Raw genomic sequence first — 57,671 nt, 5'->3', positions numbered from 1 at the left:
TTGTAATGTATCTATGTGGTCGATGATTTTTGGCATACCCGTATGACTCTGCAAGGTATCTAACAGGGTCAAACCGCCTAATGCTTTTTTATAGGCATCTTTCATTTCTGGGCTGATACGTTTCCAACTATCGATATCTTTTGATGGAATGTATTCGGTGTCAATCCAGAATTGACGAATGTTTTGCTCCCAGAACATCAATACATAATCGTTCTCGGGGGTATTCCAATTGACAGCTTTATATGTTTTACTCATTGTTATTTTAAAGTATTAGGCATTTATTTCATGTATTTGAACTTCTGATGTTTGATTAAGCCAAAAGTTGCCGATAACTTGGCAACTTTTGACCTATTCACATTATATATCCAAATAAATTCTAAAATCTTACGATTAGGCTGAACAAGAGACACATTCGTCGATGGTCGATTTCCTTGTCCGTGTGTAATAAAGGGATTTTAATCCCAATTTATGCGCATAGATATAATATCTAGACAAATCTCTTGTGGAATCTTTCGAGTTGGTATGCAAGATTGTAGATACCCCCTGATCGATATGACGTTGAATAACCGAAATCAATTTCAATACTTTGAACTGATCCATGTCATAGGCCGATTTGAAATAGAAATAGTTATCGTTTGTCAAATATGGCATTGGGTAGTAAGTTGTACTATCGCCATATTCACGTACTTCAATAATATCCACGATTGGCATTACTGATGCAGTCGCGTTCATGATATAGGAAGTCGATTGATTTGGAGCAATCGCCAAACGGTAGGCATGGTAGATACCGTGTTCTTTGATTTTTGCTTTTAATTCTAACCAATCTTCAACAGTTGGAATATGTATGCCTTCGAATAATTCTTGGACTTTCGCTGTTTTTGGAAGATAATCACGGTTGACATAGCTATTGAAATAAGTGCCATCTGCGTAAGCTGATTTTTCAAATCCAACAAATGTTTTACCACGTTCTTTGGCAATTTCCATAGATGCTTCCAACGAATAGTAGTTCATCATCATGAAGAAGGTATTGGCAAAATCCAAGGCCTCATTAGATTCGTACATGATAAAGCTTTTTGCAAGGTAGCCATGTAGGTTCATTGCACCAAGTCCCACAGAGTGCAATTCACGGTTGGCTTTTGCAATCGATGGTACCATATCAATATTGGTTACATCAGTGACCACAGTTAACGCACGCATTGCTGTTTTTACCGTTTCTTTGATGCGTTTGTTGTCCATCACCGTAGCGATATTTAACGAACCAAGGTTACAGGATATACCGTAACGGATTGTATCTTGTTTGCCATAGATCTCGATATCGGATACTTGTGATACCTGCATGATCTCAGTACATAGGTTAGAGAATTTTACCTGACCGATTTCATTCAAAGCATGTACACGATTGGTATTTTCTTTGAAGAAGATATAAGGGTATCCTGATTCTTTTTGTGTCTGTGCGATCTTAACCAACAGGTGACGTGCGTTGATTTTTTTCTTTTTGACATTAGGATTGGTGATCAACTCATCGTACATCTTGTCCATATCCATCTCATCCAGGAACTGTCCATACTCTTGCATCACCGTATGTGGGTAGATCAGATAGCAAGGCTCATCTTTCTCTGCCAGTTCCATGAACTTGTCCGGAACGATGATACCGATTGAAAGGGATTTGATACGTACTTTTTCGTCCACGTTGATTTTTTTACAATCAAGGAACTCTTCAATATCCGAGTGGAAGATATTTAAGTATACTGCTCCGGCACCGGGACGTTGTCCCAATTGGTTCGCATAAGAAAAGGTATCTTCCATGATTTTCATGATCGGAAGCACACCACCAGCACGGCCTTCAACACCTTTAATGGCTTCGCCACGAGCGCGGATTTTGGAAATATTGAATGAAACGCCGCCACCGATAGAGGATAATTTCATCGCTGAATCAACCGCATAACCGATGCCGTTCAGGTTATCACCAATTTCATCCAAGAAACAGGATACCAATTCTCCGGAACGTTTTTTACCAGCATTCAAAAATGTTGGTGTCGCAGGTTGGTATTCTTGGTTGATCATGATTTCCGCATATTCTATTGCTTTTTTTACGCCTTCTTCGCGTGCTAAGAAAAGGGATACCGCAACAACGCGGTCTTCATAACGCTCTAAGAATTTCTCGCCGGAATCATCGCGAAGTGCATAGCTCTGGAAAAATTTAAAGGCCGCCATAAAGGATTCGAAACGGAATTTTTTAGCATACACATAATTGAATACCTCTTCCATTTCTTCAAATGTAAACCATTGATAAAAATCAATATAATAGTTGTTCTCTACCAAATAGTCTATTTTTTCTTTCAATGTATAAAAGAACACGGTGTTCTTATTTACATATTCCAGGAAATATGCGCGAACAGCTTCTTTATCTTTATGTAAGCTGAACTCGTCATCATGCTTAATCATGATTTCATTATTAAGCAATATCCAGTTTTTTGCTACTTCGTTTGCTACCATCGCAAAAGTTCTTTAAGATGTCAATAAATTGGTTTATGTCTTCCATTGTTCCGGACAGTTCAAATTTGAACGCCAGTGGAATGTCGAAATCCTGTGAAATACGATCAGCAGCCAAACCGAAATTTGGTCCCCAGTTGCGGTTGCCACTTGAGGTTACGGAATAAATATTTTTAGCTTCTCGTTTCATGAATTCTTTTGTGTTTTCGGGCACCTGTCCAAAATTTGTGGTAAATGTGACCAAATGGCCAGGCTGATTTACCTGAAGGTCAGCGCTGATTTTATGGATCTGCCAGCCAGTGATCTGTGCGACTTTATCCATAAAACGCTGCACATTACCCGTTCTGGAATCGTAATAAATGTGTATCATATTGCTGTGTTTGTTTTAATGATACCCTCGATTTATTAAAGTGCAATGGCAGCCAATTCTTCTGGTTTAAAGCCAATGATACGGTGTTGAATTTCTTCATCTTCCAATACGATCACTGTTGGTACCGTACGGATTTTGAATTTTGCGGCCAAGTCAGGTTCATCAAAAGGATTAACCGTTTCATATTGGATACCTTTTTGATCCAAATAAGCCGATACTTGTGCACAAGGAGCACAATCATTTTTCTCAAATTTGATAATTCTTGCCATGTTCGTATGTTTATTTTTTTAATCCGATCTTCATAGAAAAAGAAAGGTCGTTACTTCGTTGAATTGCCAATTCTTTCATTAGCTTAACAAATATCATATATTTTCTTGCCAAGCGCTAGTTTGACTTTTCCACATTTTGGGCAAAAGTTTGTCATAGGATGCGTTTACTGCTAGTTAACGCTGTTAAGTTGTTGATACATAATATTGTATGAATGTGGATAACTTTAAATAAACAAATTTTACCTGTTTTTTACGAAATAATCTAAGTTTAATTTTACTGTCATAAAACGGCTACAAAACTTGGTTTTTTTTCATAAATTTATTACCTTTTAATGCCCTAATTTGCAAAATAAATTTATGAAGAAGCTATGCTATGCTCTCTTGTTGTTATTGTCGTTGAAGACGCAGGCACAGGAGAATATCACGTTCCAAAAACCGAGTTCCGAAATTTTGGCCCTGGCTGATTTTGTCCGCCCGCCCCAGATTAAGATTTCCAGCGATAACAAGTGGATGTTATTCACCTATCGTTCGACTTATAAGAACTTGGAGGAACTGGGGCAGGAAGAAATGAAATTGGCGGGATTAAGGATCAATCCAAGGACCAATATGGAAAGTTCGACCGTTTTTTACAACAAGATCGGTTTGAAAAAAATAGGACAGCAGACCGAAGAAACAGACTTCGTAGGAATGCCTCAAAAGCCGGCTTTGTCCAATTTTGCATTCTCCCCCGACAATAGTCTGTTGGCATTTACCAATACAAATGATATGGGAACGGCTTTGTTTGTGCTGGATTTGGCAACAAAGACAGTAAAGCAGTTAACCACTTACAATTTAAATGCGACGTTGGATGTCCCTTTTCAATGGTTGGGTAATTCAAAGCGCTTACTGATCTTGGCCCTACCAAAAGAGAAAAAAGCCTTATTGGATCCGTCAAGAGACCTGCCTACCGGGCCGGTTGTATCAACAAGTGATGGAAAAGTATCCCAGTTAAGGACCTATCAGGATCTGTTGAAAAATCCACAGGACGAACAGAATTTTGAAACACTGGTGCAATCCAATCTACAGTTTGTGGATCTGGAAGGTACGATTTCCAATTTCAAAGATAAGGCGATCTATACAGGGGTATCTTTTTCGCCAAATGGGGCCTATGTGATGATAACAACCATTACAAAGCCTTATTCGTATGTGGTCCCGGCTTCACGTTTTCCACAACAGACCCGAATTTATGATCTAGCCGGCAAAGAGGTCGCCCTGGTTAACGAGGTGCCTTTAACCGAGGTTATGCCAAAAGGTTTTTCTTCTACACGTCCCGGTAAACGATCTTTACATTGGCGGGACGATCAGCCGGCCACGTTAGCTTATGTGGAAGCCCTGGACGATGGTGATGCCAACAAACCAGCGGAATTTCGTGATGCGCTCTATACCTTGGATTACCCGTATACGGGTAATGGAAAATTGATCTTCAAAACGAAGGATCGGTATGCTGGGATAGTATGGGGTAACGACAAATACGCGCTGGTATATTCACAATGGTACGACACGCGCAATGCGAAGACTTTTGTTGTCAATCCTTCTACAGGTGAGTCTAAGTTGTTGCATGATCGGAACAGTCAGGATATCTATAATGATCCGGGGACAGTGTATCAGCACAAAAATGCACTCGGAAACTACAGCATGTATATCGATAAAGACAAAGTGCTTTTTGTAGGCAAAGGCTTTACCAAAGTAGGGGAATTCCCTTTTGTCGATGAATTAGACCTGCAAACGCTAAAGAAAAAACGGCTGTATACCGCAGCCGCATCTGAACTGCAGGAGCGGATCGGTGAGATTATAAATCCCAAGACGGGCGAATTGCTGGTCTCACTTCAATCGGCGTCGGTGTATCCAAATTATTACCTGAAAAACATGAAGTCTGGTAAACAGGTTGCCTTGACTGCATTAGAGAATCCGTTCAAATCACTTGAGAAAGTTCATAAAGAAATCCTGAACTATAAACGTAAGGATGGAGTCGAACTTTCGGGCACGCTATATCTACCCGCAGGCTATGATATGACAAAAAAAGAAAAATTACCCTTGTTGATGTGGGCTTATCCGAGGGAATATAAAGACAAAAATACTGCTGGACAAAGTACGGCGAATCCAAAAGAATTTACCTTTCCAAGTTACGGCTCATTTATTTATTGGGTATCAAAAGGATATGCGGTACTGGATAATGCTGCCTTCCCGATCGTAGGTGAAGGAAAGAAGGAGCCGAATGATAACTTTATTGAACAGTTGGTCGCCAATGCCGAAGCAGCAATCAATGCTGTGGATAAACTAGGCTATATTGACCGTAAAAAGGTTGCTGTAGGTGGACATTCCTATGGCGCTTTTATGACTGCGCATCTGCTTTCCAATTCAAAGCTTTTTGCTGCCGGAATCGCGCGTTCAGGAGCTTACAACCGCACCTTGACGCCATTTGGTTTTCAAAGTGAGCAACGGAATTTTTGGGATGATCCAAAACTGTATATGACCATGTCTCCATTTGTCAGTGCAGATCGGATGAAGACACCATTGTTACTTGTACACGGGGGGGCAGACAATAATCCCGGAACTTTTACCCTACAGACAGAACGTTATTTTCAAGCTTTAAAGAACTTAGGGGCACCTGTGCGTATGGTCATTTTACCACGTGAAGCTCATGGTTATGTTGCCAAGGAAAATATCTTTCACCTGCTATGGGAACAGGATCAGTTCCTCGAAAAATACTTGAAGAACTAATTATCGTACTCAAATAATAGGCTTGGGTGCTTTAGCAAAGGGCAACTGTCAAGGGCAATTGCTTTAAAGTTCTTCTGCTTAATAAGCCAGTACTGTAAGTTCATGGACACTTTCCGGAAAAAATAGGCTGCCTAAAAAGCAGCCTATTTTTTTGCTGATCGCTATTGGCAAAATAAAGTTTTGTCGGTATTTTTTGGCTCTTTAACTGGAGTATAATGCATTTATAATTGAGGGGGAGTAGGATGATCCGTATGGAGGGGCAGGGACAGCAGCTTAAATTAGCCAATTGTTATTGTGTTGGAATGTCTATCGATGAGTAGGGGGATTGATTATGCGTGTAATTTTAGTTAAGTTTGGGTAATTTACCAAAGGGAGAAAAAATCTGATTATGAGACCTGATATATTTCGCGAAAAGTCACCGTTGTCCTCTGATGATTGCTTTGTGGTTTTTGATAGACGGAAGTCTTCTTTCACTTTTCCCGTACATATCCATCCTGAATATGAGCTCAATTATGTCGAAGGGGCTTCCGGAGCACAGCGTATTATTGGTAATTCTATAGAAACGATCGGTGAGCAGGATCTGGTACTCATCGCAAGCCCAGAGCTTGAACATGCCTGGAAAGATGGTGAATGCCAGTCCAATGATATCCATGAAATCACGATACAGTTTCATCCCTCCCTTATTGACCAATATCTGGATAAAAAGCAATTTGCCAGTATACAACAGCTTTTGTCAAAGGCATCGCGGGGTGTGGTATTCGGAAAAGATACGGTAGACCGTGTGCTTCCTTTGCTTCGCATATTGACATTGGAGCGCGATGGGTTTTATTCGGTTATGAAGCTCCTCGTCCTGCTTTATGAATTGTCAAAAGGGGAGGATATCCGTGTACTTTCTACAGCGACAAATTCGATCTTGAGCAATAGTGAGCTGCTGATGGGGCGTTTACAGGAATATGTCGTTGCGAATATCAACAAAGAATTAAGTCTACCTATGGTGGCCGCGATTATGAACATGAGCAAATCGACTTTCTCCCGCTTTTTAAAATCAACGACAACACTGAATTTTACGGATTACTTGCTTGATTTCCGGATCAATATGGCCGTCAGGCTGCTAAAAGAGGAGACTCCCATCGCTGATATTGTTGAACAATGTGGTTTTAATAGTGTTTCCTATTTCTATCGCGTATTCAAGAAGAAGAAAGGGATAACGCCCATTGAATACAGAAATAGCCTGCGGAAGCAACAGATGATTATTTAGCGACCTTAATCGCCCCCTGCCCTTAGGCTCGATCCTGAGTACATTCTTTTACACATAAGTACGATCGCATCGGACAAACAGCTATTGACCATTTGATGGATGGGGATGGTGCGGTCTGACAAAAGAGTGCATGGGATTGCCTAAAGCTGTGGAATAATTCAATAAATATGAGTTCAGAGTTCAATGAATTACTGTTGTTGTTTTTGTAAAATTTTGTTTTTCAGCTTTTTAATGTTGTTTCTGTATCCTTGTATATTTTCATGATTATCTTTTCTTTTTTAGATTGCGCAATCGTTTGCGTTTGTTTTTGTTGAGGCACGTTTACCCGAAATATGAAGTAAAAGTGCAATACAAATGACCTGATCTTGCTATTCCTGACTTTCCCTTTTCTCTAATTTCGTCCTATAGACCAATAATAGTATACCCAATTAAGTATAGACATATTATATACAATCTATCTATTTATTGTAAACCTTAAATACACAAAATATGAGAAAAACAGCTTTACTGCTTTTACTTTCGGCTTATGGCACATTTGCTTGGGCGCAACAATCCCAAAAAGTAAGGGGCAAAGTCCTTGATGCTGATAATAAGCCAGTGGCAGGAGCCACCGTAAACATCAAAGGCGGTACCGGAGGAACAAAAACCGATGCGGATGGTTCGTTTACGCTTGATGTTGAGAAAGGAAAAACCTTAAAAATTACTTACGTAGGGATGAAGGAACAGGAGATTCTTGTTAATGATGCATCGACCTATAGTATTGTGCTTCAATCGGGAACCGACTTGGATGAAGTTGTTGTTATCGGATATGGTACGGTGAAAAAAAGTGATCTGACAGGCGCTGTTGCATCTGTAACAGGTAAAGATTTGCAGTCTAATTTAGCAAAGAGCGCTGCCGGGGCATTGCAAGGCCGGGTTGCCGGTGTGAGTGTTTCAAATGCGGGTGGATCTCCTGGCGCAGGAATGAACATTAATATACGGGGTATAGGCTCTATGGGAAGCACTAACCCATTGTATGTCATTGACGGCGTATTTGGTGATATTAATACGGTAGATCCCAACGATATTGCTTCGCTGGAAGTACTAAAAGATGCATCTGCTGCTGCAATTTATGGTTCACGTGCTGCCAATGGTGTGGTGATTATTACGACAAAAGGTGGCAAGAGAGGAACAGCAGCAACCTTGAGTTTAAATGCTTATACAGGCGTGCAGAGTCTTCCCAAAAAAATGAGTTTAATGGATGGGCCACAATGGAAAAAATTTGTGGATGAAAAAGGCTATCTGCCTGCGCAGGCGAAAGACTTTAATGCAAATACCGATTGGCAGGATGAGGTTTTTCAGACAGCACCAGTGAATAAGGTCAATTTGGATATTGCGGGCGGGGGAGAGCGATCTACTTATAGTATTTCGGGAGGATATTTGAATCAAAAAGGTATTCTGAAAACAACGGGTTATGAATCTTTCAATGTACGCAGCAAAAATACATTTAACTTTTTCAATGATCATCTTCGTGTTGGAAATACCTTCTTAGTTAAATCGGGTGACCGCCAATATGCCAACTTAGTGATTACAGATATTTTGCGTCAAAATCCATTGTTGCCGGTTTATGATGCGAATGTAGTTGGCGGATATTCCACATATGCTCCTTGGATGAAAAACCTGGATAATCCTGTCGGTAATTTAAATCTGTATACGAATCATATCTATCAGACGGATATAATGCTGAATGGATATGCAGAAGCAGATCTTTTTGTTAAAGGGTTGAAATACCGATTAAACGTCGGTATTAATCGGACCACTGGAAGGAATTATAATAAAGCTGACCGACGTCCCGATGGTACTGCCGTCTTACAGTCATCGTTGAATGAGAGTGCTTTCTTCAATAACCAGTGGTTGATTGAAAACACTTTGCACTATGATCGTACATTTGACAAACATACACTATCTGTTTTAGCTGGATATTCAGCGCAGGAAAATTCGAACAGAGGATTTGGCGCCAAGAGACTTGATATTCCAACTGGAACAGATGCAATCGATGCGGCATCGCCGGCAGAGCAATCGACTTCAGGAAGTTTGCAGGAAGCATCCATGATATCGCAATTTGGGCGTGTGATGTATACTTATGATAATCGTTATCTATTTACGGCAACAGTTCGTCGAGACGGATCTTCTAAGTTTGATAATGGACACCAATATGGCGTTTTTCCATCGGTAGCGTTAGGATGGAACGTAATGAATGAAGGCTTCTTTGCAAAGGCAAAAAATACAGTCAATGAATTTAAGATTCGTGCAACTTATGGCCGTTTGGGGAATCAGGAGATTGCTAACTACACAACGCAAAATGTTACACGATATGGGATCAACTATATCCAAGGTGGAGTATGGTGGCAGGGAGCAATCCCTGGAACGAGCTGGGTTTCGCCATCTAATCTAACTTGGGAAGAAACTGAGACGAGCAATGTCGGTATTGATCTGGCTTTTCTGCAAAACAAGCTAAGAGTCAGTGCAGATTATTATGTCCGAAATACGAAAAATATCCTTTTATCAATTAACCAACCTCCTTCTGCTGGAAAATCAGGATCACCGGTGATGAATGCTGGTACGATCAGTAACAAAGGATTTGAGTTTCTCGCGAGCTACCGTGACGCAATCGGGGAAGTAAATTATAATATCGGAGTCAATGCTTCTGCCGTTAAAAATAAAATGAAAGCTATTACGGTTGGAAATAAACAAGAATTTGAAGGTTATAATCCACAGGGGGAAGGTGTAATCAGCTGGGCTAAAGTCGGCTACCCAATCGGAGGCTTCTGGTTGATCCAAACCGAAGGATTGTTCCAGTCAGATGCGGAGGTACAAGCCTATAAATCGGGTAACGGCACAGTGATCCAACCCACCGCCAAAGCTGGAGATATTAAGTTTATCGACTACAATGGCGATGGAAAGATCGACAACAATGATCGTCAATACATGGGTAGTCCTTATCCTTCGTTAGCTTACGGTATTCGAGGTGGTCTGGATTATAAAGGTGTTGATTTTGCTTTCTTCTTTGACGGCATGTATGGTAATAAGATCTATAATTATACACGTGCAAGGATAGAGAGCACAAGTGAGGTGCATAACTACTCGACCAGTCTTTTGAATTCGTGGAGCCCAACGAATACGAATACCGATATTCCACGGTATACGCGCGAGGATCCCAATGGCAACGTTCGTAGGGTAAGTGACCGCTGGTTGGAAAGTGGGGCGTTCTTCCGTTTGAAAACGATAGAACTGGGGTATACGTTGCCAAATGCTTGGTTGGAAAAGGTGACCTTAAAAAATGCGCGTATTTATCTAGCAGCTGATAATCTGTTTACCGTAACGAAATACAAAGGATATAGTCCTGATCTGGGGCCGAGCAACAATGATAATGGTGTCGGTCAAACTGGGGTAATGACGGCCGGTACAGACCATGGTCGGTACCCGCTGGCACGAACAGTAATGTTTGGTTTGCAGGCTAATTTCTAATGGATTGCCAGAAGTTTTACGATTAAAATTTAAAATGACAAAAATGAAGATTTCAATTAAAAAATATACAGCGGCCGCTGCGGTTCTTTTATTAATGGGAAGCTGTAGTAAAGATTTTCTCAATCATATTAATCCCAATAAGCCAGTAGCAGAGATTTTTTGGTCGAATGAAAGCGAAGTACAGGCGGCTATGGCGACAGTTTATTCCCCTATCCGCGGACAGATGGAAGGATATTATGGGGCCTATACAGGGTGGCAGACGATGAATCGTGCGGATGATGTTTGGTTTCTGGCCGGGGAGGAAAGGTTTACTTGGGAATACGCAACATTTCTAAATTCTCCAGGAACTGGAGGAAGCGATTTCGGAAGTTTGTACAATGGAATTAACCGGGCCAATGTGCTTTTGTATAATATTGGTAAAGTTGCGATGGATGAAACGAAGAGAAAACAGTTGATTTCAGAAGCTACTTTCTTGCGTGGTGTTTATTACTTTTTGCTTGCCTCCAACTATGGGAATGTACCGCTATTACTCGTTCCGGCAGATGTTGACCCTGAAAACAAGCCAGCAAGCCCTGAGGCGGACGTATGGAAGCAAGTGATTCTAGATTTTAAGGCTGCCAAGGAAAACTTGCCGGTGACCCGTCCCGCAGCAGAAGCAGGTCGAGTAACGAAGGGGGCAGCGATTGCCTTTTTAGGAAAGGCATTGGTTTATACCAAACAATATGGAGAAGCCGAAACGGAGTTGAAAGCACTATTAACTGCTCCATATAACTATGATCTAGTTGAAAATTTTGAAGATAATTTCAAAGATAACACAAAGCTCAATAAGGAATCGGTTTGGGAGTTGGTATACGACGGTAAATATGGTTCAGATGGTATCTGGGGATCAGAAAACCCGAATAGCCGTCAGGGCTTTATTATCCCCAATTTTGCAGGACCTGCTGGCACGGGAGCCTGGTTTAAATTGGTGCCTGGTATTTCTGTAGTTCGCGATTTTATAGCAGAAGAGCGCCCGAAGGGATCAGACACACGCTTTGATAAGCGGATGTACACCAGTTTCTACTGGAAATATTCGGATTATGAAACCGGTCTTACGGATGGAGCCTGGTTCGGAAATCTTTCTTTTGATAAGTTGTGGTCGGAATCCATGGCAAAGATTTCAGCAAATCCCGGCTTGGTATATCCGAAGATTGATAATAAGGAAGGACGTTTCCTGATTAAGAAATATACCAATTTCTTTAGAAATGTATCTGGGGGTAACAGCATGTATGATGCTGCAAATACAAACAATAACTTTCGTTTGCTGCGTTTTGCTGAGGTATTGTTGTTGCATGCAGAGGCCTGTGCTCGAAATGGAAATACTGCTGGAGCTGCCGCTAGTTTAAAACGCGTTCGCGATCGCGCAGGTTTGGCAAATAAAACTTGGGCCAATGCAGATGAACTGATGAAAGAGGTAATCAGGCAAAATGAATTGGAATTTTTCTTTGAGGGACATCGCTTTTTCGATCTAAAACGTTGGTATGCCTATGCCGATATGAAAAAGATCTTTGTAGATAACAAAAAACAGGGTGCCGCAGAGTTTCAACCAAAACATTATTATTTGCCTTTGCCAGAGAGCGAGATAAATACAAATACAAAAATTCAGCAGCATCCGCTGTGGAGATAAATCAGGAATAGCTTACAGCTTTGATTACAAATACAAGCTGTAAGCTTTCCTATTTACTTGATAAGAAATTCTAAAAGCAGAATTCAGTTATATTTCCACTTGAGCAAGGCAATACGTATTCATATTGATAATTGATAGACCCAAACAGCAGTAATGGGATAGTACAGTACTGCATACCAAAACCTAAATTTTATTCAGCAGCGGAATTCCGACTGCAGGAATAAGAGAAAAGCTCCATTTTAACGTAATAAATGTATGATAGCGACGAGAAGAATAGGGAGAAATTTTGCAGATTTAGTCTTATCTGCTGTATTCTTGGTGTTGATGTTTGTTTCTTGTGAGAAAGATCGGGAAACGCCAGTAGAATTGCCGGCCAAACAATCCTTGAATGCAAAGGTCGAGGGGGGCGAATTGCTGCTAGAAGTCACAAAGAAAGCGGATGAGTATATCTTCAATTTTGAAAAAGGAAGTGTAAATGTTCCGCTGCAGAGCATTTCAAAAATAGACGCTGAACTAGCCCGCTGGCGAACTGATCTTACATTTAGTGATGGTTCCACACTGGCAGTCCCGACGAAAGGCACATCCCTTGATTATATTGTTGAGCAGATCAAACTTAATCCCTCTGGATACAATCCCTTGGCGGCATCTGTGGATGTCGGATTACCAACATATGGTCGTGTCAAGGTAGTAGTACATGGTAAACATGGTGGACAGGGGGCCATCACACATCTTTGTACAAGTGAAACACAACGTCAGCGTGTTCCCATATTGGGTCTATATGCCGACTATGATAACTTAGTCGACCTGATTTTTACCGACCGAGAAGGCAACGAAAGAGGAAAAACGACCCTACATATCCAGACTGAAGCACTGAGTGTACAGGACTTTCCAAGGTGGAAAATAGTAAAAGCCCAAGCCGGTAAAATGGAGCCTGGAGTCAATCTGGTCCATTATCCCGGGCAAAGCGAAGCGGATGTTTCACTTCCTTATATGATCGACCAAGATGGTGAATTGCGCTGGCTTCTACAGTTGAAATCATCGCCTGATTTGAAACGTCTCTCTTATTCCATTGGCCTTAAGCGTACAAAAAGTGGCACGTTTATCGCCGGCGACCAGGCACAGCAAAGGGTAGTAGAAATTGATATGTTCGGTAATCTGAAGCGCGAATGGGATCTCGCTAAACTGGGATTCGGATTTCATCATGAAATCACGGAGGCCGCTAACGGCAATTTTTTAATAACGGTCACAAAAACAGCGGCGCGACTGTTGAACGGTGAGCCGCGGGTCAATGACTTTATCATTGAACTGAATCCCCAGACAGGGACCTTGGTCAATGAATGGGATCTGGCTAAACAGCTGGATACTGCCCGTTACGTAAAACCTGATGGTATTACACCGCCTGCATTTTCTCAGACAGCAAATAACTGGGCACACAACAACTCCATTGCCGAAATAGGTGATGACCTTTTGGCGACTTTACGTTATCAGGGAATTGTACGTTTTAACCGCGCTGGCCAAGCCCAATGGATGATTTCACCGCATAAATTCTGGGGTGCCAGTTACCAGTCGTTGTTGTTGAAACCCATAGCCGAAGATGGTACAGCGATTACTGATCCGGCTATCATCAATGGTGATGCAAGCAGCGCAGGATTTGATTGGCCTTGGGGACCGCATACGCCAGTAGCGCTTTCCGAAGATCGTATCCTGGTCTTCGATAATGGTTATAATCGAAGCTGGATCCCCAATTTTGGATCAGGTGCAAATAATTATAGCCGTGTTGTAGAATATAAAATTGATAGGACTAAAAAAACAGTCCAACAGCTTTGGTCCTATGGAAAGGAAAGGGGGGCAAGTGCATTTTCTCAGGCTTTATCAGGAGTTCAATACCTGTCGCAGACGGGGAATGTGCTATTTTTCCCCGGTATGGGAGTGAAAACGAGCATAGGAACCGGGGGCCGGGTGATGGAGATCAATCCGAAGACTAAAGAAGTGTTGTTCGAACTCGAAATAGCAACCAGTAGCGGCACTGCTTTTCACCGGGTGACGCGTATGCCACTCTATCCAACGAATTTATAATAAACTATTTTTTGAACTTACGTAATTTTATGTCCGAATCCTTTGAATGCCAGCGAGCTTACATGATCGAAACACAGCGTCTATTAATCGAAAAAACAAATGTTGGATTATCCAGTGCCGGTAAGATAGTCACGCGTTATTTTAATCCTGTCGTTACTAAAGAACATATTCCGTTGACTTGGCGCTACGATTTCAACCCTTTGACAAATCCTCATTTTTTGGAACGGATTTCCTTCAATTCGACGATGAATGCCGGAGCCTTGTATTGGAAAGGAAAGTATCTGCTATTCGTTCGTGTGGAGGGGGTAGACCGGAAGTCTTTTTTTGCAATTGCCGAAAGCGACAATGGTATTGACCAATTTCGTTTTTGGGATCATCCTGTCTTACTTCCAGATTCGGAAGCTGATGAAACCAATGTCTACGATCTTCGGCTTACGCAACATGAAGATGGCTGGGTTTATGGGATTTTTTGTAGTGAACGCCGTGCCTCAGATGCTGCACCCGGGGATCTTTCCAGTGCGGTTGCTTCTGCGGGGATCATTCGGTCAAAAGATCTGATCCATTGGGAACGGCTACCTAATTTAAAGGCCAGTAGCCAACAACGGAATGTGGTACTGCATCCTGAATTTGTGCAGGGCAAATATGCATTCTATACACGCCCACAGGACGATTTTATTTTGGCAAAAAGTGGTGGCGGAATCGGATGGACTTTGGTGGATGATATCACCAAGGCTATAGTCCATGAGGAAAAGATCATTAATAGACGTTTTTATCATACGATCAAAGAACTTAAAAATGGCGAGGGGCCGGCGCCGCTAAAGACGGAAAAAGGTTGGTTGCATCTTGCACATGGAGTCAGGGGTACTGCAGCGGGTTTACGCTATGTACTATATCTTTATCTCACGAGCCTCGAGGATCCAAGTGAATTAATCGCGGAACCTGCGGGCTATCTCATGGCTCCGGAAGGAGAGGAAAGGGTGGGCGATGTATCCAATGTGCTTTTTTCCAATGGTTGGATCATGGATCCGGATGGAACCGTGTACATTTATTATGCTTCTAGCGATACGCGCACACATGTTGCAGTTTCTTCTGCAGCGAAATTACTGGATTATTGCTTAAATACGCCTGCGGATGGACTCCGTTCAGCAGAATCACTGCGTAAAGTGGTTAATCTAATTGATAATAATATGCACTATTTAAATAATAAAAGCCGCGGCGAGGTTGGTCATCTCTCCTAGTAGCATGAGATCAAGAAAAAATTATATAGGTAGATATCCGGCCCGTAGGAGCTGATCATAAATGGATACTGAAAATAGGGTATATGGTCACTTTGGCCAAGAGCGAAGCCCGCTAAAAATTATGAATAAAAAGGTGTAATCAAAACCAATGTTATGTTAAGGAATGTTTGTGTTAAAATTCTCGTTTTAATCAGTCTTTTGAGCCTGACATTTTCGGTGCGGGCTCAGGCTCCGGGTACCTTAAAAATGATTTCCTATAATATCTGGAATGGTTTTGAGAAGCAGCAGGAACGGAAAGATAAATTTAGTCATTGGATTCGAAAAGAGCAGCCTGATATTGTAGCATTGCAGGAACTGGTCGATTTTAAGCAAACAGATCTCGCACAATTGGCCAAAACATATGGCCATTCCTATACGGTTTTACTAAAAGAGAAAGGTTACCCTGTCGGTATTTCCTCACGTTATCCCATTACGTTGATCAAAGCGCAGGTGGATAGCTTCTGGCATGGCATGTTGCATGTGAAGATCAAAAACTTAGATCTTATTGTGACCCATTTAAGCCCCTTTTCCTGGCAATATCGTTTGGGAGAGGCAAGACAAATTATACAATATATAAAGACTAACCGTTTGGACAGCTGTATCATTATGGGAGACCTGAATGCCTATTCTCCGTTGGATGCCAGCTGGTTGGAACCGAAGTCTGTATTGAAGGCAAATTTGAGAAAATGGGATCGGGAGCATCCGCAATACGGTAATATGAACGGCAGTAGCTTTGATTATCGTGTATTATCCACTTTTATGGCTGCGGGTTTTGATGATTGTATCGGGCGCGCTGTGTTTCCTGAATCCAAACGAGCTAGCTTCCCTACAGCCACGCTTTATAATTGGAAATGGGGAGATGCCCGACTGCCTGCTGTTTCCGAACGTTTGGATTATATTTTGTTGTCTGAAACTTTAGCGCCGCATGTGCAAGCGGTAGAAGTCCATAATGGCGCAGCACTTGAAGGGATATCCGATCACTATCCAGTGTCGGTCGTCATTGATCAATTGGAGAAATAGAAATATAATTGTAGATTGCGGATGACCACGAAAAGAATATTCATGGAAATTTCCGTAATAGATATAGTTATCATCGTTAGTTATCTCATAGCGATGATTGTAATCGGTTTGATCCTCAAAAAAAGAGCTGCCAAGAATCTCGATTCCTATTTTTTAGGCGGGAAAACGCTGCCTTATTATATGCTCGGTATTTCTGATGCATCGGGTATGTTCGACATCTCGGGGACCATGTGGATGGTCTATCTTGCTTTCGTATATGGCTTAAAAAGTATGTGGATCCCCTGGCTATGGCCTGTTTTCAATCAGATTTTTTTGATGGTCTATTTATCCGTCTGGTTGCGGCGTTCCAATGTCCTGACCGGAGCAGAGTGGATCCGTACGCGGTTTGGTCATGGTCGGGGAGCAGATGGGGCCTATACCATTGTCATTCTATATGCCATTGTTGCGGTACTCGGATTTTTGTGTTATGGCTTTATTGGCATAGGGAAATTCATGGAGGTCTTTTTTCCATGGGAGCAGGTATCCCGCTTTATTCCGTTGACGATTGATCCGGCAATGGCGCCTCAATTGTACGGTATTTTCTTTACCGCAATTACGACTTTTTACGTCATGCTAGGAGGAATGCACAGTATTGTCTGGGCGGATATGGTCAAGTTTGGTATCATGATTATTTCGGGGGTTGCCATTGCCGTGATTGCCATGCAGCAGGTTAGCCCTGAGCTATTGGCCGCCAATACGCCGGAAGGTTGGGATTCGCCCTTCTTTGGTTGGCAATTAGATCTGGACTGGAGTACTTTACTTCCTTCCATTATGGACCGGATCGCCAATGATCAGTATAATCTTTTTACCGTATTTGTCATGATGATGCTGTTTAAAGGGATATTTATGAGCATGGCAGGGCCGGCGGCCAACTATGATATGCAGAAAATATTGGCCTGTAGATCTCCTAAGGAGGCGGCTTTGATGAGTGGTTCGGTGTCGGTGATCCTACTTATCCCGCGTTATCTGATGATCATGGGCTTCACAGTGTTAGCACTTGTGTTTTTTAGGGATGAATTTGCACAGATGGGCAACCAGATGGATTTTGAGATTATCTTGCCCAAAGCAATCAACCGCTTCGGCAAAGTTGGGCTGACCGGATTATTATTGGCGGGGCTACTGGCGGCATTTATGTCTTCTTTTGCGTCAACGGTTAATGCCGCACAGGCTTATTTGGTAAACGATGTGCTGTTGAAATTTATGTACCGGTCCGCGTCGCCCAAAAAGCAGATCCGTCTAAGTTATATTGTATCGATTGCTGTGGTCGTATGCAGCACGGTTATAGGTTTGTATGTGCAGAATATAAATTCGGTTTTGCAATGGATTGTCTCCGCTCTTTATGGTGGTTATATCGCAGCAAATGTGTTGAAATGGCATTGGTGGCGTTTTAACGGCACTGGATTTTTCTGGGGAATGTTGACCGGGATATTTGGGGCGATCCTCTTGCCGCAAATTTTTCCGGATACACTGCCGCTGTATTTCTTCCCTGTTTTGTTTGCTTTATCGCTGTTGGGCTGCTTTGCTGGTACATGGCTATCCCGAGCTACTGAGGAGGAGGTGTTAGTCGATTTTTATGTGCGTGTACGTCCTTGGGGATTTTGGGGGCCTATTCATCAAAAAGCGCTCGCAAAATATCCTGATCTCAAGAAGAATAATCATTTTAAACGGGATATTTTTAATGTGGTGGTGGGTATCGTATGGCAATGTTGTCTCACCTTGGTGCCGATGTATATTGTGATCAAACAGGGACAGGGTTTACTTACAACAATCCTTGTATTGGGTATTACAACGCTAATCCTTAAAAAGAATTGGTACGATAAAATGAACCGTGATGAGGAGGAGTATAATGCCTTTATGCGCAAGTATGGGCTGAATAAAACAGAAAGGACAGTTACTGAAAAGACATCTATTAACTAATCCTACAAACTGTTTTTTGATCCTATAAAAGCCATGTTATAACCAATAGGCCACTCGTCGAACTACGACGGATAGCCTATTGTTATTCAACGTACCGAGCAGCTCCGCTAGTTGCTTGCTTTGACTTTAAAAGGGATGGCATATTCTCCCCATTCCAGGGAAATATTCCCATCTTCGGTCGCGTTTATCTTGAACTGCTCCTGCATATTGCTGCTGGTACTATTGCTAACGGAAACACGTAATGCATCGTCTTTGGCGTCATATTTCGTTCCCCATTGGTTCCACACTTTGCTGAACATCAAGGTTGTCTCATGCTCTCCGGGAATGCTGTAAAGACCGTATTTCCCTGCTGCTAGCTTTTTACCCTCTACAAGTACATCTTTATTAAACTCGATCGTGGTGGCTTCATTGGCGCCCGTACGCCAGACTTTTCCAATGGGGGCGATATCTACGCCGAGCCTGCGGCCCTTCAGCGAAGGACGGCTATAGTTGATGTCGATTGTCACACCGTCGGTGGTCGTTACTTTCGTATTGGCCGGAGGGCTTGGACGTTTACTTTTGTCTTCCTGTGCGAAGGTAAGCTGGCCGATTAAGGTCAGAATCGTTAAAATTAGTACTCTCATTTTTCGTGTAGTATTGATTAAACACTTAAATATAAGATTTTTATGTCATGAAAATAGCATAAATTTTAACAGTTATATCTGATGCGCGCAAGTTGTGCAGACTGATTTTTGGAATGGGGACAAATGAGTCTATTTATCCCATGCTGTTTTTGTTAAGCTAGTAAAATCTAATTTTCGGAAAAAGGATGCTATAAAGTTTTGGCAATGGTGCTGCGTCTTTTGCGACATAAAAATGCCTCCATAAAGTTTGTTAAACTGATGGAGGCACTTTATAGCTAAATGGCGGATTTATACTTTTTTAGACTAGATACTCAAATAAAGTCTGATCTTTATTGATTTCAATAACATCAAATTTGTATTCTTTCATCCGCGCGATCAGTGTTTCGTAATCTTCAGGCTTGTTGAGCTCAATACCGACCAAAGCAGGGCCTCTTTCGCGTTCTGTTTTTTTGATAAATTCAAATCGGGTGATATCGTCTTTAGGTCCGAGAACTTCGGAAACGAATAGTTTCAACGCGCCCGGTCTTTGTGGGAACCGGACAATAAAATAATGCTTATATCCTTCATAAAGTAAAGACAGCTCTTTAATTTCGCTCATGCGGTCAATATCATTATTACCACCAGAGATAATGCAGACGACTTTCTTACCTTTAATTTCGTCTTTGTGGAACTCCAATGCGGCGACTGAAAGTGCGCCCGCAGGTTCAACCACGATTGCATCTTTATTGTATAGATCCAGAATACAGGTACAGATTTTACCCTCGGGAATGGAACGCGTATCATCTAGCAGTTGCTTGGCGATGGCGAATGTGGTAGCGCCTATTTTTTTCACGGCAGCCCCATCCACAAACTTGTTGATATGCTCCAGTTCAAAAGGGGCATCGTTTTCCAATGCGGCCTGCATCGAAGGTGCACCTTCAGGTTCAATGCCGTAGCACTTGATTGCTTTGTTTTTACTTTTCAGGTAGTAGCTTGCACCCGCAGCTAGTCCACCACCACCGATCGGAATAAATATAGCATCCATATCGGGTAGATCCTGTAATGCCTCTACGGCTACGGTACCTTGTCCTTCCACAACTTTGAGGTCATCAAATGGTGGAATAAAAGTCATTCCATGTTCTTCCGTATAGGCTAGAGCCGCTTTTTGACAGTCATCAAATGTATCGCCGGTCAATACAATTTCAACATTGCCGTTGCCCCACATTTCGGTCTGGGAGATCTTTTGGCGTGGCGTTGGTCCGGGCATAAATATGACGCCCTTAATGTCTAATTTGTTGCATGAAAAGGCTACACCCTGGGCGTGATTACCTGCGCTGGCACAGACCACACCCCGTTGTCTTTCCTCTTCTGTCAACGAAATAATTTTGTTATAGGCACCGCGCAGTTTATAGGAGCGTACCACTTGTAAATCTTCTCGTTTGAGATAGACTTCCGCACCATATTTTTCGGACAAATGCCGGTTATATTGTAAAGGCGTACGATTGACCACAGATTTGATACGTTCAAGCGTAGCTTCGGAATCGATGTTTAGGGTTGATAGATTCATAGTTAGATGATATGTCTAATGAAGGTAGTAAAGAAAACGGGGATATCCGCCGCTATACTAGAGATGCTACCTATGTTGTGTTTAAATTTGATTTAAATTCAGTTGATTTTTATGAAAAAGACCAGGCGTGCATAGCACAAAAAAGTTTATACATGTTATTGTAGAATCCTTTTAAAAATGTATTCCTGATAAAAAAAGGCTGCATGTGCAGCCTTCCTTTTTATATCTTTTCTTGGATGAGGCTTTTTAGGTCATCATCGCAAATATTTTTCTTTTCGTCGGCCAAAACCAAAAAGCGTTGATAGCAATCTGCTAGGTCATCTTTTTCAAGATGAAAGCCCAAACGCTCTAAATGGTGTTTAAGTGCATGTCTACCTGAACGCGCCGTTAAGATGATATCTGCCTCATCCAAACCCACATCTTCTGGTCGGATGATTTCGTAATTTTCGCGGTGCTTCAAGAAACCATCCTGGTGGATACCTGAACTATGGGCAAAGGCATTCCGTCCAACGATTGCTTTATTGGGTTGCACAGGCATGTTCATCATTTCGCTCACCTTACGGGACAGGTAGGTAAACATACGGCTATCGATATTCGACGTTAAGCTGCCGAAAGCTTGGTTATGTACTTTAAGGATCATTGCTACTTCTTCCAATGAGGTATTTCCCGCGCGTTCGCCAATACCATTAATGGTACATTCTACCTGACGGGCACCGTTCTGTATGGCTGCGATGGAATTCGCAGTAGCAAGTCCTAGATCGTTATGGCAGTGTGCCGAGATGATTGCCTGATCAATATTGCGTACATTTTCCTTGAGATACTTGATTTTGGAACCATATTGGTCCGGTAAGCAGTAGCCGTTGGTATCTGGAATATTTACGACCGTTGCGCCGGCAGCAATGACAGATTCAACCATTTTAGCTAAAAATTCCAGATCTGCACGACCCGCATCTTCGGCATAAAACTCTACATCTTCCACGTAGGATTTAGCATGTTTTACGGCTGCTACTGCACGTTCTAAAATTTCTTCACGTGTACTATTGAATTTATACTTGATATGCATATCCGAAGAGCCAATGCCGGTATGGATACGCGGACGCTTGGCAAATTTCAATGCTTCTGCAGCTACATCAATATCATTCTGATTGGCACGGGTCAATGCGCATATAATAACATCATTCACCGCCTTGGATAGTTCTACTACAGATTGAAAATCTCCGGGACTGGAAACAGGAAAACCAGCTTCGATAATATCAACCCCCAGTTTTTCCAAGTCCTTTGCGATCTCAATTTTCTCTGGTGTAGTTAATTGGCATCCTGGTACCTGTTCGCCATCACGTAATGTGGTGTCGAAGATATAAAGATGATTAGGATCGTGTAACATAATTTCTTAATTCAAAAGATTTATAAAAAAGCGTAAGAAGCAAAACTCCCTACCCATATCTCATTACTATTTAATAAACGCTAATACTTTTTCACCCATTTCCTGCGTACCTAAGATTTTTGAAGCATCGGTGTTACTATTGGCGATGTCACCTGTTCTCCAGCCAGCTTTCAACGTTTCAGCAACAGCGTTGGTGACCGCTTTTGCTTCTTCCTGAAGACCAAAGCTAATGTCAAGCATTAGGGCTGCAGATAAAATGGAAGCAAGTGGATTCGCTTTATTCTGACCGGCAATATCGTGTGCAGAACCGTGGATAGGCTCAAAGAAACCTGTGCCATCACCCACTGAAGCAGAAGCCAGCATACCCATTGAACCGGCAATTTGCGAAGCTTCATCGGTCAGGATATCACCAAAAAGATTAGCCGTTAATACAACATCAAATTTTTTCGGATTTTTAACCAATTGCATCGCTGCATTATCGATAAACATGTGTTCCGTTTCCACATCCGGATATTCTTTGGCAATCTCTTGGACTACTTCTCTCCAAAGGCGGGAAGTTTCTAAGACATTGGCTTTATCAACCGAGCATAATCTCTTATTACGTGTCCGGGCTGCATCAAAAGCTTTGCGTGCGATACGCTCTACCTCATAGCGGTGGTAATTCATCAGATCCGAAGCGAAGGTATTGTCTTCATTGCGGTTTTTCTCACCAAAATATACATCCCCGGTCAATTCACGGAAGAAAAGAATATCGGTACCGCGAAGAATCTCAGGTTTTAGGCTTGAAGCATCCAATAATTCATCAAACAGAAGGATTGGACGAAGGTTTGCGTAAAGTCCTAGTTCCTTGCGGATTTTCAATAAGCCCTGTTCAGGTCTTACTTTAGCTGAGGGATCATTGTCATATTTGATATGTCCAATTGCACCGAAAAGAATGGCATCGGATGCTTTTGCTTTCGCCAATGTTTCATCCGGAAGTGGATTGCCAGTCGCTTCAATTGCAGTATGTCCCATAATGGCCTCATCAAAGTTGAATTCATGGCCATAATTTTCACCGATTTTTTCTAAAACTTTTTTACCCCAGGTTGTTACTTCTTGGCCAATGCCATCTCCAGGTATGATTAAAATATTTTTGTTCATTGTATTGTAGTATTGAGATATTAGATATGAGTACAAAGACGCTAGCTTGTGCCTTATCTGCCATCTTTTTTATTTGTATTTTCTAATTAATGGGTTTTCCACAATTTTCATGTTGATAAAACCTCTTTTTTGTGGATAACTCGTTCCACGGATTTAATTTCGCCTCTTTCCAATACCATCCTGTTATCGATGCAGGTCGGCAATTGGCTCTGAAAATGACCAACATATATCAGCGTCTGTCCATTCTTGCTCAGGTCATCGATCACATCGTTAAAATATTGCGATTGCTCTTTGTCCAATCCCTGACAAGGCTCATCTAATATAAGTAATTCGGGATGTTTTACGATGGTTCGCGCGAGGAGTGCCAGTCGCTGTTGACCTAAAGGTAAAGATCCTAAAGTTTTATGCTTTACATCTTTAAGATCAAAAAAATGGAGCACCTGATCGAGCTTCTGCTGTTGCTCGTAGCCTAATCTCTGATAAAGACTCATTGAGTCGAAAAAACCTGAAGCAATGGTCTGCCCTACATTGGCATTCATATCGTAGTACCAATGTAATTCGGGCGAAATAATTCCCAGGTGTTCTTTGATTTCCCAGATACTTTCTCCTGATCCCCGTTTTTTACCAAACAGATGTATGTCATTGGCATAGGCCTGCGGATGGTCTCCATTGATCAGACTTAATAAAGTCGATTTTCCTGAGCCATTATGACCCTGCAATAGCCATTTTTCACCCGCTTTCACCTCCCAGTCAATATTTTTTAGAACCTCCTTGTCGCCATAAGAAATATGGACTTGCTTCATCTTGACCATGACCGGAGCGGAGATTTTTGGCGACTGCTGTAAAAAATAAGGTAATTCCTTTCGCTTCCGCGGTACTCCTTTCGAAATTTCGCTACTGTTTTGGCGAATGACTATTTTCCCATGCTGGATTTCGGCAAAGCGATTGATGCAATCCGGCTGTTCATCATCATTTGTAATCAACAGGAGTGATACGCCTTTTTCAGCTAGCTGATCAAAGATTTGATTCAAATCTTTCCGGGACTGCACATCCAGTCCGGTATAAGGCTGGTCGATAATCAACACCTGTGGTTGAAGCCATAATGCTTTGACCAACTGTAATCTTTTGTGTTCGCCACTGGAAAGTTCGATCAGTTGTTGATCTTTGAAGTTTTCAAATCCAAAAATGCTGAGGTATGGTGTGACATCTTCAAAGGCTAACTGTTCGTCCTTTGCAAAATGCTTTAATTCCGCAAAGACCGTTAAGGTATCGTTTTTTGCAAATTTGTTGTAGCGTTGTTGATAATAGAAATTGCGATCACCCTCGAGATTGGTAAATTGAAACCAATTGGAGACGTAATGCACAATCGCTGGCAAAGGGCTGTCCCTATCCAGATGAAAGGATAGGGTACCCTCGTATTTTAGTTGTCCCGTAATTGCTTTTGCAAGCGTTGTTTTTCCCGTGCCACTTGGACCGCCAAGGATCCATTGTTCTCCGGGGAAAATTTGCCAATTTAAATCGTGCAGTATGGTATCTTTACCATGCTGAATAGTTAAATTGGCAATATGGACGACTGGGTCTACCATTTTCTTGTTGTTTCAAATGATTCAATTAGATCTTTTTGATTTAGGATAAAATCGATATCATCGTATCCATTAATCAAGCATGATTTTTTGTATGGATTGATTTCAAATTCAAATTGATCGCCAGTCTCTGTTAACATAACTGTTTGTTTTTCGAGATCAACGATAATTGCTGTATTTGGATTTTGGTGGACCAATTCGAAGATTTTGGCTAAGAACTCATCAGAAACCTGTATCGGCAATACACCGTTGTTAAGGGCGTTACCTTTAAAGATATCTGCAAAAAATGAACTGATGACAACGTCAAAGCCATAATCCTGGATTGCCCAAGCGGCATGCTCACGGCTGGAGCCGCAACCAAAGTTTTTACCGGCCACTAATATCTTTCCGGAATAAGTGGGGTTATTCAATACGAAATCTGCTTTAGGCTGATTGTCGCTATCAAAACGCCAGTCACGGAACAGGTTGTCACCAAAGCCTTCACGTGTGGTCGCTTTTAGAAAGCGTGCAGGGATAATTTGGTCCGTATCAATATTTTCAATAGGTAAGGGAACTACCTGTGATGTTAAAGTTTCAAATTTTTTCATGTCAAAAATTTAGTAAGTCAGAATTAAAAATTAAAAAATGGAGCTAGTTATAAGCTGAAAGCTTGGACAATCAGAGTCTCAATACTCAATTCTCTCATCTCAATACTAGATCAACTCTCTAACATCTGTTATTTTGCCAGTTACTGCGGCTGCTGCGGCTGTGAGTGGCGATACCAACATGGTACGTGCATTAGGTCCCTGACGTCCTTCGAAGTTTCTATTTGAAGTTGAAACACAATATTTGCCTGCTGGGATTTTATCTTCGTTCATCCCTAAACATGCTGAGCATCCGGGCTCACGTAATTGGAATCCTGCTGCTTCAAATATTTTATCCAAACCTTCTTCTTTGGCTTGTTTTTCAACTTGTTTGGAACCTGGTACAATCCATACTTCAACATCCTGCGCTTTTTGTTTCCCCTTCACGAAAGAAGCTACCTCACGTAAATCTTCAATACGGGAATTCGTACAGCTTCCGATAAATACATAGTCTACACGGTTACCCAGGACAGTGGAATCGTCCTTAAAGCCCATGTAATCCAACGCTTTTTGATAGGATGGCCTTTCTGATTCCGGTTGTGCACTGGTTGCTGGGATATGTTCTGCGATGCCCATACCCATACCCGGGTTTGTACCGTAGGTAATCATCGGGGCGATATCCGCTGCATCAAAAGTCAATACTTTATCAAAAATGGCATCTTCGTCTGAATACAATGTTTTCCAGTAGGCTAAGGCCTTATCCCATTCTTCTCCTTTTGGTGCGAATTCGCGGCCTTCGACATAATCAAATGTAATTTGATCGGGTGCAATTAAACCGCCGCGAGCGCCCATTTCAATACTCATGTTACAGATGGTCATCCGTGCTTCCATACTCAAGGAACGGATTGCCGAACCGGCATATTCGATAAAATAGCCTGTACCGCCTGCCGCAGAAATCTGAGCGATAATATAGAGGATAATATCTTTTGCGCCAACGCCCTTTTGTAGGGTACCATTGACTTCAATTTTCATGGTTTTAGGTTTGGACTGCAATAAACATTGCGTCGCAAAGACCTGTTCAACCTGAGAGGTTCCAATACCAAACGCAATAGCTCCAAAGGCACCGTGTGTCGAAGTATGACTATCCCCACAGACCATTGTTTTACCGGGGAGGGTAATACCTAACTCTGGACCGATCACGTGTACAATCCCTTGATAAGGATGACCCAAACCATAGAGTTCAATACCAAATTCAGCACAATTTTTGGTCAGCATATCTACTTGATAGCGCGATAGCTCTTCCTTGATCGGTAAATGTTGGTTGAGGGTCGGTACGTTATGATCGGCAGTAGCTACCGTTTGTTTTGGACGAAAAACTGGAATTCCTCTTTTGCGTAAGCCATCAAAAGCCTGAGGTGAAGTAACCTCATGAATCAAGTGGGTGTCGATATACAGAATATCTGGAAACCCTTCTTCACGCTTGACGACGTGAGCATCCCAAATCTTTTCTACTAATGTTTTTGACATTTTTATTCTCTCTTATGTTATTTTTATATTAATCAAGGTGATATTGTAAATGTCTCAATATCACCTTGATTTTAATATACTAAATTACGAAATATTCATCATTTCGAGCACATATGTACATTGAATTCAATTGGATATTCCATATGGCCCTTAAAAAACAGATAATCCGTATAAATTTTTAAACAGTTTTGATCGCTTTCATGGCAGTCATCGCTTTACGCAATTTGCGGCCAACAATTTCTACAGGATGCTCGCGTAAAATTTCATTGATGGCAACCAATTGTGCATTGTCAACTGCAGCATCTTTACCTTCGTTGAAGTTTTTACCTACTAAATCTGTATCCACAGTTTTCATGAAGTCAGCCAATAATGGTTTACAGGCCTGATCGAATAGGTAACAACCGTATTCTGCTGTATCAGAAATAACACGGTTCATTTCGAACAATTTCTTACGTGCGATTGTGTTAGCGATCAATGGTGTTTCGTGCAATGATTCGTAGTATGCTGATTCCGGTTTGATACCAGCTTCAACCATGGTTTCAAATGCCAATTCTACCCCAGCACGAATGAAAGCGACCATCAATGTATAATTGTCGAAGTATTCTTGCTCGTTGATTTTAACATCAGCAGCAGGCGTTTTTTCGAAGGCAGTTTCACCTGTTTCAGCTCTCCATTTCAATAAGTTTGCATCACCGTTTGCCCAATCTTCCATCATCGTCTTGCTGAAGTGGCCCGACATGATATCGTCTTGGTGTTTTTGGAACAATGGACGCATGATATCTTTCAGTTCTTCAGAGATCTCAAAAGCTTTTACTTTTGCAGGGTTGCTCAAACGGTCCATCATACCGCTCACACCACCATGTTTCAAGGCTTCAGTAATCACCTCAACGCCATATTGTACCAATTTGGATGCGTAACCCGCGTCGATTCCTTTTTCGACCATTTTGTCGAAAGATAAGATCGAACCTGTTTGCAACAATCCACAAAGAATCGTTTGTTCACCCATTAAATCTGATTTTACTTCTGCGACGAAGGATGATTTCAATACACCGGCTTTGTGGCCACCTGTTCCCACACAATATGCTTTTGCTTCAGCCCAACCTTTTCCTTGCGGATCATTTTCTGGGTGAACAGCAATCAAAGTAGGTACACCAAATCCGCGAAGGTATTCTGCACGAACTTCCGAACCCGGACATTTTGGCGCAACCATGATCACAGTGATATCTTTACGGATCTGCATTCCTTCTTCAACGATGTTGAAACCATGTGAATAAGACAATGTAGCTCCCTCTTTCATCAATGGCATCACGGCGTTGATTACTGAAGTATGTTGTTTATCTGGAGTCAAGTTGATAACTAAATCCGCAGTCGGGATCAATTCTTCGTAAGTGCCTACGTTAAAATTATTGTCTGTAGCGTTTTTCCAGGAATCTCTTTTTTGTTCAATAGCTTCTTTACGTAAAGCATAAGAAACGTCCAGTCCGCTATCTCTTAAGTTTAAACCTTGGTTCAAGCCTTGTGCACCACATCCTACGATTACGATTTTTTTACCTTTTAAAGCGTTTACACCATCCGTGAATTCGCTGTTGTCCATGAATTCAGCGTGACTTAATTGTTCTAACTGCTCTCTAAGCGGTAAGGTGTTGAAATAATTTGCCATTGTTTTACTTTCTTTCTGTTATTGGTTGTTGATTATTTATTTTAATTATTGTACTAATCTGCGTTGAGCCATTGCGTAACCGAAATGGACGTTATCATGTCCTGATGTCAGGGCAATAACTTCTTCAATTGTGTCCATTGGATAACCATAGGTTGCTGTTGAAAAAGAGGTGATTTCTCCGAAGACACCATTTTCATAGTCAGCGGCAATTTGCTCGATACTGCGGATTGCAATTTCTTTCAATTCATCAATTTCCGCTTGTTCGACAAAGCGGGTTGGTTTAGTATCTTTTTTATAATCTTCGTTATATTTCACCCAAGAAGTGTCGGCTTTGATTCCTGTGCGGACATAGATCAACGTCTGTGTACTGACAACGATATGCGCAAAGTTCCAGATGATATTGTTGTTAAATCCCGCTGGAATTTTGTTGAGTTGTTCTACGGAAAGCCCATCAATTAATTCGATGAATTTCTGACGTGACTTGAGGATAAATTTAAATGTTTCTTGCATGATATTTTTAAAACTTACATCGTAAATACGTCGTCTCTTTTGTCGAGATATTCATTTTCAACGATTTCAATAGATGGTTCCTTCGCCTCAAACTGAACCAGTTTGGAGTGGAAACCGGCGCTATCTTTAATAATTGCAATACGCGCACCACGTACAAATTCGATCAAACCATATTTGGTCAGTTCTTCTGTTAACTTATCGATCTCTTCGCGGTGACCTGCAGTTTCAAAGACGATATAATCATTACGGATCACCACTACATTGGCACCATATTGGCGTAGTAGACGCTCAACATATACTTTTTCGTTGACGACGTCCGCAGGTACCTTATATAGCGCCTGCTCTTGCCAGATCACTTCATCATTGGTGTTGTAGTAGGCTTTAAGAATATCAATCTGTTTTTCCAACTGACGACAAAGCTTACGTAGCACCTCTTCTGCTTCAGTAATCACAATAGTGAACCGATGTATGCCTTCTACCTCAGAAGGTGAGGTATTCAAGCTTTCGATATTGATTTTTCTTCTTGAAAAAATCGTTGAGATCCTACCGATAAGACCGATAGAATTCTCTGTGTATAGGGTAATGGTATATTCTTGTTTTTCCATTTTCAACTTTACTTTAAGCGGATCTCTGATACGGATGTTCCTTGTGCGACCATGGGGAATACATTGTTTTCTTTTCCTACCATTACTTCCAATAAATAAGCGCCATCGTGTTCGAGCATGGTCTGAAGTGCAGCGCGGAGATCTTTTCGCTCTGAAATTTTCTGGCCATCAATATAATATCCTTTGGCAACAGCAACAAAATCAGGACTGGTGATATTCACGAAAGAATAGCGCTTGTCGTGGAACAGTTGTTGCCACTGGCGTACCATTCCCAAGAACTCGTTGTTAAGGATCAAGATTTTCACCTTCGCGCCAAATTGCATAATGGTTCCCAACTCTTGGATAGTCATTTGGATACCGCCGTCACCGATTATGGCTACAACAGTTTTCTCGGGAGCACCATACCATGCACCGATCGCTGCCGGAAGCCCGAAGCCCATTGTTCCTAATCCACCTGAGGTCACATTGGATTTACTATTATTGAACTTGGCATAACGACAGGAGACCATCTGGTGCTGACCTACATCCGTTGTAATGATGGCCTCACCGCCTGTCAATTCATTCAACACATTGATGACCTCGCCCATGGTCATAATATCTGTCTGCGGGTGAAGTTCATTTTGGATAACTTCCTTGATTTCTTCTTTTTCAAGTTCGCGGAATTGTTGAAGCCAAGCGGAATGATCTACTGCTTTAACCAATTCAGTTAGCATTGGAAGGGATTCTTTACAGTCGCCCCATACCGGTACCGTTGTCTGTACGTTTTTGTCGATCTCTGCAGGGTCAATATCCAGATGGATCACTTTTGCCTGTTTGGCATATTTATCCAAACGACCTGTTACGCGGTCATCGAAACGCATGCCGACTGCAATTAAAACATCACATTCGTTGGTCATGACATTTGGCGCATAGTTTCCGTGCATCCCCAACATCCCGACATGAAGTTTATGATCAGTAGGAAGTGCGCTCAATCCCATGACAGTAGCTGCTGATGGAATTCCGGTCTTTTCGATAAAAGCTTTGAATTCTGCTTCGGCTTTTCCCAGGATGACACCCTGTCCAAAAAGAACAAATGGCTTTTTTGCATTGTTGATTAACTCAGCAGCCTGTTCGACATACTCCTTACGTACTTGTGGTGCAGGTCTGTAGCTACGTACATGGTTACATTTTTCGTAACCATAATAATCGAACAATTGCATTTGCGCATTTTTGGTGATATCAATCAATACCGGCCCCGGACGACCGGTGCTGGCAATATAAAATGCTTTTGCGAGTGCAGCTGGAATTTCAGTAGCGTCGGTGACCTGATAGTTCCATTTCGTGACCGGTGCGGTGATATTGATAACATCCGTTTCCTGAAAAGCATCTGTCCCCAATAGTGAAGCAAAGACCTGACCTGTGACACAGACGATAGGATTACTGTCGATCATGGCATCAGCCAGTCCAGTAACTAAGTTTGTTGCTCCAGGGCCACTCGTCGCGAAGACGACACCAGTACGACCTGAAGTTCTTGCATAACCTTGCGCCGCGTGGATTCCACCTTGTTCATGGCGCACTAAAATATGCTTCAGACGATCCGTATAATCATAAAGGGCATCATAGATGGGCATAATTGCACCACCCGGATAACCAAATACGGTATCAACTCCTTCGCTCAATAAGGCTTCCAAAACAGCTTTCGATCCCGAAATTTGTGTCGGCGTTTCCTGCTTGGTAGCAGCCTTATTTTCTGTTATTTCCAGTGTACTCATATTGATTAGTATTGAGATATTAGTATTTAGTATTGAGATGCTGTCTATAGAAGCCGCAGGCTTGACAGCATTTCCATTTTTAATTGCCTTTAATTTACTACAGATCTGTTACACAGCCTTCTGAGGCGTCAGCTACAGTTTTAGCATATTTGTATAATACACCTTTGCTGACTTTCAACGCGGGTTGTACCCAGGCCGCACGACGTTGTGCAATCTCCTCATCGGAAAGTTTCACGTTAATTGTATTATTAACGGCATCAATTTCGATGATATCGTCATCATGGACTAAGCCAATTAATCCCCCTTTGTAAGATTCAGGAGTGATGTGACCGACGACAAAACCGTGTGTTCCTCCGGAGAAACGGCCATCGGTAATCAAAGCCACGGATTTACCCAGGCCGGCACCGATAATCAATGAAGTAGGTTTAAGCATTTCAGGCATACCTGGAGCGCCCACTGGGCCTTCATTTTTGATAACGACAACATCTCCCGGTTTGATTCTGCCAGAAGCTATTCCAGCAACTAAGTCATGTTCGCCATCGAATACACGCGCAGGACCGGTGAATTTTTCGCCTTCTTTTCCAGAGATCTTCGCAACGGACCCTTTTTCAGCTAAGTTACCGTACAGGATCTGTAAGTGTCCTGTCGCTTTGATCGGATTGCTTAATGGTTTGATGATAGGTTGCTCATATTCCATAATGGATTTAACATCCGCTAAGTTCTCTGCAACTGTCTTTCCGGTTACGGTGATACAATCACCATGTAATAAACCTTCATCCAAAAGATATTTCATCACAGCAGGAGTTCCACCAAACTGTTGAAGATCCTGCATAAGGTATTTACCAGAAGGTTTAAAATCTGCCAACACTGGGGTCTCATCGCTCATACGCTGGAAGTCGTCTTGTGAAATATCAACGCCCACAGCTTTACCGATGGCGATGAAGTGAAGTACGGCATTGGTACTGCCACCTAAGATAACGATGGTACGTAAAGCATTTTCGAATGCCTTACGGGTCATGATATCCGAAGGTTTAATATCTTTTTCCAGTAAAATACGGATATATTTACCCGCATCTAGACATTCATTTTTCTTTTCTTCAGAGATTGCCGGGTTGGAAGAAGAATAAGGCAAGCTCATTCCCAATGCTTCAATTGCTGAGGCCATTGTATTTGCGGTATACATACCGCCACAGGCTCCGGCACCGGGACAGGTATGTTTGATGATACCTTCGTAATCTTCATCGGAAAGGTTGCCACAGATACGTTGTCCTAAGGCTTCAAATGCAGAAACGATATTTAGTTCCTCGCCTTTATAATGACCGGGTGCTATTGTGCCCCCATAGACCATTAGCGAGGGGCGGTCCAACCGCGCCATTGCCATAATGGCACCGGGCATGTTTTTATCACATCCAGGGATAGAGATCAAGCCATCGTAATATTGACCACCACAGATCGTTTCAATACTATCGGCGATTACATCGCGGCTGACCAGTGAGTAACGCATACCATCTGTACCGTTGCTCATCCCATCGCTGACACCAATGGTGCCAAAGGTCAAACCGACTAAGTCATTGTTCCAAACCCCTTTTTTGACTATTTGCGCCAAATCATTAAGGTGCATATTACACGTATTACCATCATATCCCATGCTGGCAATACCGACCTGTGCCTTGTCCATATCGGCATCTGTCAGGCCGATACCGTAAAGCATGGCTTTAGCAGCAGGTTGCGTTTCGTCTTGTGTAAATGTACGGCTGTATTTGTTCATTGCATTTTCGCCGTTAGATGATGACTTCATAATTTTCGTTCTCTAATACTAAATTTTTATATCTTCTTTGGATAGATGCCCCTATGCTGTGTTCCCACTCTTCCTGATAGATCACATCATCAACTTGTTTGATTCCGATAATTTCAGCTGCTGTACCGCATAAGAATGCGCTGTCGGCAGTATAGATATCTTCTACTGTCAATGGCTTTTCAATGACTTCGAAATTCAGTTTTTTACAGATGTTTTTAACCGTCTGTCGCGTAATGCCGGGAAAAATGTTTTTCGCTGGCGGCGTATAGATTTTGAAATCTTTCTCGATAAAAATATTCTCGCTTGATGCCTGTGCCACGAAACCCTCATGGTCAAGCATAAGTGCCTCATCAAAACCTCTTTTGATGGCTTCTGTAGTTGCCAGAATGGAGTTTACATATTGGCCTGATATCTTTGAGTCTGTTTTGAAAGATTTTGGATTGGGCCTTTTGATGTCAGAGATGCATACCCGTAACAGGTTCTGACCAAGATAGGGCCCCCATTCCCAGGCGGCAATCATCAGGTTAGCCTCTGTAGAGGAAGTCAGGTGCATATTCGAACCTGTGAGTACCAATGGACGGATGTAGGCTTCACGTAAGTTGTTAATGGCCAAAAGTTCATAACATTTGTCTATTAGCTCCCGGTTACTCCAGGGATAGGGAATATTAACCGCTTCGCAGGATTTCTTTAGCCGGTCAAAATGCTTGTCCGCTTTAAAGATACGCGGGCCATTGTGGGTGTTGTACGCACGTAAACCATCGAATACGGCGTAGCCATAATGAAGCGATTGTGCAAAGGGATTCAATGCAGCCTCGGAGGCTTTTACAAAAGCTCCATCCAAATAAATCAATGTGTTCTTGTCGTAGTAATTCATAACCCAAAATTTACCTTATATAAATAATTTCCCTGTCTGGTTTTTGCTGGTAAATTGCGCTATCTCAGGCTGCTGTAAAAACCTTCGATTTTCATTTCCTCAAGGTAGCAGGAATTACAATAATTGGCAATAGGTAAAGTGCTAATTTTCTATTTAGAATAAAATTTTATATTATATTATTTTAAAAAATTTTAAACTGCAATTACTTGGTTTGTTCGGTTTTTAATTTTGTTAGTCGTATACCATATTTAAAATTGGTCTACATGGCTAAAAAATTATTTTTTGTTACAAAGGGCAAATTTCTTCCTAAAATGAAGAAATTGTCAAAAAAACTTTAAAAAAAAAGCTTCCGATATTTCTATCGGAAGCTTTTCAATATTTTAAAATCAATTGATTTAATCTCCGATAATTCCTTCAGCAAGCACGGTAATGACATTGTCTTTTGCTTCCACAACACCACCTTTAATGAACACTTCTTGTCCACCTTTACCTTGTTGAATAATTACTTTTCCATCTTCCAAAGTAGAAACAATAGCTGCGTGGTCTTTCAGAATTTGAAAGGAGCCAGCAGAGCCAGGGACAGTAACCGATGTTACTTCGCCTTCGTATACTAATTTGTCGGGAGTGATAATTGTTAATTTCATTATTCTTAGATATAAGATTTGAGATATGAGATTTGAGAACTTTAGGTTTTCAAATAGATATGAGATAATCGAAAGTCTATTATCTCATACCTATGGTCCAATATCTAAATTAAACTGCTTCTGCTAATAATTTCTTACCTTTTTCGATAGCATCGTCGATGTTACCTACCAAGTTGAAGGCAGCTTCTGGATATTCATCAACCTCACCATCAATGATCATGTTGAAACCTTTGATGGTATCTTTGATGTCTACCAATACACCTTTTAAACCCGTAAATTGTTCTGCTACGTGGAAAGGTTGTGACAAGAAACGTTGTACACGACGTGCGCGGTGTACAGTTAATTTATCTTCTTCAGATAGCTCGTCCATACCTAAGATGGCGATGATATCTTGTAATTCTTTGTAACGTTGAAGAATTTCTTTTACACGTTGTGCAGTATCATAATGTTCAGCACCTAAAACAGCAGGAGAAAGGATACGTGATGTAGAATCCAAAGGATCCACAGCAGGATAGATACCTAACTCAGCAATTTTACGGGACAATACTGTCGTTGCGTCCAAGTGAGCGAAAGTTGTCGCTGGAGCAGGGTCAGTTAAGTCATCGGCAGGTACATAAACCGCTTGTACTGAAGTAATAGATCCGTTTTTAGTTGAAGTGATACGCTCTTGCATCAAACCCATCTCTGTTGCTAGGGTTGGTTGGTAACCTACAGCTGAAGGCATACGGCCTAATAGTGCGGATACTTCAGAACCAGCTTGTGTAAAACGGAAGATGTTATCGATAAAGAATAGGACGTCACGACCTTGACCTTCGCCATCACCATCACGGAAATATTCCGCAACTGTCAAACCTGATAGGGCAACACGTGCACGTGCACCAGGAGGCTCATTCATCTGACCGAATACGAAAGTACATTTAGAGTCTTTCATTAATTCGTGGTCAACAGTGTCCAAAGGCCATTCACCTTTTTCCATGCCTTCCATAAAATGCTCACCATATTTGATGATACCTGATTCCAACATCTCACGTAATAAGTCATTACCTTCACGTGTACGCTCACCTACACCGGCAAATACCGAAAGACCACCGTGACCTTTAGCAATGTTGTTGATCAACTCTTGGATTAATACGGTTTTACCTACTCCGGCACCTCCGAACAAACCAATTTTACCACCTTTTGCATATGGTTCTAAAAGGTCAATAACTTTGATACCAGTAAAAAGTACTTCGGATTCAGTAGATAGGTCTTCGAATTTAGGAGGGACGTTGTGGATAGGACGACCATTCTCTTTATTCAAATCTTGGATACCATCAATGGCATCACCAACTACATTGAATACACGACCTTTGATTTCTTCACCAACAGGCATTTTGATAGGAGCACCAGTATCAACAACTTCCATTCCGCGAACCAAACCTTCAGTTGCATCCATGGCAATTGTACGTACACGATCCTGACCTAAGTGTTGTTGAACTTCCAATACAACACGTTGTCCATTTTCTTTTTGAATGTACAATGCATCGTAAATTTTAGGTAGATTTTCACTGTCGGCGAAGTTGACGTCAACAACTGGGCCGATAATCTGCGCTATTTTACCAATCTTGGGCATATTATAGGGACTAAATATTTATTAATCAATTTTGTATAAGAGACATAAAAGGCCTCTTTTTTGGTCAGCAAAAATAAGGTTATTCGTTTTTAAAAACAAATAGAATTTGCAATTAAATTACATTTTTATTCATGTATGTCAAAATGTTATCTCTTGTAATTCTGTTAGTTTCGATTCCTCTTGTTGTAAATATACTTTTTCCGAGCTGTTGGTCATCCTATTTTTTTGCAGCAGTACTTCTTTTTCAGATGCCCTTGTGATTGGATACGTATGGTATTTAAATGTTATCGACCTGAAGCGAGGTCAAGATTGAGCGTCGGTTCAGGTCGATAAAAATAGGAGAAGTATAGTTTTTTTTGCAGCGCTATACTATGTTTTTTTGCTATACTATATCTTTTTGTTGAGTTCATCTTGCAATTGACGTTTCAGCAATTGCTCTTTTTCCATCGCCTTTTTACGGAATGTCGCAAATTCTTCCTGCGACTGTTCTGCTGTTTTCTGAAATTCTACCGTATCAACCTTAGCTTTTCTATAAGAAAATAGGAAAATAAAGGTCGCGACAGCTAAGACTCCGATGATGGTCCAAACAACGGTACTATATAAACCTTTGGAAGTATTGATGCCCATGAAGGAAAAGCTATCGGTTTTTTGCTGTTCCTGCGCAAGCTGATCTTTTAATAACTGAATGGAATCCTGTAAGTTTTTCGTATTGGCAGTATAGTTACTGGAAGACGATTTTAAGGTATTGATTTCCTTACGCAACTTGGCAACTGTGTCGACGACATTTCTTTTTACGATTTCCAGGTTGGTTTTGCGAACCATCTTGAAGTCGTAATTATTTTTTGATATATAATTTAAGTGATCAAATTGATTGGCCAAAGTCCCTTTTCTTAGTCCATCGGGGCTATATTTGTAAGCTTCATTAGCCTGCTGAGTAGCCGTAACAGGCGCTGCTGCAGGAGTTTGAGCCTGTAATAAAGTGTACGATGAAATAAATAAAATCGTAAAGAATACGAATGCTAATCTCAATTTGCTCATGTTGTTTATTGTTATTATAAGTTTAATCCAGATATTCCAGCCACAAAGCTAGTATATGCCTGTGATAAATATAAGGAATTATTGAAAAAACGAAAATTGAAAGTGAAATATATTTCAATAAAGCATTAAAGGGCAATAAAACCAAAAAGGAACCTATATCACTCAAGGGCTCATTCATTTCATTATTATCCGAACATATTATTTGTAAACTTCAACTTGATCCCCAATTGGAAATTACTTATTGATTTAAATATTTCCTTTAATGTCGCTTTCTCAATTTTTGTCAGGTTTTCCATGGTAATGTAATTATCCGGGCTCAACTTTGCGATCCGGATCTGATTGGTTTGATTTTTTAACCGGATGGACATCAGGTAGTAATAGGATTGATGGAGTTCGTTATACTGTTCCTGGGTAAATATTCCCAGATTTAATAAGGCCTTGAGCCTACCACCGGTATTCTCTTCGTAGATCTGATTTTTCAGCGCATACACCCTTACTAGATCAACAATTGGTGTCATGGCTTTCTTTATATTAAATACTTCTGTCGACCCGATGGTTTGTGTTTTTATGGTTTTGAAAAAAGTCAGCGGCGGCTCGTATTGCAAGGCATTTTTCGCAATGAAAGCAAAAAAACGTTCGTTGGGTTTCTGCAATTCGACGGTCAGAAAGTCTTTAAGTTGGTCAATAATGCCCTGATCGCCATATAATCTCCGGCAATCAAAGAAGGTGGAGAACTTCATGGCATTTTCGGGCACGCTCTCTTCGATCCACATTTTATAATTGTTTTTCCAATGGGAAAGTGAATGTGTCCACTCAGGATTGCTGGCCATATAACCGCCGGAACAATAGCTGAAGCCAATGGTATTCAGGTGATCCGATACCTCACGTGCAAATTTTAAAAAGTAATCCCGGACAAATTCCCGCTGTTCGTTGGCCTTGTCCTCATATATAATAGCATTATCCTGATCAGTCATCAGCGTCTGTTCTTTGCGCCCTTCACTCCCTGTAACCATAAAAACAAATTTGGCTGGTGGTTCACCCATTGTTTTGATCACTTTTTCGATCACTTTTACGGCGATACTGTCTGCAACGGTTGTGATGACTTGATTGGCAATTTCGGCATTTACCCCTCTGCCCAATAACTGATGGATGATTTCGGGTACATTGTTCCATTTATCCCTTAGTTCCTCGAGTGTTTCAGCAAGCTTTACAGACTGGATAAAAACCAGGGGAGATTGTCCTTGTTCACTCAGAAGCCGATTGCGGCTCAGAAAGCCGACGTAATTTCCTTCTTTTTCAACAAGGAGATACCGGGATTTGGTATGGAACATTTTGAGTACGGCTTCATAAAGATAGGCTTGGTCGGAAATACTGACGATGGGGTTATCCATGACGGAAGCGATAGGAGCTGTAACAGCTACCTGCTGCGCAATCACTTGATCTCTAAGGGTCATGTCGGTGACATAACCAATAATATCTTGTTTGTCTTTAATGAATGCGCAGCTCACTTTATGCTGGGCCATCGTCCGTGCAACTTCGTAAATTGCAGTATCAGCTGCGCAGTCTACAATATCTTTATACACAATGTGTTCGATCTTGCGGGAGTAGAGCTGGTCGGCAGCAAAATAGCTTTCTTCGAAGGAGGCTGGGGACTTCACAAAATGCGAAAATTCGTCATCTAGCATCCTCTTGCCGAAAGAGCTGGTGAAAAATTGAAAGAATTCTTCATTGGCATTGCAGAGTTCAATGAAATTCTTTCGTGGTAAGCGATAGATCAGTGTACCTTTTGTAGCAAGAACAGACTTTAGTGCTTTCGTTCGATTTAATAGAACCGAGATACCTCCAAAACAATAGGGGTTATGATGGATTTCAACCAGCCTTTTGTTATCTGAACTATCCAGGAAAAATGTTTCATATTCACCTTCCCAGATCAGGTCGACACCTTCCATATCCGTAATATTCTGTCGATAAACTAAGCTGTCTTTTGTGAAACGGTAGGGGTACATCAGTTCAACCAGGCTGATCTGAACAGTTTCGGGCAGTACCTGAAAGGGTTGGGTAGACTTGAGCAAGGAAAGGATATCTTCTGTATGTTTCATCGTCGCTGTCATGATAAGATGTTATTAAATTCCCCTTGTTGTTTGCTGATATCTTGTTCACTGAGTTCTGCCCGTCGCAGCATCTCGAAATAGCATCCTGCAGTAATTTCCGCATCTTTTTCGGCATCATGTAGAGCCGCGGGTATTTCTGAAAACAGGGCTTCGTGTAGCAATGCCAATGGCAAGTGGACCATGTTGGGATTGCGTACATATTTTTTGCTGTGCAATAGGGTGCAAAAGTACTTCAGTCCATGGAATGGAATTGGTAAGCTGGTGCGATGGTATTCTGCGCAGAGTACCTGTAGATCAAAAGAAAGAAAATGCCCGACCAGTTGAGGTTGATATTTTTTGATGTCGTGGCTGAACTTGCGGAGCACATCTTTTTTCTTGTCACCGTGTTGCATCAGAAAAGGTGGAGTAAGACCATGGATCTGTTCGGCAGCTGGGCTGATCGGAATCAGCGGTTCGTAGATATATTTATTGCTACGTTTGATCTCTTGCTGATCTTCATCAAAAATAATCCAGGCCAATTGGAGTACATGCGGCCAATTTTCACTGTCCGTATATTTTCGATCCCATTTTTTTGGTAAGCCAGAGGTTTCGGTATCTAGGAATAAAAAATATTTTTTCAACGGTTGTTCAATATTAATTCCAGCTAAACTTAGCTAAAATCCTTTTGATATGCAATGGCGGGATCGTCTTTACCCATTTTGGGCTGTATCGCCGGACGGAAATATTGTATTGAAAAATATATGCTCAATGCGAATAAAACGGTATCGATAGGGGGGAGGACTGAGAACCAGTGCTTAACATGTGATCCGAACTAAATCATCAGATTGTATGAAATGCGCATTTTCAGTTGAAACTTTGGGTATTGCGACAGCGTATACAGTAAAAAAGCCCGATTTGCGATGAAATCAGGCTTTTGTGTGAATTACTTTGTACCATGGAGGATAAAGAGTAATCTGCTATATCGTGTTGCGGGAGGGCTTTGCCCAAACCAGCTTTATTTTTTTATTGTTTTTATAGGGAATAAATCAATCACACCTTTTGCTACTTTACTGATGTTGTTGATCGCCTTTTCAGGATTATCCACATCACCCGAACCACGAGCCTGCCAGATGACCGAATTGGTTTTGCGATCGATCGCTTCGATGATCAGGTGACCATAGCGGTAGCGTTCTTTTGCTACGGGATAATATCCACCGCCATAAAAATAAGGTGAGAACCATGGTCGGTACCAGCCCCAAGGGCCTCCCCAGCCATAATAGCCACCGCCACCATATACTAAACGGCTTTTGTTATTGACTATGGTAATATAACGGAATAACAGATCTGGGTTATCTTTAGAATATTGAAGTCCCTTTGCTTCTAAAGCCGTATTTGCTGCATCCAAAATATTGGTTTTGGCAATATCATTGTCAAAATAAGATTTCGAAAGCGAGTCTACCGGTGGTAACCAGGCATACGTTTTGAAAGGAGTGAAATCCATCTTTTCTACCCGGGTGGTATTGTATTGATAAGACGAACATGATGCAAGCGCAACGCAGAGCACCAAAAATAATAGAATCTTTTTCATCGTAGTAATCTGTTTATTAACTGTGATGAATCTACCATGAGTACGGATGTTCTGCGTTTAAGCAGTATACTCATGATGGTTTCATGGCCTATATGGAACTTTATTTTAATTTACTTGTTTTATTTTTATCTATCCGCTCTTACAACTCTTATGCACTAGGGCAATTCTTTATTTGGGTTGTATGTGCCGGATTTATTTTTAACATTAGACAGCAATCTATACTTAAGGTTTAATCCCTATTGTAAAATTAATACGGATATTTTGCCACCAATGGAATCTGTCTTCCAGCGCCAAAAGCTTTGGGGCTGATTCGTAGAATTGGCGGAGCCTGGAAGCGTTTAAATTCAGCATTATTGACCAGTTTACTTACTCTCTCTACTAACGATTTTTCGAATCCCATTGCTACAACTTCGGAACCACTCTTTTCGTTTTCAATCAATTCGAATAAGACCTTGTCTAGCAGATCATACGCTGGCAGGGAATCCGAGTCTTTCTGATCGGGACGTAATTCTGCGGAAGGAGCTTTTTCAATGGTATTGATGGGGATAATTTCACGTTCACGATTGATGTAACATGCTAGATCATACGCTTTGGATTTATAAACATCGCCAATAACGGAAATGGATCCGGCCATGTCACCGTATAAGGTGCCATAGCCGACCGCGGCTTCACTCTTATTGGAAGTGTTTAATAGAATATGGCCAAACTTGTTCGATATCGCCATCAGGATAACAGCACGTGCACGCGCTTGTATATTTTCTTCGGTGGTATCTGCCTGTAAACCTTCAAAAATCGGGGCAAGCGTATTTTCGTAGGCTGAAGCGATATCCTTTATAGGGACAATATGGTGTTTGCAACCTGTATTGCTGACCAGATCCATAGCGTCTTTGATGGAATGGTCTGAGGAGTAAACGGAAGGCATCAAAATAGACAACACATTGTCGGCACCCAGCGCCTCACAAGCTAAGGCCGCGACTAAGGCCGAATCCAATCCGCCAGATAAACCGAGGACCGCTTTTTTGAACCCTGATTTTTGGAAATAATCCCGTAGTCCCAGAATTAATGCATCGTGGATGAGCGCAATTTCCGTGACGGGCTCTTTGATGGACGCCGTGGTAGAAGTAATATTTTGTTGATGATAGGTGACATATTGCAGATCATTTTCAAATCGTTTTAATTCGGCAATTTTTGTTCCGTCGTTGTTGAGTGCTAGTGATCGGCCATCAAAGACAATATCCATATGTGCTCCCACTTGGTTGACGTAGATTAATGGGCGATTTGACTTTCTGACCTGTCGTGCGAGTACCTTGACACGTTCATCAAAATGCTTATAGGAAAATGGAGAGGCGGCAATATTGATCAAGAGATCGGGATTTTCTTTTCGGAGTTCGGCCATAGGGTCACCCACATAAGAGTTTCCCCCCTCGTCATCGTCCCAGAGATCCTCACAAACCGTCAGCGCAATTTTCACACCCTTCAGCATGATACAATCGAATCGCTTATTCGGTTCAAAGTAGCGGTATTCATCAAAAACGTCGTAATCGGGGAGCAAGCCTTTTTTTACAATGTTTCGAACAGCACCTTGTTCAATAAATACGGCTGTATTATACAGTTCTTTTCCTTCGGGATCACTGTTTGTGACGGGAGCTCCGATAATACAGGCAATATCCTTGCAGTGATCAGCAATCTGATGGATAGCCGCATTGCACTGTTGTTTAAATACTTTATTCCGTAATAAGTCTTTGGCAGGATAGCCACCAATAGCAAGCTCCGAAAAGATAATAAGGTCTGCCGATGCGTCTTTGGCCTGCTTGATTGCCTGAGTTATTGCTGCTGTATTTGCCTCAAAATTACCAATATGGTAATTCAATTGTGCTAAAGCTATTTTCATCCGTCTCTATTTTTCTTTTTTTAGATCTGCAATTAATATACTCCAATACAATGGAGTCTCTACCTACAAATTTATTCTTTTTATTGGAAGTGTATCTTTTATTGCGCACTGTTTTTTTTGCAGAGTACATGCATTACATCAGCTTTATTTCTTCCATTTGTAGCTAGGTGACAAGTACGCTGCTAATCTCCTTGCATAATGATTAAAAATATTGCATTTAAAAAAGGGCTCTATATTTGTTTTAAAGTGCTAAATTGTTTTAACATAATTTTAACAACGTTAAATGCTGTTAAATTTCTTGACAGGAAAGGGAATGTGTCTTACCTTTGATATATCAAAACAGAAAGATATATACAAAATAATATATAAAGAACTTTTCATAATTTAGGTTAATAATTGGTTAGGTAAAGCTCGGAGTTCCCCACTTCGAGCTTTTGTTTTTTTAAGCTATTTATATTCCTCTAGCAATATTTCTACGTTTATCGTTGCTTAAAAATGCTGTTGCTTTTGACCGTTTCCGACTCTCAAGGCGGACGGATGCTGAGCTATTCGAGAAAATCTATCGTTGATGAGTGTAGGGAAATAGAAAACGCCCAAAGCAAATGCTTGCTTTGGGCGTTTTTATTTTTGATAAATGCTATCGGTTTTTATACTACAAAAGCTATTTGATATCTACGACTTCAATAACAAAATCTAAAGGAGAATTAGCCGGGATTTTTCCCATTGCACGATTTGCATAACCCCATTTGGAGGGAACCATGATATGAATCTTGGAGCCTTTTTGAAGCCCTTTCTCTGTTAACCCGCCCAGTTTTACATCGCCGATTTTCTTTGGTGCAAAAGCAAATGTCCAAGCGGGAATGATCGAGCTGTCGAAAGGGTAATAATAACCGGTATTGGTGAGGATCTCAAAATTCGCTGTTTTATCTGCCTCGGTTTGGTCAAAGATACTGCCATTTAATAGTCTGCCAGTATACTTTACAGTAGGCTGAACTTTAAAAAGCTTAGCATTTAAGGTATCTACGATTTTATATTGATAATTTCCTTCACCTTCAGCTAAAATTTCATACCAAATTCCCTTTTCAGAATCATACTGTGCATTAGGATATTTGCTGTCGACATAATTTTTAAGCAGTGTAGAATCCGTCTTAAATTGTGCCTCTGCATCATATACAGGAGCATCGTCGTTTTTGCTGCAGCTAACAGCCAGAAGAGCAATAGTTGCAATTCCCAAGAGTAATGGCGATAATAATTTTTTCATAGTATTATTAGTGGTTTTTCATAAGAAAGCCATTCTCATAGTGAGAATGGCTTTTGTAAATATAATATACTTTTCTTATTTAACAGCGCCAACAGCTTTTAAATCTATTGTGTATACAACAGGTGTATTTTTAGGAACTGTTACCTTTTCACTTCCTGCAGTGTATTCTGTTTGGTCAAATGTGTAGTAAGAAGGAGAAATAAAGCTGATTTTATCTCCTTTTTGAAGACCTTTAGGTAATAAACCTTCAAATCTTACATCTTGTCCCTGAATATTAATGATTGTGGGAATAAACGCTTGAACCCAAGCTGTATTATATACCTTAATGGCATTGCGAATATCATCATAAACTTTAGGAACTCCATCTGTATTTTTATCGAATACAGTTCCATTCATTAATTCGCCTTTAAAGTTAAATGTTGCGGACCAAGCATTTGCTGCCGGGCCATAATATCCAATCGTACCTGTGTATGCATAAGGAGTTTCTGTGCTTGGGGCCAATTCTACTTTGTACCAAATGCCTGTAGAGTCAGAATATTTTGCGTCTGAACCCCATTTGGTTTTAGCATATTGCTCTAATTGAGGAGCTTGAATTCTTAAAAGTGAATCTCTACGCGCTTTTTCTTTTCTGGCAGCTTCTATTTGTTGTCTATTCAACTCATCATAATCGATGTTATCTTTGTTACAAGACGCGAAGATCATTCCCAGACACAAAAATGCCATTAAAAATTTCGTGATATTTTTCATAATTTCTTAAAGTGTGTATTAATTATAAAACTCAAAACGCTGCAAGGCTTGGTTTCGCTACACAAATATGTTAAATTATTCTAAAAAATCATTTAACTCTTTTGAGTTCAGGTATTTTTGTTGTATATTTTTTAATCGGAATTCGCTGTCAAATCGCAGTAAACTAGGGAAAACCATTTGTTTTCCTCGCAGTAGCTGTAAGGTTAGTGGATGATATTGTCCGGTTCTTTTCCTGCTGGATTTTGCTTTCCAAAGGCTCTGATCAAAGCCGATTTCCTGCACGGATTCTGCGTCTAGGTTGACTGCATAGTACCTTTTATTGATCGTTGTAGCAAGATCCTGTTTTGTAAATATTTCCCGTTCCATTTTTCGGCAATAGCTGCACCAATCGGTATGGATAAAAATGAGGGTCTCCCGCGGTGCTACTGCCAACAAGGAGTCGAGCCGTTCAAAGCTGATCCAATTTATCCGCTCTTGTCCAAAATGGAAGAGCGGATAAAGTAAGCTGATCAGCAGGAGGCTTATTTTCCTAAAATATTTCATTGTTCTGCTATTGTTTATTGAACATTTATTCCAATACTGCTATTTAATGAAAATGGCCTATCCGAAGACCAAAAGTATATGTTCGTGGACGGGTAGGGCCATAGATATAGTCCGAATCCCGTAATGCACCTTTGTCAAAATCCTTTTGAAAAGCATTGAACATATTCTGTACACCACCAAAAAATTCGATACTAAAATCCTTGTGCACAGGTAATGTATAGCCCAGGCGCAGATTCAATTCAATAAAATCGCGCGCGTTTTTGAGCGTCATGATATCTTGCTGAATATGGGGGACAATCATTTTTCCTGTATATACGCCTGTCAGATCGACAGCGAACCGCTTCGTCGCTTTCAGATTAGTATTCATATAGCCGTAAACATTCGGCGTACGCACATATTTCCTTGTCCAGATATCATGTGTGTCTTGTTCACCTTCGTAGATGAGCTGATCTTTTTTATAGCGTGAGCGTTGAATTGTTCCCCCGGCCTGTAAGGATAACCAGGATGAAGGTGCGACGTTGATTTCGACATTGGAGCCATATACGCGAGCCCCTTCACCATTTTGCATCTCCTGAATGATCAACCCATCCTGCTGTGAAGCCATGATATTGACAAACTGATTGTTGAGGTCGGTGTAGAAACCTTCAACTAGAAAACTGGTTTGTACATTTCCAAAGTTCTTGGTGTAACTAAACGACCCGGTATAAGCATTGGAATATTCGGTCTTCAAGTTTTCGCCGATCAGTACAAACACCTGATTGCCGCCGATAGACGTCACGTGCATATCTTCGTTAAAAGCCTGTGGAGCCCGGAAGCCACGTGCGTATCCCCCTCTGAACTGTAGATCTTTTGTCAGATCATAGAGAATTGTCAAGCGGGGGCTGAATGTTCCGAAACGTTGATCCGAACTGCGGTTTATGCCGGCTAGACTGTATTTACCATCGACATAGGTATAATCGTACCGTGCCCCGATCAAGGTTTTGAAAGTTGCAAAGGGCTTCCATTCATATTGGGCATAGGTGCCCAATCCTTTATTCCGCTGATCAATTGTCCGTTTGTATCCTGGGATTTCATCTTGGGTGTCATTATAAGAAAACTCAACACCTGCGGTAAATATATCTTTTTCGAAATTGTAGGTATATTGACTTCCTACAACCAATGCAATGTCATCTGTCTTGCCATACGAATTTGAGGCAAGCGTACTGTCCGCTTTGGTTGTGCCGCCTCCAAGCCCACCATAATAACTATCGCGAACTGTTTTCTGGACGGACCCGTAGGCCGAAAGCTTGTGTTTAAAATCTTCGGAATAGTGGTCGTAGGTAATCCCTCCGACGATAGAACTGGTTTGCAACTGCTCAGTGATCTGGGTCAGGTGCGGTACTTTATCCAGTTGATCTCCACCCCGACGAAATTCATTGACGGTGCTAAAGTCTACCGTAATTTTATCCTGGTCGCTCGGTTTGTAAAATACTTTGGTACCAAAGGTGGTGTTGCGGAGTTTGGTGATCTCCGAAAATCCATCGCCATTGGCATCATACGACTCCCTATTGCGGTGCATGCCATAAAATGTTGCACCGGTTTTTAGATCTTCTGCGACTAGGGAGGTATTGAAGTCGACGGTGTTGTCCCAGCTTTTGCCGCCGATCAGCGAGTTGGTAGATTTTACCTGCCAGTCGCTTTCGACAGGATCTTTGGTAATGATATTGATGGTTCCGGCAATGGCGTTGGCGCCAAATAGTGCCGAACCGCCGCTGCGGACGACTTCAATTCGGTCGATCATGCTTGTCGGGATCTGATCCAATCCATATACACTGTTCAACGCGGAAAAGACAGCCCTGCTGTTGATGAGTATCTGTGAATATGGCCCTTCAAGTCCGTTGAGCCTAACCTGGGAGAAACCGCAGTTTTGACAATTGTTTTCGATGCGGACACCGGGTTGGTAATTCAGTGTTTCTGACATTGCCACGGATTGTGTGGCATTAAAGAGCTTGGGGCCGATAACATTGACGACAACGGGTGCATCTTTACGTTTGACACCATAACGTGTGGCTGAGACCACGACCTCATCTAGATTGAGGTTGTCTTCTTCAAGCTGAATCTGTAACGGTGATTTTAAGGTGTCCAGTCCGATGGTTTTTGTGAGCGAACGATAGCCCACAGCGGATATATTTAGTGTTACTTTGGTCGAAGTAAGATTACTGAATTTAAAGTGCCCGTCAGCATCTGATGTCGTGGCTGATTTGCTGTTCTTTACCGTCAATGTGCCCGAAGCAATCGCTTGACGGTTTTTATTGAATAAATAGCCCTCCAGTGTTGACTGTGCATATATTGAGGATGTTCCGGCTAATAAGGTCGCCAGTAACGTGTATTGCTTTAGCATTTTTATAGAATTGAATATCTTGTAATTTCGTAGGAAGATCAGTTCGCCTGTGCACAGGGCTCATCGCATTGCTTTTTTCACATTAGACGAGACATGACCTTGGGGAATCTTTCTTGTTATGATAGAAGTATACAGTTGATCGGTTTCTTTAAAATCGCGAACATGTAGCATATAGCTCAGCTCTTTTTACTTTTTAATCATATAGGAAGACAGGGGTTATGCTTATGGGCAATTAAACCAAAACCCTGATTGCTATTTTGTAATGGTGAAAAAATAAATAGACGAACAGATGCCAGAAGCGTTGCCAGCTTTAATGCACAAGTTTTAATGTTGGATTTAGAAGAATAAACTGTTGTTAAGCAAAGCAGGGGGGACCACGGAGGTAATAGGAGCTGATTGAGATCGTCGCAACTTCCGGACATATCGAATAATAGTCCGTTGACTGAATCTCCCTTGGTATAGGAAGTTCGAGAGCAAGGAAAGCGGCCTGAACATAGGTGTTCTGATAGATGACATTTAGATAATCAATCTGATCATCGGTCTCTTGCGGTTTTTCTTTCTTTGTAAAATCATAAGGGTGCGTGTGCATCACGATTTCCCCATTTGATTTCACCTCCTTGTGCATAAAAATAACACCCGACAGGATAATCAGTGACATCAGAGCCAATTGGAATGATGCGATAAACTGACGCAGATTTCTTGTTATTTTTAATTGCATAAAAAAGCGCTACTTGTTCGAGTAACGCTTCAAAAATACGATATAAAGTTAAAATTAAAAATAAAAAATGGAGACAGTCTGTAAGCTATAGGCTTGGGAAACTAAGATCTCTATTCTCAAATCTACTATCTTTAATACTATCTGATCAAATGATTGTTGTCATCAGGGAATACAAGGGCCGGTGTAAAACGTTTTGCTTCCTCAAAATCCATTGTTGCATATGAAATAATAATAACGATGTCGCCAACCTGCACCAGACGGGCAGCTGCTCCGTTTAGGCAGATCGTACCCGATCCACGTTGCCCCGGAATGACATAGGTTTCCAGACGGGCCCCATTATTATTATTTACGATCTGCACTTTCTCGTTAGCGATGATATTTGCAGCGTCCATCAAATCTTCATCTATCGTGATACTACCCACGTAATTCAATTCCGCCTGTGTGACTTTCACGCGGTGAATCTTGGATTTCATTACTTCTATTACCATGGCGCAAAGGTAGAGTTTTTTTTAGTATTGTATATAGCTGTGCCGCGTATTGGGACATTGGTAGGACATTCCGTGGATATCGTGCTATTTTTTGACTTGATAACAACAAAATTATCAAGCCATACATCTACCTTATCCGTAAAATATTACCTTTACCTAGGTGAGGATCATGTTGTCAATAAGACGTACACCTTCTACCCATGCAGTGACAAGTGCTACATGTTGCTTGCTTGTATCAATCTGTTCGACTTCTTTTAGGGAGCTGCTTTCGCAGATCGCAAAATATTCGACCGTTACACCTGGAGTATCCGTTAAAATTGCCAGAGCCTTCTCTTTTATTTCCTGTAATCCGCTGTTGTCCCCAATATGGTCTTTCACGTATTGTAAAGCACGGGACAGGGCCAAAGCTTTTATTTTCCCTTCGTCGCTAAGTCGCATATTTCTCGAGCTCAAGGCCAGTCCGTGTTGATCTCTGATGATGGGGCAGATTGCCAGTTGGATCGGGAGCGCTTTGATTTCGATCATACGCTGGATGACCATGACCTGCTGAAAATCCTTTTGACCGAAGCAGGCAATATCGGGCTGTACTAAGGTAAACAATTTATAGACTACCTGTGTTACACCCTGAAAATGGCCCGGACGTTTTTCTCCTTCCCAGATCTGATCCAGTTCACCCAGGTCAATATGCCAATTTTCATTTTTGTCGGGATACATTTCTTCAACTGATGGCATAAATAAAATGTCACAATCGACAGACTCCAGTAGCCTGATATCATTTTCAATCGGACGTGGATATTTCTCCAGGTCCTTGGGGTCGTTAAACTGTGTAGGGTTGACAAAAATGCTGCAAACACGGATATCACTGATCGGTCTGGCATAATCTAACAAGGATAAATGTCCTTCATGAAGTGCTCCCATGGTGGGGATCAAGGCTATTTTTTTACCTGCCGAGCGTGCTTTTTGGAGATGTGCTTGGAGTGCTGCTTTCGTTTTGAAAATTTCCACTTTACTGAATAGTTTTTTGTTGGCAAAGTTGCATATTATTTTGGGAATATAAAACGATGATTGATAGTAAATTGCATGGTAAGTATTTTTTTTGTACCTTTGTAGACCGATTTTACTGTTCGAAAATAATAAATAAAAATAACTGGAGATGGCAAAAACGAAGATATTGTTTATTACTCACGAGATGTCGCCTTTCCTCGAATTAACCAAAATTTCTGAAATTACACGTCAACTGCCTCAAGCGATGCAAGAGAAGGGTTTTGAAATCCGTATCTTGATGCCTCGTTTTGGGAATATCAATGAGCGTAGAAATAGATTGCATGAGGTGATTCGTCTTTCAGGCTTGAACATTGTTGTGGATAATAATGATAATCCGCTAATTATTAAAGTAGCTTCACTGCCTGCAGCCCGGATGCAGGTGTATTTCTTGGATAACGAGGACTACTTTCAGCGTAAAAAAGTTTTTAGTGATGAGCATGGCGAATTCTTTGCAGACAATAATGAGCGTTCGGTGTTCTTCTGTAAAGGAGCGTTGGAAACTGTTAAGAAATTAGGCTGGTCGCCGGATGTAGTTCACTGCCATGGCTGGTTTTCTGCTTTGGTACCTGCTTACGTGAAAACAACGTATAAGGATGACCCTACATTTAAGGATGCAAAAGTGATGTATTCTTTGTTTAACGAAGAATTTAAAGGAACATTGGGATCGAAGTATGCTGAAATGGCTCCTGAAGGTGCTTTTAAAGCTGAAGATGCCCAAGTATATGGCGATGGTAGCTATGAGGCAATCTATAAAGGTGCATTGCATTTTACGGATATGGTTGTCGTGGCTGACGAAAATGTCAATACGGAGATCGTTGATTTCGCTAGATCCAAAGACATTCAGGTTTTTGAGCCTAACGGTGATCAGGACTACGATGCTTTTGGTGAGGTGTACGATCAGTTTGCTCCCGAAGAAGTAGAAGCATAAATTGCTTTTTCTTAAGGATCTGATAAAACAAACAGACAATAAATTATTAAAAAGGGCTATTTCCAACGAAATAGCCCTTTTGTGTTACTTCCCAGTATATCTGTGATTTAGCCTATTGTAACTAAAACATCATAGCGATGCTAAACTCCGTTTCAGAATATCGGCACTAAAATGGTATCTTCGTAGCAGTGAAACATCATGAGCGTAAATAGCCGCTGCGGTAAATAACCGGCTTATGATAAATGTGAACTTTGGTAGGATAAACAGCGTAGAAAGAACTTATTTATTACGTTGAAAAACGTATTCTCATAATATAATTGTAGTAATGAAAATTAAGGTAGGATTTGGGTTTGATGTTCATCAGATAAAAGAAGGGCACCCATTTATTGTTGGTGGTGTGCAGTTGGAACATCATGCTGGAGCTTTTGGTCATTCGGATGCCGATGTGTTGGTGCATGCGATCTGTGATGCTATCCTAGGCGCAGCAAACCTTGAAGATATCGGTTATCATTTTCCCAATACCGATATGCGTTGGAAGGGGATTAGTAGCTTGTTGTTGTTAAAAGAGTGCATGGGTTTGATTCAGGCCAAAGGGTATCAGCTCGGTAATATTGATGCCATGCTTTGCCTTGAGGCACCCAAGATCAAACCTTATATTCCCCAAATGAAGATCAAATTGGCTGAAGCGACCGGATTGGATATAGATGATATTTCCATTAAAGCAACAACCAATGAGACAATGGGTTTCATTGGTCGTCAAGAGGGCGTTGTAGCCTATGCTGTTTGTTTAATTGAACGGGTTTAATGTCGGATAGGTAAACATTTTCACGTTTTAATGTCTACTTTTGAATGAATTAGTAATACCTTTGTTCGGAAGCATTCTTTGGCACATTATCTGATAGAGTGGACATTAAATAGAATAGGTCTGTCATAGCGTAAATAAGGAGATATCTATGTTGAAAAAAATAGGCATAGCCAAAAAATAAGATATTTCATATAAGCTTTAGAAGACAGCATGCCCTGCGTAGGTGAATACGACGGAAAGCAAACATAAATGAATAATATTTGCATAAGAAATTTAGTAAATAGATGAAGCGAGTATCAAAAAAAAATCAACTGACTGAAGGCGATATAAAACGATATACATTCAATTTTTGGAAAATCATCATCGGCATTGTAGCCCTTGGATTTCTATTTATATTGAGTATACGTCTTGGCTTATTCGGGAAATTACCTTCGTTTAGCGATCTGGAAAATCCCAAAAGTAATTTAGCGTCCGAAGTCATTACCGATGACCACAAAGTATTGGGTACGTATTATGTTCAGAACCGCTCGAATGTCAAATACAGCGAATTATCACCGTATTTGGTTAAGGCTTTGGTGTCCACCGAAGATAAGCGATTTTACGATCATTCCGGCATAGATTACTCCCGCACATTTACGGTTATTTTCCATACCCTGACCGGAAACAAACAGGGGGGGAGTACCATTACCCAGCAATTGGCACTTAATCTTTTTTCCGACGGGCGTCAAAAGAACTTTTTAAAGCGTATTATTCAGAAGTTTCAGGAATGGGTGACAGCTGTTCGCCTAGAAAGAAATTATACCAAGGATGAAATTGTGACAATGTATTTCAATACCGTGGATTTTGGGGCATACAATACGTTTGGAATAAAATCTGCCGCGCGCACCTATTTCAATACCACACCGGATAAACTAACTGCTGATCAGGCGGCACTTCTGGTCGGGATGCTGAAAGGCCCAGGGGCTTATTCTCCGGTGAGATTTCCTGAAAAATCAAAAATACGCCGTAATACGGTGTTAAATAATATGGTGGCCGCCAATTTTATCTCAGCGGAAGAAGCGGCCGAAGCTAAGGCGAAACCACTTGGACTGGAACTCAAGATTGCAAACTATGGTGAGGGCTTAGGACCTTATTTCAGAGCTGTGTTAAAGGACCAGATTAAGAAAGAATTTGCTAATCTTAAAATCGTCAAAGCAGATGGTACCCCTTATGACTTAGACCGCGATGGGCTGAAGATTTATACTACGATCAATATGTCCATGCAACAGTATGCCGAAGATGCACAGAGAGAGTGGATGAAGCAGTTGCAGTCTAAATTTTCTGCGCAATGGAAAAATAGGGATCCGTTTAAAGGCGATAAAGCAAAGTTGCTGATCAGTGGAATGAAACGTTCTGACCGTTATCGCATCTTACGTGAAGAAGGATTAAGTGAAGACGAAATCAAGAAGGCGTTTAATGTGAAAGTGCCAATGAATATCTTTACCTGGAAAGGAAGTAAAGATACCCTGATGACACCAATGGATTCTATAAGATACAATAAATTAATGTTGCGCAATGCCATGATGTCGATGGAACCAAAAACCGGGCATATCAAGGCCTGGGTCGGCGGGATCGATTTTGATCACTTCAAATATGATCAGGTTAAAATGGGAACCCGACAGGTGGGATCTACGGCTAAGCCATTTACTTATGCTGTGGCGATCGATAATGGTTATTCACCTTGTTATAGCATTCCAAATTATCAGCAAACTTATAATGGTTGGACACCAAGGGGAAATGCGCAGGGGGGAAATCCAATTACTTTGGCAAAGGCATTGGCATATTCCCAAAACTTTGCAACAGCGTATCTGGTACATGAAGTGGGGGCTGCCGAGGTTGCCGCACTGACCAAACGGATGGGAATAACGAGCGATGTTCCTAATTACCCTTCTATCTCATTGGGGGCTTACGAAGCATCTGTGTTTGATATGGTCGGCGCTTATTCTGCCTTTGTAAATCATGGAACCTGGATCGAACCTACGGCCATCTTACGTATTGAAGATAAAAATGGGACACCAATCTATGATAAGGCTCCGAAAGTAGTGAAAGCACTGAACAGCGAGTCGGCTTATATCATTGTTGATATGCTGAAAAAAGTGGTGTCTCAAGGTACCGCGAGACGTATTCAATGGAAATATAACCTGACCAATCCGATCGGTGGTAAAACGGGTACTACCAATGACAATTCCGATGCCTGGTTTATTGGTATCACGCCGGAACTGGTCACGGGTGTCTGGACCGGAGCCGAAGATCGTGGGATTAGTTTTGACCGAATGGAATATGGGCAGGGGGCTGCGGCAGCAATGCCGGTCTTTGCTTTCTTTATGCAAAAGGTCTATAAAGATTCAAATTTAAAATATACCAAAGGAGATTTTGAACAACCGCAGGGTGGATTGACCCGGGTCATTGACTGTAATCAGTACTGGGGCGGCGGTGGCTCTGATGTCGAAGATGGATCTACGGATTCAGGCAGTAAGGATGAACCGAAATTAAAGGATGATCGTTTGGGATTCTAGCTGCCTACAAGCTGTCTTCACTTTCTTGTTTTGACTTTTTAGATTTGTGTATGGACACTTTGGTTATACAAGCTTGTTTTTCAAAGATTAAAGAATAAGGAGGTTAGTTTACGGAGCCAAGCCTCTGTAAACGATCTCCATTTTTACTTTTTACTGTTTAAATTTTAAAGTTTTGACATTTGACTATAGGGAAGAATTAAAGAAAATACCGCATCGACCGGGCGTCTATCAATATTTTGATAAACATGATGAATTGATCTATATCGGTAAGGCGAAAGACCTTCGTAACCGGGTGGGGTCTTATTTTGTCAATGAAACGCAATTGAACGGTAAGACCCGTGTTTTGGTCCGTAAGATCAACCGTATTTCTTTTACTATAGTAGATACCGAAATTGATGCGTGGTTACTTGAAAATTCACTCATCAAGAAGCATAAACCAAAATACAATGTGATGCTCAAGGATGACAAGACCTACCCGTGGATTGTCATCAAAAATGAACCCTTTCCGCGTGTTTTTTGGACACGACAGTATATCAAGGACGGCTCCCGTTATTATGGCCCCTATCCTTCTGTGGGGATGATGCATATCGTGCTGGACTTGATCCGCGAGCTATTCCCGCTTCGGACCTGCAACCTTGCGCTTACTCAGGAGAATATTCGAAAAGGCAAGTTTAAAATCTGTCTTGAATACCAGATCGGGAATTGTAAGGGGCCTTGTGAAGGTTATCAGTCGGAGGAAGACTATGACCAAAATCTGAATGATATCAGGGATATTCTGAATGGTAAAATTTCCGTGGTCACCAATCGGCTAAAGGAAGGGATCGCGGCTGCTGCGGCGGCCCTGGATTTTGAACGCGCCCAGTTGATAAAAGCCAAACTGGATAAACTGGATAACTATCAGAGCAAATCGACTGTTGTTAATTCATCCATTACGAATGTCGATGTATTTAGTATCGCCTCGGATGAGGGCTACGCGTTTGTAAATTACCTCAAAGTAATGAATGGTGTTATCATTCAGACGCAGACGCTGGAAATGAAACGCCGTTTGGATGAGAGTGAACAGGAATTGCTTTCCTTGGCCATACCTGAAATACGTGAGCGCTTCAAAAGCCTTTCGCGGGAGATTATTGTTCCGTTTGAACTGGATATTGAGGAAAACGAACGCATCCGTTTTACGGTTCCGAAGCTTGGGGAGAAGAAAAAGCTGTTGGAGCTATCTCAAAAAAATGTAGCTTTTTTCAGAAAGGAACGCCTGTTGCAATATGAAAAGCTGAATCCGGATATCCGCACCGAGCGTATTTTAAAACAGATGCAGAAAGATCTCCGCATGAATGTATTGCCACAGCATATTGAATGTTTTGATAATTCCAATATCCAGGGAAATTATCCTGTATCGGCCATTGTGGTGTTTAAAGATGCGAAGCCTTCCAAAAAGGATTACAGGCATTTTAATGTGAAAACAGTGGAGGGGCCGAATGATTTTGCAACCATGGAGGAGGCTGTTTTTAGACGTTACCGAAGATTATTGGATGAAGATCAGCCGTTGCCGCAATTGATTATTATCGATGGTGGTAAGGGGCAATTAGGGGCAGCATTGAAGAGTCTACGCTTACTGGGGATAGAACGTAAGGTAACTGTCATCGGTATTGCCAAGCGACTGGAAGAACTTTTCTATCCCGGGGATCAGTATCCGCTGTATTTAGACAAGAAATCGGAAACGTTAAAGGTTATTCAACATCTGCGTGATGAGGCCCACCGCTTTGGCATCACTTTTCACAGGAATCAACGTAGCCGGAAGACCTTTGTGTCTGAATTAGAGAATATTCCCGGTATCGGAAAAACAACTGTCGAGAAGGTACTGACTGAGTTTAAATCGGTTAAAAGAGTAAAAGAGGCTTCGGATGAGGATCTAAAAAAAGTGCTTAATCTGAAACAGATTAAAGCACTTCGTTTATATTTTAGTGGAACGAGCTTATCAAGCTAGACTGATTTTTCTGCTATTGCTATTTTTTCATTCATTTTTGCGATTTTAAAAATGGATAAAGAAAAATAGACTACGGTATGAAAAAAAGTAAGTAAGCCAAAGGCTTGTGCAACCAAAATCTCAATACGATCTACTCAGTACTAATTAATCGTCGTAACCAAAACGTTTAAGGTAGTTCTTTTTGCTTCTCCAATCAGGGATCACCTTCACGAATAGTTCCAGGAAAACCTTTCCATCGATAAATTCTTCTATATCCTGACGGGCGTAAGTGCCTACTTTTTTGATCATCGCACCGGCTTTACCAATAATAATGTTCTTTTGGGAATCCCGTTCAACGATAATCTCTGCAGCAATACGTGTAATATTTGCTTCCTCTTTGTAGGAGGTAACAATGACTTCGGTACTGTAAGGGATTTCCTTGTCATATAATTTGAATACTTTCTCGCGGATCATTTCCGAGACAAAGAAACGCATGGACTTGTCTGTCAGTTCATCTTTTTCGTAGTAAGCCTCATGGATCGGCAACTTATCTTTGATGTACTGCATGACGGCCGATACATTGTGGTCCAATTTGGCTGAAATAGCGAAGATCGTATCCGGATTGAGTTTTTCCTGCCAAAACTCGATTTTGGCTTTTACCTCTTCTTCAGAAGATTTATCTATTTTGTTGATCAGGACAGCGACAGGAGAATTTGTCTTACGTAATTTTTCCAATACGTCATTCTCATCGTATTTTTCGTGGATATCTGTCACAAATAAAATAATGTCTGCATCGATAAGAGATCCCTGGACAAAGTTCATCATTGATTCCTGTAGCGAATAGTTGGGTTTGATGACGCCGGGCGTGTCGGAAAACACAATTTGATGGTCTTCATCGTTTACAATACCGATAATGCGGTGTCTTGTCGTTTGCGCTTTGGGTGTGATGATAGACATCTTTTCACCCACTAAAGCGTTCATTAGGGTGGACTTACCAGCATTTGGCTTTCCGATGATACTTACGAATCCTGCTTTATGTGACATTTTTCTAAATTTTATTAGGATTACAAAGAAACAAAATATATCTTTGTACTCCAATTCGGAAGGATCATAATCTTGTTTTTTAAAAAGAAAAAAGCAATTTTGTTCAAAAATATATT

The 57,671-nt window shown here is 41.3% G+C and carries 44 protein-coding genes (1 of these 44 running past the window's edge); 12 read left to right on the top strand and 32 right to left on the bottom strand.

The features are described 5' to 3' along the window. From nrdF to ABDW32_RS10155, 4 genes are all read right to left on the bottom strand, one after another. On the bottom strand, positions 1-255 hold the beginning of the coding sequence (gene nrdF / locus ABDW32_RS10170) for a class 1b ribonucleoside-diphosphate reductase subunit beta (RefSeq protein WP_104383770.1). 732 nt of this gene lie to the left of the window's left edge; the window shows 255 of its 987 coding nt (coding positions 1-255); it begins with the start codon at positions 253-255; the stop codon falls past the left edge of the window. A 135-nt stretch (positions 256-390) separates the two neighbouring features. Then, complete coding sequence (gene nrdE / locus ABDW32_RS10165; protein ID WP_343562001.1) at positions 391-2,445, bottom strand: class 1b ribonucleoside-diphosphate reductase subunit alpha; 2,055 nt, start codon at positions 2,443-2,445, stop codon at positions 391-393. 10 nt (positions 2,446-2,455) lie between these two features. Then, positions 2,456-2,863, bottom strand: a complete 408-nt coding sequence (gene nrdI / locus ABDW32_RS10160; RefSeq protein WP_077437060.1) for a class Ib ribonucleoside-diphosphate reductase assembly flavoprotein NrdI — start codon at positions 2,861-2,863, stop codon at positions 2,456-2,458. A 35-nt stretch (positions 2,864-2,898) separates the two neighbouring features. Then, on the bottom strand, positions 2,899-3,132 hold the full coding sequence (locus tag ABDW32_RS10155) for a thioredoxin family protein (RefSeq protein ID WP_077437059.1): 234 nt from the start codon (positions 3,130-3,132) through the stop codon (positions 2,899-2,901). Between the two features lie 357 nt (positions 3,133-3,489). Here ABDW32_RS10155 and ABDW32_RS10150 point away from each other — a divergent pair, with 357 nt between their 5' ends. The 8 genes from ABDW32_RS10150 to ABDW32_RS10115 all read left to right on the top strand — a co-directional run bounded on the left by ABDW32_RS10150 (position 3,490) and on the right by ABDW32_RS10115 (position 18,652). Then, the gene (locus tag ABDW32_RS10150; RefSeq protein ID WP_343561998.1) at positions 3,490-5,892 is read left to right on the top strand and encodes a prolyl oligopeptidase family serine peptidase; all 2,403 of its coding nucleotides are present in this window, start codon (positions 3,490-3,492) and stop codon (positions 5,890-5,892) included. Positions 5,893-6,280: 388 nt separating this feature from the next. Then, entirely contained in the window at positions 6,281-7,150 is an 870-nt protein-coding gene (locus tag ABDW32_RS10145) for an AraC family transcriptional regulator (protein ID WP_343561996.1), read from the top strand. Between the two features lie 489 nt (positions 7,151-7,639). Continuing rightward, on the top strand, positions 7,640-10,657 hold the full coding sequence (locus ABDW32_RS10140) for a TonB-dependent receptor (protein ID WP_343561994.1): 3,018 nt from the start codon (positions 7,640-7,642) through the stop codon (positions 10,655-10,657). A 43-nt stretch (positions 10,658-10,700) separates the two neighbouring features. Beyond that, positions 10,701-12,323, top strand: a complete 1,623-nt coding sequence (locus ABDW32_RS10135) for a RagB/SusD family nutrient uptake outer membrane protein (protein ID WP_343561992.1) — start codon at positions 10,701-10,703, stop codon at positions 12,321-12,323. 255 nt (positions 12,324-12,578) lie between these two features. Next, on the top strand, positions 12,579-14,399 hold the full coding sequence (locus ABDW32_RS10130; RefSeq protein WP_343561990.1) for an aryl-sulfate sulfotransferase: 1,821 nt from the start codon (positions 12,579-12,581) through the stop codon (positions 14,397-14,399). Positions 14,400-14,461: 62 nt separating this feature from the next. Further along, entirely contained in the window at positions 14,462-15,637 is a 1,176-nt protein-coding gene (locus ABDW32_RS10125) for a glycosidase (protein WP_343561988.1), read from the top strand. Positions 15,638-15,790: 153 nt separating this feature from the next. Continuing rightward, entirely contained in the window at positions 15,791-16,696 is a 906-nt protein-coding gene (locus ABDW32_RS10120) for an endonuclease/exonuclease/phosphatase family protein (protein WP_343561986.1), read from the top strand. Positions 16,697-16,738: 42 nt separating this feature from the next. Then, complete coding sequence (locus tag ABDW32_RS10115; RefSeq protein ID WP_343561984.1) at positions 16,739-18,652, top strand: sodium:solute symporter family protein; 1,914 nt, start codon at positions 16,739-16,741, stop codon at positions 18,650-18,652. Positions 18,653-18,759: 107 nt separating this feature from the next. On the opposite strand, the gene ABDW32_RS10110 is transcribed toward ABDW32_RS10115, so the two are convergent. The 27 genes from ABDW32_RS10110 to panC form a co-directional block, all read right to left on the bottom strand. After that, the gene (locus ABDW32_RS10110; protein WP_343561982.1) at positions 18,760-19,275 is read right to left on the bottom strand and encodes a DUF2911 domain-containing protein; all 516 of its coding nucleotides are present in this window, start codon (positions 19,273-19,275) and stop codon (positions 18,760-18,762) included. 298 nt (positions 19,276-19,573) lie between these two features. Then, entirely contained in the window at positions 19,574-20,821 is a 1,248-nt protein-coding gene (ilvA, locus tag ABDW32_RS10105) for a threonine ammonia-lyase IlvA (protein WP_343561980.1), read from the bottom strand. 220 nt (positions 20,822-21,041) lie between these two features. Continuing rightward, positions 21,042-22,205, bottom strand: a complete 1,164-nt coding sequence (locus tag ABDW32_RS10100; protein WP_077437050.1) for a 2-isopropylmalate synthase — start codon at positions 22,203-22,205, stop codon at positions 21,042-21,044. A gap of 66 nt (positions 22,206-22,271) precedes the next feature. After that, a complete protein-coding gene (gene leuB / locus ABDW32_RS10095; RefSeq protein ID WP_343561977.1) occupies positions 22,272-23,345 on the bottom strand; it encodes a 3-isopropylmalate dehydrogenase in 1,074 nt (357 codons plus the stop codon). Between the two features lie 107 nt (positions 23,346-23,452). Beyond that, the gene (locus ABDW32_RS10090; protein WP_343561975.1) at positions 23,453-24,931 is read right to left on the bottom strand and encodes an ATP-binding cassette domain-containing protein; all 1,479 of its coding nucleotides are present in this window, start codon (positions 24,929-24,931) and stop codon (positions 23,453-23,455) included. After that, positions 24,925-25,515, bottom strand: a complete 591-nt coding sequence (gene leuD / locus ABDW32_RS10085) for a 3-isopropylmalate dehydratase small subunit (RefSeq protein ID WP_343561973.1) — start codon at positions 25,513-25,515, stop codon at positions 24,925-24,927. Before leuD ends, ABDW32_RS10090 begins: the two co-directional genes overlap by 7 nt. Before the next feature lie 105 nt (positions 25,516-25,620). After that, entirely contained in the window at positions 25,621-27,018 is a 1,398-nt protein-coding gene (gene leuC / locus ABDW32_RS10080) for a 3-isopropylmalate dehydratase large subunit (protein WP_343561971.1), read from the bottom strand. Positions 27,019-27,196: 178 nt separating this feature from the next. After that, a complete protein-coding gene (gene ilvC, locus ABDW32_RS10075; RefSeq protein ID WP_077437044.1) occupies positions 27,197-28,678 on the bottom strand; it encodes a ketol-acid reductoisomerase in 1,482 nt (493 codons plus the stop codon). A 45-nt stretch (positions 28,679-28,723) separates the two neighbouring features. Continuing rightward, positions 28,724-29,188, bottom strand: coding sequence for a DinB family protein (locus ABDW32_RS10070; protein WP_343561968.1), 465 nt, complete (start codon positions 29,186-29,188; stop codon positions 28,724-28,726). A gap of 14 nt (positions 29,189-29,202) precedes the next feature. Then, the gene (ilvN, locus tag ABDW32_RS10065; RefSeq protein ID WP_077437042.1) at positions 29,203-29,793 is read right to left on the bottom strand and encodes an acetolactate synthase small subunit; all 591 of its coding nucleotides are present in this window, start codon (positions 29,791-29,793) and stop codon (positions 29,203-29,205) included. An 8-nt stretch (positions 29,794-29,801) separates the two neighbouring features. Beyond that, positions 29,802-31,544 carry a biosynthetic-type acetolactate synthase large subunit gene (gene ilvB, locus ABDW32_RS10060; RefSeq protein ID WP_343561966.1) on the bottom strand — a complete coding sequence of 581 codons (1,743 nt, stop codon included), beginning with the start codon at positions 31,542-31,544 and terminating at the stop codon, positions 29,802-29,804. A gap of 97 nt (positions 31,545-31,641) precedes the next feature. Then, the gene (gene ilvD, locus ABDW32_RS10055; RefSeq protein ID WP_343561964.1) at positions 31,642-33,342 is read right to left on the bottom strand and encodes a dihydroxy-acid dehydratase; all 1,701 of its coding nucleotides are present in this window, start codon (positions 33,340-33,342) and stop codon (positions 31,642-31,644) included. After that, positions 33,326-34,216 (bottom strand): branched-chain amino acid transaminase, encoded by an 891-nt coding sequence (locus ABDW32_RS10050; protein ID WP_343561962.1) that lies wholly within the window; start codon positions 34,214-34,216, stop codon positions 33,326-33,328. Before ABDW32_RS10050 ends, ilvD begins: the two co-directional genes overlap by 17 nt. Positions 34,217-34,611: 395 nt before the next feature. Next, positions 34,612-34,860, bottom strand: coding sequence for an ATP synthase F1 subunit epsilon (gene atpC, locus ABDW32_RS10045; protein WP_028071934.1), 249 nt, complete (start codon positions 34,858-34,860; stop codon positions 34,612-34,614). A gap of 109 nt (positions 34,861-34,969) precedes the next feature. Continuing rightward, positions 34,970-36,472, bottom strand: a complete 1,503-nt coding sequence (gene atpD / locus ABDW32_RS10040) for a F0F1 ATP synthase subunit beta (RefSeq protein WP_077437038.1) — start codon at positions 36,470-36,472, stop codon at positions 34,970-34,972. Between the two features lie 387 nt (positions 36,473-36,859). Continuing rightward, a complete protein-coding gene (locus ABDW32_RS10035) occupies positions 36,860-37,510 on the bottom strand; it encodes a hypothetical protein (protein ID WP_343561959.1) in 651 nt (216 codons plus the stop codon). 185 nt (positions 37,511-37,695) lie between these two features. Then, positions 37,696-39,609, bottom strand: a complete 1,914-nt coding sequence (locus ABDW32_RS10030; RefSeq protein ID WP_343561957.1) for a DUF294 nucleotidyltransferase-like domain-containing protein — start codon at positions 39,607-39,609, stop codon at positions 37,696-37,698. 8 nt (positions 39,610-39,617) lie between these two features. After that, on the bottom strand, positions 39,618-40,241 hold the full coding sequence (locus ABDW32_RS10025) for a 3'-5' exonuclease (protein ID WP_343561955.1): 624 nt from the start codon (positions 40,239-40,241) through the stop codon (positions 39,618-39,620). Positions 40,242-40,615: 374 nt separating this feature from the next. Then, the gene (locus tag ABDW32_RS10020) at positions 40,616-41,188 is read right to left on the bottom strand and encodes a DUF4136 domain-containing protein (RefSeq protein ID WP_343561954.1); all 573 of its coding nucleotides are present in this window, start codon (positions 41,186-41,188) and stop codon (positions 40,616-40,618) included. 247 nt (positions 41,189-41,435) lie between these two features. Beyond that, positions 41,436-43,079, bottom strand: coding sequence for an NAD+ synthase (locus ABDW32_RS10015; RefSeq protein ID WP_343561952.1), 1,644 nt, complete (start codon positions 43,077-43,079; stop codon positions 41,436-41,438). A gap of 661 nt (positions 43,080-43,740) precedes the next feature. Next, positions 43,741-44,340 (bottom strand): FKBP-type peptidyl-prolyl cis-trans isomerase, encoded by a 600-nt coding sequence (locus tag ABDW32_RS10010; RefSeq protein ID WP_343561950.1) that lies wholly within the window; start codon positions 44,338-44,340, stop codon positions 43,741-43,743. Positions 44,341-44,415: 75 nt separating this feature from the next. Next, a complete protein-coding gene (locus ABDW32_RS10005; protein WP_343561948.1) occupies positions 44,416-45,087 on the bottom strand; it encodes a hypothetical protein in 672 nt (223 codons plus the stop codon). Positions 45,088-45,162: 75 nt separating this feature from the next. Then, the gene (locus ABDW32_RS10000; RefSeq protein ID WP_343561946.1) at positions 45,163-45,630 is read right to left on the bottom strand and encodes a thioredoxin family protein; all 468 of its coding nucleotides are present in this window, start codon (positions 45,628-45,630) and stop codon (positions 45,163-45,165) included. 43 nt (positions 45,631-45,673) lie between these two features. Next, positions 45,674-48,010, bottom strand: coding sequence for a TonB-dependent receptor (locus ABDW32_RS09995; RefSeq protein ID WP_343561944.1), 2,337 nt, complete (start codon positions 48,008-48,010; stop codon positions 45,674-45,676). 355 nt (positions 48,011-48,365) lie between these two features. Then, entirely contained in the window at positions 48,366-48,728 is a 363-nt protein-coding gene (locus ABDW32_RS09990) for a hypothetical protein (protein ID WP_343561942.1), read from the bottom strand. 137 nt (positions 48,729-48,865) lie between these two features. After that, positions 48,866-49,216 carry an aspartate 1-decarboxylase gene (panD, locus tag ABDW32_RS09985; protein ID WP_343561940.1) on the bottom strand — a complete coding sequence of 117 codons (351 nt, stop codon included), beginning with the start codon at positions 49,214-49,216 and terminating at the stop codon, positions 48,866-48,868. A 156-nt stretch (positions 49,217-49,372) separates the two neighbouring features. Further along, positions 49,373-50,221 (bottom strand): pantoate--beta-alanine ligase, encoded by an 849-nt coding sequence (gene panC, locus ABDW32_RS09980; RefSeq protein WP_343561938.1) that lies wholly within the window; start codon positions 50,219-50,221, stop codon positions 49,373-49,375. Between the two features lie 148 nt (positions 50,222-50,369). On the opposite strand from panC, the gene ABDW32_RS09975 reads away from it, so the two are divergent. The 4 genes from ABDW32_RS09975 to uvrC all read left to right on the top strand — a co-directional run bounded on the left by ABDW32_RS09975 (position 50,370) and on the right by uvrC (position 56,532). Next, positions 50,370-51,188 (top strand): glycogen/starch synthase, encoded by an 819-nt coding sequence (locus ABDW32_RS09975; RefSeq protein WP_104383852.1) that lies wholly within the window; start codon positions 50,370-50,372, stop codon positions 51,186-51,188. Positions 51,189-51,513: 325 nt separating this feature from the next. Continuing rightward, the gene (gene ispF / locus ABDW32_RS09970; protein ID WP_077437025.1) at positions 51,514-51,993 is read left to right on the top strand and encodes a 2-C-methyl-D-erythritol 2,4-cyclodiphosphate synthase; all 480 of its coding nucleotides are present in this window, start codon (positions 51,514-51,516) and stop codon (positions 51,991-51,993) included. Positions 51,994-52,277: 284 nt separating this feature from the next. After that, the gene (locus tag ABDW32_RS09965; RefSeq protein ID WP_343561934.1) at positions 52,278-54,548 is read left to right on the top strand and encodes a transglycosylase domain-containing protein; all 2,271 of its coding nucleotides are present in this window, start codon (positions 52,278-52,280) and stop codon (positions 54,546-54,548) included. 172 nt (positions 54,549-54,720) lie between these two features. Then, on the top strand, positions 54,721-56,532 hold the full coding sequence (gene uvrC, locus ABDW32_RS09960; protein WP_343561932.1) for an excinuclease ABC subunit UvrC: 1,812 nt from the start codon (positions 54,721-54,723) through the stop codon (positions 56,530-56,532). A 144-nt stretch (positions 56,533-56,676) separates the two neighbouring features. On the opposite strand, the gene era is transcribed toward uvrC, so the two are convergent. Beyond that, on the bottom strand, positions 56,677-57,555 hold the full coding sequence (gene era / locus ABDW32_RS09955) for a GTPase Era (protein WP_077437022.1): 879 nt from the start codon (positions 57,553-57,555) through the stop codon (positions 56,677-56,679). Between the last annotated feature and the right edge of the window lie 116 nt (positions 57,556-57,671).

The organism is Sphingobacterium sp., assembly GCF_039596235.1.
Taxonomy (GTDB): Bacteria; Bacteroidota; Bacteroidia; order Sphingobacteriales; family Sphingobacteriaceae; genus Sphingobacterium.
This window is presented reverse-complemented; position numbering and strand designations above follow the sequence as displayed.

Bases quoted from the DNA above. Each gene is read 5' to 3' on its own strand.
- ABDW32_RS09990 (WP_343561942.1), bottom strand. From the start codon at position 48,728: ATGCAATTAAAAATAACAAGAAATCTGCGTCAGTTTATCGCATCATTC.
- ABDW32_RS10020 (WP_343561954.1), bottom strand. From the start codon at position 41,188: ATGAAAAAGATTCTATTATTTTTGGTGCTCTGCGTTGCGCTTGCATCA.
- ABDW32_RS10000 (WP_343561946.1), bottom strand. From the start codon at position 45,630: ATGAAATATTTTAGGAAAATAAGCCTCCTGCTGATCAGCTTACTTTAT.
- ABDW32_RS09975 (WP_104383852.1), top strand. From the start codon at position 50,370: ATGGCAAAAACGAAGATATTGTTTATTACTCACGAGATGTCGCCTTTC.
- ABDW32_RS10155 (WP_077437059.1), bottom strand. From the start codon at position 3,132: ATGGCAAGAATTATCAAATTTGAGAAAAATGATTGTGCTCCTTGTGCA.
- ABDW32_RS09995 (WP_343561944.1), bottom strand. From the start codon at position 48,010: ATGCTAAAGCAATACACGTTACTGGCGACCTTATTAGCCGGAACATCC.
- ABDW32_RS10050 (WP_343561962.1), bottom strand. From the start codon at position 34,216: ATGAATTACTACGACAAGAACACATTGATTTATTTGGATGGAGCTTTT.
- ABDW32_RS10140 (WP_343561994.1), top strand. From the start codon at position 7,640: ATGAGAAAAACAGCTTTACTGCTTTTACTTTCGGCTTATGGCACATTT.
- ABDW32_RS10150 (WP_343561998.1), top strand. From the start codon at position 3,490: ATGAAGAAGCTATGCTATGCTCTCTTGTTGTTATTGTCGTTGAAGACG.
- ABDW32_RS10005 (WP_343561948.1), bottom strand. From the start codon at position 45,087: ATGAAAAATATCACGAAATTTTTAATGGCATTTTTGTGTCTGGGAATG.
- ABDW32_RS10070 (WP_343561968.1), bottom strand. From the start codon at position 29,188: ATGCAAGAAACATTTAAATTTATCCTCAAGTCACGTCAGAAATTCATC.
- ABDW32_RS10090 (WP_343561975.1), bottom strand. From the start codon at position 24,931: ATGGTAGACCCAGTCGTCCATATTGCCAATTTAACTATTCAGCATGGT.
- era (WP_077437022.1), bottom strand. From the start codon at position 57,555: ATGTCACATAAAGCAGGATTCGTAAGTATCATCGGAAAGCCAAATGCT.
- ilvC (WP_077437044.1), bottom strand. From the start codon at position 28,678: ATGGCAAATTATTTCAACACCTTACCGCTTAGAGAGCAGTTAGAACAA.
- ABDW32_RS10035 (WP_343561959.1), bottom strand. From the start codon at position 37,510: ATGAGCAAATTGAGATTAGCATTCGTATTCTTTACGATTTTATTTATT.
- ABDW32_RS10115 (WP_343561984.1), top strand. From the start codon at position 16,739: ATGGAAATTTCCGTAATAGATATAGTTATCATCGTTAGTTATCTCATA.
- ilvN (WP_077437042.1), bottom strand. From the start codon at position 29,793: ATGGAAAAACAAGAATATACCATTACCCTATACACAGAGAATTCTATC.
- ABDW32_RS10110 (WP_343561982.1), bottom strand. From the start codon at position 19,275: ATGAGAGTACTAATTTTAACGATTCTGACCTTAATCGGCCAGCTTACC.
- panD (WP_343561940.1), bottom strand. From the start codon at position 49,216: ATGGTAATAGAAGTAATGAAATCCAAGATTCACCGCGTGAAAGTCACA.
- nrdE (WP_343562001.1), bottom strand. From the start codon at position 2,445: ATGATTAAGCATGATGACGAGTTCAGCTTACATAAAGATAAAGAAGCT.
- ispF (WP_077437025.1), top strand. From the start codon at position 51,514: ATGAAAATTAAGGTAGGATTTGGGTTTGATGTTCATCAGATAAAAGAA.
- ABDW32_RS10100 (WP_077437050.1), bottom strand. From the start codon at position 22,205: ATGTTACACGATCCTAATCATCTTTATATCTTCGACACCACATTACGT.
- ABDW32_RS09965 (WP_343561934.1), top strand. From the start codon at position 52,278: ATGAAGCGAGTATCAAAAAAAAATCAACTGACTGAAGGCGATATAAAA.
- ABDW32_RS10120 (WP_343561986.1), top strand. From the start codon at position 15,791: ATGTTAAGGAATGTTTGTGTTAAAATTCTCGTTTTAATCAGTCTTTTG.
- atpD (WP_077437038.1), bottom strand. From the start codon at position 36,472: ATGCCCAAGATTGGTAAAATAGCGCAGATTATCGGCCCAGTTGTTGAC.
- ABDW32_RS10130 (WP_343561990.1), top strand. From the start codon at position 12,579: ATGATAGCGACGAGAAGAATAGGGAGAAATTTTGCAGATTTAGTCTTA.
- ABDW32_RS10015 (WP_343561952.1), bottom strand. From the start codon at position 43,079: ATGAAAATAGCTTTAGCACAATTGAATTACCATATTGGTAATTTTGAG.
- ilvA (WP_343561980.1), bottom strand. From the start codon at position 20,821: ATGAATCTATCAACCCTAAACATCGATTCCGAAGCTACGCTTGAACGT.
- ABDW32_RS10145 (WP_343561996.1), top strand. From the start codon at position 6,281: ATGAGACCTGATATATTTCGCGAAAAGTCACCGTTGTCCTCTGATGAT.
- ABDW32_RS10125 (WP_343561988.1), top strand. From the start codon at position 14,462: ATGATCGAAACACAGCGTCTATTAATCGAAAAAACAAATGTTGGATTA.
- ilvD (WP_343561964.1), bottom strand. From the start codon at position 33,342: ATGAAGTCATCATCTAACGGCGAAAATGCAATGAACAAATACAGCCGT.
- leuD (WP_343561973.1), bottom strand. From the start codon at position 25,515: ATGAAAAAATTTGAAACTTTAACATCACAGGTAGTTCCCTTACCTATT.
- atpC (WP_028071934.1), bottom strand. From the start codon at position 34,860: ATGAAATTAACAATTATCACTCCCGACAAATTAGTATACGAAGGCGAA.
- ilvB (WP_343561966.1), bottom strand. From the start codon at position 31,544: ATGAGTACACTGGAAATAACAGAAAATAAGGCTGCTACCAAGCAGGAA.
- ABDW32_RS10030 (WP_343561957.1), bottom strand. From the start codon at position 39,609: ATGAAACATACAGAAGATATCCTTTCCTTGCTCAAGTCTACCCAACCC.
- leuC (WP_343561971.1), bottom strand. From the start codon at position 27,018: ATGTCAAAAACATTAGTAGAAAAGATTTGGGATGCTCACGTCGTCAAG.
- ABDW32_RS10135 (WP_343561992.1), top strand. From the start codon at position 10,701: ATGAAGATTTCAATTAAAAAATATACAGCGGCCGCTGCGGTTCTTTTA.
- nrdI (WP_077437060.1), bottom strand. From the start codon at position 2,863: ATGATACACATTTATTACGATTCCAGAACGGGTAATGTGCAGCGTTTT.
- leuB (WP_343561977.1), bottom strand. From the start codon at position 23,345: ATGAACAAAAATATTTTAATCATACCTGGAGATGGCATTGGCCAAGAA.
- ABDW32_RS10010 (WP_343561950.1), bottom strand. From the start codon at position 44,340: ATGAAAAAATTATTATCGCCATTACTCTTGGGAATTGCAACTATTGCT.